Genomic DNA, 51864 nt, shown 5'->3' on the forward strand with positions numbered 1-51864 from the left:
CGTCGACTCCCCCACCGGCGGACCCACCACCATCACCGCCGAACTCCCCTGGCGCGTCTGACCCCTCACGCCCCGGCGCCTCCCGCGCGTCCGCCGCCCCGGCCCCCACGCGGTCCCGAATCCTGGAATGCTGGGGCGCATGCGGACCACCAGGGGGGCGGGAGACGTGAACGACACGGTGCGAGTGGTCATCGCCGAGGACTCGGTGCTGCTCCGGGAGGGCCTGACCCGCCTGCTGAACGACCGCGGCCACGAGGTCGTCGCGGGCGTCGGCGACGGCGAGGCCCTGATCGAGGTCGTCGGCAAGATGGTCGACTCCGGGGAGCCGCCGGACGTGGTGGTGGCGGACGTGCGGATGCCCCCGTCGCACACCGACGAGGGGCTGCGGGCGGCCATCCGGCTGCGCGCCGACCACCCGGGCCTGGGGGTGCTGGTGCTCTCGCAGTACGTCGAGGAGCAGTACGCCACCGAGCTGCTGGCCGGGTCGAGCCGGGGCGTGGGCTACCTGTTGAAGGACCGGGTCGCCGAGGTCCGCGACTTCGTCGACGCGGTGGTCCGGGTGGCCCGGGGCGGCACCGCGCTCGACCCCGAGGTGGTGGCGCAGCTCCTGGGGCGCAGCCGCAAGCAGGACGTGCTGGCGGCGCTCACCCCGCGCGAGCGCGAGGTGCTGGGCCTGATGGCCGAGGGCCGCACGAACTCCGCGATCGCCCGGCGGTTGGTGGTCAGCGACGGCGCGGTGGAGAAGCACGTCGGCAACATCTTCCTCAAGCTGGGGCTCGCGCCGAGCGAGGGGGACCACCGCCGGGTGCTGGCCGTGCTGACCTACCTGAGGTCCTGAGGCGGCTGCCGTGAGGGGTGTGGACACGGCCGTGCCGGCCGTCCGGGAAGGGGGCGGACGAGCCGCCGGGCCGGCGGACGGCGCCGGCCCGGCGGAGCCGGCGGACTTCGACGCCCTGGTGCGCGCGGCCCCCGGCGACGCGCGACGGCGGCCCGCCGGAGCGCGTCCTCCGAGGGGTCCGCTCCTCCCACGGCGACGCGGCCCGCGCGGGCGACACGTGCGACGTGGAGCGACGCGGGTGACGCGGGCGCCGTGCTCCTCACGGCGCGGAGGATCGCGGGGTGAGCTGCCCCACTGGGAGGCGGATCCGGGAATACGGCTCGCCGCGGAGTTGTCGTCTCATCCGATCGTCCACCATGTGACCGTCTCCAGGAAGGTCACCCTTACCCACGTACCATGGCTGGCGAGTCGCCGCCTCAAGGGAGGTCCTGTTCCGTGACCAGCCAGGTCAGTAGCCCAGCCGATCAGCAGCGCTCGCCCGGCTCACCGGCCAAGGAGGTCCGGCGACTGGAGCGGGTGATCATCCGTTTCGCCGGGGACTCCGGCGACGGCATGCAGCTGACCGGCGACCGCTTCACCTCCGAGACGGCGTCGTTCGGCAACGACCTGTCCACGCTGCCCAACTTCCCGGCCGAGATCCGGGCGCCCGCCGGCACGCTGCCCGGCGTCTCGTCGTTCCAGCTCCACTTCGCGGACCACGACATCCTCACTCCCGGCGACGCCCCCGACGTGCTGGTGGCGATGAACCCGGCCGCGCTCAAGGCGAACCTGCCGGACCTGCCGCGGGGCGCGGAGATCATCGTCAACACCGACGAGTTCTCCAAGCGCGCGATGGCCAAGGTGGGCTACACCGCCAACCCGCTGGAGGACGGCTCGCTGGAGGCGTACCACGTCCACCCGGTGCCGCTGACGACGCTGACGCTGGAGGCGCTGAAGGACTCCGGCCTGGCCCGCAGGGACGCCGAGCGGGCGAAGAACATGTTCGCGCTGGGTCTGCTGTCGTGGATGTACCACCGGCCGACCGAGAACACCGAGACGTTTCTGCGGAAGAAGTTCGCCAAGAAGCCCGAGGTGGCCGAGGCGAACGTCACGGCCTTCCGGGCGGGGTGGAACTTCGGCGAGACCACCGAGGACTTCGCCGTCTCCTACGAGGTCGCCCCGGCCTCGTCCGCCTTCCCGCCGGGCACCTACCGGAACATCTCCGGCAACCTGGCGTTGTCCTACGGACTGATCGCCGCGTCTCGCCAGGCGGACCTGCCGCTCTACCTGGGCTCGTACCCGATCACCCCGGCCTCGGACATCCTCCACGAGCTGAGCAAGCACAAGAACTTCGGCGTGCGCACCTTCCAGGCCGAGGACGAGATCGCGGGCATCGGCGCCGCGCTGGGCGCGGCCTTCGGCGGTTCCCTGGCGGTGACCACCACCTCCGGCCCCGGCGTCGCGCTGAAGTCGGAGACCATCGGTCTGGCCGTCTCCCTGGAGCTGCCGCTGCTGATCGTGGACATCCAGCGCGGCGGCCCCTCCACCGGCCTGCCCACCAAGACCGAGCAGGCCGACCTGCTCCAGGCGATGTACGGCCGCAACGGCGAGGCCCCGGTGCCCGTCGTCGCCCCGGCCACCCCCGGCGACTGCTTCGACGCGGCGCTGGACGCCGCCCGGATCGCGCTGACCTACCGCACCCCGGTGTTCCTGCTCTCCGACGGCTACCTGGCCAACGGCTCCGAGCCGTGGCGGATCCCGGACCCGGACGAGCTGCCCGACCTGCGGGTGCAGTTCGCCACCGGCCCCAACCACACCACCGAGGACGGCACCGAGGTCTTCTGGCCGTACAAGCGCGACCCGCACACCCTGGCCCGCCCCTGGGCGGTGCCGGGCACGCCGGGGCTGGAGCACCGCATCGGCGGCATCGAGAAGCAGGACGGCACGGGCAACATCTCCTACGACCCGGCCAACCACGACTTCATGGTCCGCACCCGCCAGGCGAAGGTCGACGGCATCGAGGTGCCGGACGTCCGCGTCGACGACCCCTCGGGCGACGCGCGGCTCCTGGTGCTGGGCTGGGGCTCGACGTACGGCCCCATCACCGCCGCGGTGCGCAGGCTGCGCGCCGCCGGCGAGAAGGTCGCCCAGGCCCACCTGCGCCACCTGAACCCCTTCCCCGGCAACCTCGGCGAGGTGCTGAAGCGCTACGACAAGGTGGTCGTCCCCGAGATGAACCTCGGGCAGCTCGCCACCCTGCTGCGCGCGAAGTACCTGGTCGACGCCCAGTCGTACACGCAGGTCCGTGGCCTGCCGTTCAAGGCCGAGCAACTCGCCACCGTTCTGAAGGAGGCCATCGATGGCTGAGACCGCGACGGAGGCGCCCACCTACCCGGCGCTCTCCCTGGTCCCCAAGGCCGAGACCAAGCAGACCGCGAAGGACTTCAAGTCCGACCAGGAGGTCCGCTGGTGCCCCGGCTGCGGCGACTACGCCATCCTGGCCGCCGTCCAGGGCTTCATGCCCGAGATGGGGCTGGCGAAGGAGAACATCGTCTTCGTCTCCGGCATCGGCTGCTCCTCCCGCTTCCCGTACTACATGAACACCTACGGGATGCACTCCATCCACGGCCGCGCGCCCGCCATCGCGACCGGTCTGGCCACCTCCCGGCCCGACCTGTCGGTGTGGGTGGTCACCGGTGACGGCGACGCGCTGTCCATCGGCGGCAACCACCTCATCCACGCGCTGCGCCGGAACGTGAACCTGAAGATCCTGCTGTTCAACAACCGGATCTACGGGCTCACCAAGGGTCAGTACTCCCCCACCTCCGAGCTCGGCAAGATCACCAAGTCGACGCCGATGGGCTCGCTGGACGCGCCCTTCAACCCGGTCTCGCTGGCGATCGGCGCGGAGGCGAGCTTCGTGGCCCGCACGGTGGACTCCGACCGCAAGCACCTCACCGGCGTGCTGCGCGCCGCCGCCGCCCACCCGGGCACCGCCCTGGTGGAGATCTACCAGAACTGCAACATCTTCAACGACGGCGCCTTCGACGCCCTCAAGGACAAGGAGCAGGCGCTGGAGGCCGTGATCCGGCTGGAGCACGGGCAGCCGATCCGCTTCGGCGCCCCGGCCGAGGACGGTCTGGGCTCCAAGGGCGTGGTCCGGGACCCGGCCACCGGCGACCTGCGGGTCGTGGACGTGACGGCCGAGGGCACCGACGGGATCCTCGTGCACGACGCCCACGCCGCCTCGCCGACGACGGCCTTCGCCCTCTCCCGGCTGGCCGACCCCGACACGCTCCACCACACGCCGATCGGCGTCTTCCGCGACGTGAACCGTCCGGTCTACGACACGCTGATGTCCGAGCAGTTGGAGAAGGCCGTGGAGCAGCGCGGCAAGGGCGACCTGGGCGCCCTCCTGGCCGGCACCGACACCTGGACGGTCGTCGGCTGATCCGTCGGCCCGCCGTCTTCTGGGGAGGGGCCGGTTCCGCGCGGGCGGAGCCGGCCCCTTCCGCGTGCCGTGCGGGCCGCGTGCGCCGCGCCGGTCGTCGGGGCCGTCGGGGGAGGCGGGGGCGGGTCAGCGTTTCAGGCCGAACTCGCACCACACGGCCTTCCCCGGCCCCCGCTCCCGAACCCCCCACACGTCGGCGAGCGCGTCCACCAGCAGCAGTCCGCGCCCGCCCTCCTCGTCCGGAGCCGGCCTGCGGACCCACGGCCGTCCGGCGCCGCTGTCGTGGACCTCGACCCGCAGGACGCCCCGCTCGGGCACCTCCAGCCGCACCCGGAAACCCCGTCCGGGGGGCGCGCCGTGGCGCACGGCGTTCGTGGCCAGCTCCGACACGCACAGCCGCACCTCCTCCTCCCGCTCCGTGATCCCCCACCCCTCCAGCACCCCCCGCACGAACTCCCGAGCGGCATGGACGGAGCGGCCGCTGCGCTGGAACACCCTCTCCCGAGGCAGGGGTGGTGAACTCCTCCGGCTGGTATCACCCATGGGCGCGCTCCGTGATGAGGAAGACCACAGCGTCCGTCCGCGCGCGGGCGTACGGGTGCGCTCTGGGACGCATACGGCTCGGGACGGCGCGCCGTTCACCGGAGGCGCGGGCGAGGGACGGGAACGAGCCACCAAACGTCAGCACCGTATGGTGGGACGGAAATGACAGACGGGGGATGCGGCGTTACCGTCGTCGGATCGGTCACCGTCCCGGAGGAGGAGCTTTGGAGTCGCACGGCGAGCACCGCACGGGTCTGCTGCTCGGCTTCACCGCCTACGGGATGTGGGGGCTGCTCCCGCTCTACTGGCACGTCCTGGAACCGGCCGGCGCCGTGGAGGTCCTGGCCCACCGGATGGTGTGGTCGCTGCCCACCGCCCTGGTCATCCTGGCCCTGCTGCGCCGCTGGTCGTGGGTGCGGCCGCTGTCGCGCGAGCCCCGCAAGCTCGGTCTGATCGTCGTCGCGGCCACGCTGATCTCGGTCAACTGGTGGCTGTTCATCTGGGCGGTCGCGACCGACAAGGTCATCGAGGCGTCGCTGGGGTACTTCATCAACCCGCTGATATCCATCGCCCTCGGCGTCCTGCTGCTGCGCGAGCGGCTGCGGCCCGCCCAGTGGGCGGCCGTCGGCATCGGGGCGCTGGCGGTGGCGGTGCTGGCCGTCGCCTACGGCCGGGTGCCGTGGCTCTCCCTCGTCCTGGCCATGTCCTTCGCCCTGTACGCGTTGATCAAGAAGCGTGTCCGGCTGGACGGGGTGGAGAGCTTCGGCGCCGAGACGGCCGTGCAGTTCCTGCCCGCACTGGGCATCCTTCTCGTCCTGGGCGCGCGGGACGAGGCCACCTTCACCACCGAGGGCACCGGACACGCGCTGCTGCTCTCCCTGGCCGGGCTGGCCACCGCGCTGCCGCTGATCTTCTTCGGCGGGGCGGCGGTACGGCTGCCGCTCTCCACGATCGGGCTGCTGCAGTACCTGGCGCCCGTCTCGATGTTCCTGCTGGGGCTGCTGGCCTTCGACGAGGCGATGCCGCCCGAGCGCTGGGCGGGCTTCCTGCTCGTCTGGACGGCTCTGTCCGTGCTGACCTGGGACGCCCTGCGCACGGCACGGCGCTCGCGGGCGCGGCTGCGCAAGGCCGCGGCTGCGGCCGCCGCGGCCGGCGCCTCCGCCATGGACACGGAGGGCCGGAAGGCGGCGGACCGGCCGACGGCCGCCGGGGCCCCCTCGGAGACCGCACAGGGCTGAGGCCACCCGAACACACCAACCCCGAACAGGTCGCCACCACGGGTCGGCACGCCGCGGCGTGCCGACCCGTGCCACGTCAGCGCGGCATCGTCCGATAGTCGGACGCATATGTCCGGATTCCGCCCTTGACGTCTCTCCAGCGCCACATCAGCATCATGCACACGTCAATCCCCCCACAGGAGGCACTGATGCCCACACGCGCTGGACGGCGGCCCTCCCGAAGAACCTCCCTGCGCCGCGCCGCCCTGGGCGCCGGACTGGCCGGTGCGCTCGCGGCCGGACTGCTCACCTCGGCCGCCGCCCCGGCCACCGCCGGACCCGCCGCGCCGACCGCCGCGGCGCCGGACATCCCGGTCGCCAACGTCAAGGCCCACCTCTCGCAGTTCCAGTCGATCGCCGCCGCCAACGGCGGCAACCGCGCCCACGGCCGCCCCGGCTACCGGGCCTCGCTCGACTACGTCAAGGGCAAGCTGGACGCCGCCGGCTTCACCACCTCCATACAGCAGTTCACCTCCAGCGGAGCCACCGGCTACAACCTGATCGCCGACTGGCCCGGCGGCGACACCAACCAGGTGATCATGGCCGGGGCCCACCTGGACTCGGTCGGCAGCGGCGCCGGCATCAACGACAACGGCTCCGGCTCCGCCGCCGTCCTGGAGACCGCCCTGGCCGTGGCCCGCGAGGGCTACCGCCCCGGCAAACACCTGCGGTTCGCCTGGTGGGGGGCCGAGGAGCTGGGGCTGGTCGGATCGCGGTACTACGTCAACAACCTCTCCGCCACCGATCGGTCGAAGATCGACGCCTACCTCAACTTCGACATGATCGGCTCGCCGAACCCCGGCTACTTCGTCTACGACGACGACCCGGCCATCGAGAAGGTCTTCAAGGACTGGTTCGCCGCGAAGGGCGTTCCGACCGAGATCGAGACCGAGGGCGACGGACGCTCCGACCACGCCTCCTTCAAGAACGTCGGCATCCCCGTCGGCGGGCTGTTCACCGGCGCCGGCCGGACCAAGACCACCGCACAGGCCCAGAAGTGGGGCGGCACCGCCGGGCGGGCGTTCGACCCCTGCTACCACTCCTCCTGCGACACCACCTCCAACATCAACGACACGGCCCTGGACCGGAACAGCGACGCCCTGGCCCACGGAGTGTGGACGCTCGGCTCCGGTACCACCACCCCGCCGCCGTCGGGCGACACCTTCGAGAACGCCACCGACGTCTCCATACCCGACGGGGGCTCGGCCGTGGAGTCGCCCCTCTCCGTCACCGGCCGTTCCGGGAACGCCCCGAGCGCGCTCCGGGTCGGCGTCGACATCAAGCACACCTACCGCGGCGACCTCGTCGTCGATCTGGTGGCTCCGGACGGCAGCGCCTACCGGCTGAAGAACTCGGACAACGACTCGGGTGACGACGTGATCACCACCTACACCGTCGACGCCTCCACCGAGGCGGCCAACGGCACCTGGAAGCTCCGCGTCCGGGACGCCTACCGGTACGACAGCGGCTACATCGACAGTTGGAGGCTCACCTTCTGACCGGAACCGGCTCGACCGCCCCGGCCGCCCTGCTCGGCCCTGCCGGGGTGGTCGGGCCGGACCGGCCTCCGACCCTTGCGAGCCCCGCCTCGCCCCCGTCGAGCGGCACCGGGGCCGCCGCGCCCCGAAGGCGAGCCCTCGGGAGAGTCGGTCAGTCCCCCTCGTCACGGCGGGCGCGCAGCGCCCGGACCTTGTGACGGTTGCCGCAGCGCTCCATCGAGCACCAGCGACGGCGACCGGGGCGCGAGGTGTCCACGAAGACCAGGTGGCAGTCGTCGGAGGCGCACTCCCGTATCCGGTGGGCGTACGGGCCGCCGAACAGGTCGACGGCGTCGCGCGCGACCGTCGAGAGCAGTTGCGCCCCCGTCGCCTCCGGCCCCCAGTCCCGCCTCCAGCCCGTACCGCCGTCCGGCCGCAGCAGCCGCGCGGCCAGCGGAGGGCCGGCGGCGGTGTCGTTGACCACCGCCACGTCCTCCGAGCGCGGTGTGCGGCCGTACGCCTGGTCCACGGCCATCCGCCACAGCGCGGCGCGCAGCTCCTTGGCGGCGGCCAGCTCCACCTCCGTCACCCCCACCAGGGACGAGACGCGCAGCCGGGACCGGGAGGCCCAGACCACCAGGTTCGCCGGCTCGTGGAACACCTCGTGACGCGCGTACCTCCCCGGCCCGCCCGTGGGAAGCAGCTCCAGGCACAGCGCCCCCGGGTCGAAGCGGTAGGGCACCCCTTCGGGTGAGTGCAGGACCAGACCCGTTGCGGACTCCGTCATGTAACCAATATAACTGGTTACGCCCGAGAGGGGCAGGGCACACGGGAAGAAGACGACGGACGGAGGAAGTGCCGTGGTGGAGGCGATGGACACCCCGGGCGCGGCGGACGGCGCACGCGAGACGCTCGGCTGGAAGCTCGTGATCGACTGCGCCGATCCGCACCGGCAGGCCGACTTCTGGGCCGCCGCCCTGGGCTACGAGGTGGAGGACAACAGCGTCCTGATCGAGCGCCTGCTCGGCTTCGGCGCCGTGGGCGAGGACATCTTGGTGGAGCACCACGGCCGTCGCGCCTGGCGCGACGCCGCGGCCGTGCGGCACCCGCGGGACCCGGTCGACCCCGACAGCGGCACGGGCCTGGGGCGGCGCCTGCTCTTCCAGCGCGTTCCGGAGCCCAAGACGGTCAAGAACCGCCTGCACATCGACGTCCACGCGGGTGCCGGGCGCCGCGAGGAGACCGTCGCCCGGCTCCAGGGCCTGGGCGCGTCGGTCATACGGCGGGTGAGGGAGCCCTCCGGGGAGTGGACGGTCATGTCCGACCCCAACACGCCGGACTAGCAACTCTAGCGGAACACCCCAGGTCAGCGCAGGGAAAAGGCCCCGCCCGCGCACCGGGGGAAGTGCACAGACGGGGCCCGTACCGGCCCGCTCAGCCATCGGCGTAGCTCAGCGCGCCGGTGCTTACCAGCGGATCGGCTCGGCGTCACCGCCTACGCACACGGGACAGGGGCGCTTGTAGGTCCACCCGCACAGCGCACAGCCGGTGAAGCCGCAGCAGCCGTCACACCAGATGGCGCGGTGACCAGCACAGCAGCCGCAGAGATCACCCCACTTCCAGAGTGACCAGGGTTCCTCTCCTCCGGTCCGTCCGGCGCGTGGCTTCGGGTGGTAGGGCTTGGGGGCCGGAACCGACCTCGCGGGCCGTCTGCGGGCCGTACGCGGCCTCTGCGGGGCCGTCGTCATCCGTGCCCCTCAGGGTGCCGCGCCATGAGCACGTTGCAGTCCGTCACGGTCGTCTGATCATTGCCCGCGCGGGCACGATCACGGACGTTCGCCAACTCCCGGCAACCGGCGCAGCCTTCGACCGGTGCGGGCTCTAGCGGGGGTTCCTGGTAGGGCAGTTCTACCGGCTCTTGCGGGTACCGGATCGGCTCAGTCATGCCGCCACCTCCGCAGCGTCCATGCGGCGATTCCGTCGCAAGATGGCTTCACGCTCCGCTGTGCTGGCCCGCTCCCACGCGATCAGGTACGGGCGGACTAGGGCGATCTCCTCGCCGGGCAGATGGGGCGGGTTAGCGGCGGCCACGCGATACGCGGGAACGCACGGCGTGAAGCGGTGAACGGGTGCGGGTGTGGGGGCCGCGCGCCGCTTCCCACGGGCGGGCAGAAACCATGCGAGAAGGGCGGCCAGTAGCCTTGCCATAGGTCGACTCCTATTCAGTCGGCTTAGCCCTCGGGGCGGCCCTCCTACCGGCCATCCCGGGGGCGTTTTTGTTGCACTCTTTGAACCACGCCATGCGAACCATGGCGGGCATCCGAAGATAGTCGAGATGCAGCGGTCTGTCAGCCGACCTAGCTTGATCGCCATGGAGCTTGACCCGACCCTGCCCGCGTGGCCGCAAATCGCCGCGATCCTCGAACAGCGGATCGCTGATGGCACGTACCCGCCGGGCACTCGACCGCCGGGGGCCGTCCCACTGGCAGAGGAATTTGGGGTCGCGTCATCGACGGCAGCGCGAGCGGTGCAGGACCTCAAGCGGCGCGGACTGGTCACCGCGTCACCGGGGTGGGGAACCTTCGTTGCACAGAAGGGCTGATCACAGCTTTGACCAAAGCTGTGACTCTCCGTAACTGAATGAAAAAGGCCCCACAGCGCGCCCGGCAATTGGGCGGCCATGGGGCCTAGGTTGAGGGTGCTACGAAGATCAACGGAGGGTGGGGCAGCATGACACGCACGTTGGGCGACATTGAATACGCGCAGGGCTTCCGGTTCGAATGGTCCGAGCAGCGGAAGGAAAACGGAGCCCTTTGCGGGTGGTTCTTCCGGGACGACCCGGATAACGACCCGGAGCGGTTTTACCGGATGTGGATTATCGAAATCCCGGCCGAGCGGGGCCAGGAAGCAGCCTACTGGGTCCAGCCGGGACCCAATGAGAATCCGGGTTGGCCTCTCCCTTCGCTGGATATGGCAACCGCGTATCTCACCGGGTGGTTCGCCGGGCGGGGAGAATGGTGACCGATCGGCTGGACAAGTAGCAGACAAAAGACCTACAGCGCCCGACCACCGGGCATCTGTAGGGTCTTCGCTGTGGGGCCAGAGAGAAACGTTTACCTCTGGTCTGTTCCTCTACGGCGATCGCCCCACTTAGCTCGTCCCGCCGTCCAAGCGGCCAGCCATCGCCCGCCATAGCTCGGGTCGTTCACGTCTTCCTGGCCATCAGCACGTGCACAGGAATCTGCCGAGGATTTTCCCCATTAGACCCGACTGTGAGGGCTTAAATGGAATACGATCAGGAGCTTGACCGACGAGTCAACTATGCGAATAACATTCTCACCCCTCTCGGGTTCAAGAGGGTATGCGCCCTGGATCCGATCGACCCAGAACTTGTAGGTCAATTTCGGGAGCTGGTAGAAAACTCTGACACAGAGAAGCCGCTGCAAGTGTTTCTCTGGAAGCATCCAGTAATTCTTGCCCGGTTTCTGGGGCCCGGCTTCTGCTGGTGGATTAAGCAAGAAGTGCGCCTAGGGAATGAGGTGAGGATGGATTTCCTGGCTGCACGGACAGAGAGTCTGCCCCTTAACTACACCATGGTAGAGCTGGAGAGTCCAACTGCCAGATGGTTCAATCCGAGCAACCGCAGGCCGGCAGAAAAAATGGTGGAGGCTATTCAGCAGGTTGGCGAATGGCGATACTGGATCAACAAGCTCCAACATTACATCAATGAACCTAAACCGTATGGCGGTGGCCTCAGCCATCTTTCGAGTCACACGGTCAACGCCCAGATCGTAATCGGCCGGCGTGCGATTGTCACGAATGCTGATCGTGAGCGAGTCAAGGCTCTGATGGACGCCGGGAATAGGTTCTCGGTGAATACCTGGGACACGCTAATCGAGAGGTCCAGAAACCCCGCTTGGAACATCTACGGACAGAGTGCGAGTGACTGCTGCGAGGAGTGCAGTTACATCAACTAATAGCGCTACCTGGCGCAACCGTACATCGGTGACCGGCTCTCGATCGGTTGCGGAGCGATCCCGTATGTATCGCAATGTTTGGCGCAACGACTTGAAAACCCGTACAGACAGCGAGCAGCTATACGCTTGCGGTCCGGAAAGGTCGACATTAGGGTCCCCCCCACCCCCTTTCGGTCACTTTCTGCTACCCCCTGCCCCTCTTTAGCCGCCTAACCAATGTTTCTCGCGGAGTGGTTGTCACGAGACGGCACGCATTCGGACGGAGGCGGAGGAGAGGGCAGTCAGGGGCGATATCTTCGGCGCGGCAATGGGCGCAGAACGGCTTAGGCATCCTCCGAAACTCCCCGCGCGTCGGCAGCACCCTGCATGAGCACCATTCGGGAAATCAGCGACCACACGGAAGAGCGCGCGTCGGCCGGTGAAATCGTGCCCTCGGCGATCAGGTCCAGGGCGTAAGTACGGTGCGAATCAATGAGCACGATCGGATCACTCAGGAAGTCGCCCGGGAGTCGGCCCCGCAGACCAGCGGCGAACTGCGCAAGAGCGGCGTTGAAGTCTTCGCGGAGAAGATCGGCGGACATGGGGCAGTCTCCTATTCGGCAATATCGCGGAGATCGGAAAGAACGGTCGGCGGCGTCGGGCGACCGACTGATATGTCATTGGCGCGGCGGCGGATGAATGCCGACACGATGCGCCATACGACCGGATCATCGGCGGCCAGTAGTCGGGCGGTTTCCTGGTCAATGCTCAGGACGATACGGCCGGGCATTAGGCGGCACCCGCGCGGTGTCGGCGCAGGCGCTCACGTGCCATAGCGCGCTTGCACACGGGCGAGCACGAACCGGCAGGAGTACCGCGAGAGAAGATGTGAAAGAAGCGCGCACCGCAGATGACACAGCGCGGGCGAGCGATGCAAACGGAAGTCAAGGTGAAGCCGTCCAGAAAGAAAGAGAGAAAGGGCCCCCGGCAGAGGCTAGACCGGGGGCCCTTCAGAGAGGACATATTCGGATGTGACGGGGACCGAATACTAGAGCGCGCCTGAAACGCTCCTACCTTACAGAGAGCGTTTCTGTTAAGCATGGCACCGCGTAACGTTACGCGATGGCCGGTGTCCACTCGCCTATTAGTTGGTCCTTCTTCGAGGCGTTGCAGCGCTCACAGACAAAGCGCATGTTATCCACGGTGGAAAGCCCGCCACGCGAGACAGGCACAAGGTGATCCAGGATCTCTTCCCCGCCAAGCGGAGTCGCACAGTGGAAGCAATGCGAATCCCCGTACTGCTCACGGACAGCCCGCTTTAGAGTCACACGGCGGGCAATGGTGCGCTGCGCCCTCTGGCACGAACGGCAAACCCCATCGGCGTACTTGGAAACGTGCGGCGCGGAGCAACGCGGGCACGGCACGGGAACGGGCGCGCGGCGATCACGGGCACGGATGTACTCGGCTGCCTTGGCGCACTTCTTCGAGCAGTAGTGGCGAGTCCGGCCCTTTTCCTTGGAAAGCCCTACGGGGTTGTTGCAGTCCGGGCCTTGGCACGGGTTCTTAGCGGCCTCTTCCCTTTCACGCCGACGGGCACGCCGCTCATCCTCGGCTCGCAGGCTCTCTATGTCGGCGTCGCATGCGTGGCAATAGCGCACGTTAGCCGGTCGTCCGGTCGGCATTTCACAGCGTTCGCACGCGGGGGCCGAACGGTACGCGCGGGCGGCTTCCCGGGCCTTCCTTGCTTGGATCTGCAACCGTGCGGACTCCCTACAGAGCGGGGCCCCGCAGGTGTTCCGATCAGGTCGGGGCTTCGGTCCTCGGCATTCAGTGCAAACGGCACGCTTGGCAGTGTCAGGCATCAGCGATCTTCCAAAAGGGGGCCGGTTTAAAGTAAGCAAAGGTGCGCGGGTCGGTCCGTGTTCGGAATCGACACTGCAACATCCCCCGACGAAACCGTTACCGGCCAATGGGCATGAGAAAGGTCCCCGGCGGACACCGGGGCTACGGTTCAGAGAGCGTGCCGACTAAGGGCGAGGGGAAGATTTCCCCGGAAGTTCGATCACGCTTAGTAACGCTTTGGTCACAGCTTTCGGGTGACTCGCCAGTGTGCAGAGTGACGATTTCGAACCCGGTTTCGACTTGGACTATGGATTCTCTTATTTCAGAGTGAAACAGGGTGGAGAAACTACATTCGACACACCAGGGGCCCGGGGCGCTGTGCGCCGTTCTCCGGGCCGTTCCCGCGCTCGCCGGATGCGAGGGGCCCGCCCAGGGTCTCGAACTGCCTCAGAGCGGTTCAGGGGCCTTGTGTGGCATATCGGCGGGCATGGCAAAGGGCCCGACCCGGCGGGGTGCCAGATCGGGCCCAGGGGTGCCGGGCTTACATGGCGTCAGAGGCGGTGTGCTCCGCCCATTCAGCCGCTTCGGCGTGATCGGCGTCCCGTAGCGTGAAGACCACCCGCGATTCGTCCAGCCGTCGCCAACCGCCCGGCCGTCCCCGCTTCACCGTGAGATGCGCGCCAGCGTCCAGCAGCATTCGGCGGCGTCCCGCTGTGTCAGCGTCCCGCCACTCGTCGGCGTACGTCCGGCCGGTGCCGATCACCTCTCGACGGGCGGGAGTTGCCGGGGTTTCCTCCAGCTCGGCCAGCCGTGCATCAAGGGCGTCCGCCCGGCACTGCCATGCCTCACGCGCTGCCCGCGATTTCTGCCGCCCTTCCTGCCGCTGGTGTTCCTCAAACTCGGCCAGCGTCGCCGCAATCTCGGGAGCCGGGTCATATCCCGGAATCTCGATAACGCGAGTCACGTGCAGCCCACCGACCGCAGCGAGGAATTCCCGCTCCGCGTAGTCGTCGGCCCAATCTCCCCGAACATTCGCCGGTGCCTCGCACTTGTCCCCGCGCGCATGGCTGTTGCACTTGTAGGTGGGCGTCTTTCCGGTCTGTGCATTGAGGTACATACGGCCCCCGCAGCTCACGCAGTGGACCACCCCGAGCAGCAGCGCGTTCGTGTCCTTCCTCTCACGGTTGTTAATGCTCCGGGCGTCCAGCAGCGCACCTACCCGGTCGTACTCGGCGCGGGTCAGGATCGGGTCAGCCGTCGCCATAACCGGCCGTCCCTCGCTGTCCCGTACAGGCTTTCCGTCGTGCGTCTTCCAGCCGAGCAGCGCCGGAGAACGCAGCAGCTTGGTAATGACACTCGGCGTCCACTTGAAACGCTCACGGGTCACGCGCTGTCCCTTGGCCCCGCCCGTCTTTCCTCCGGTCGTCCGCCCCTTGGCCAGCGCCCACCAGTCACGGGGAGAGGGAATTCCCTCGTTGTTCAGTTCCTCGGCAATGGCGCTCACGGTTGTGCCGTTCACACCCTGCGCCGGGTCCCCCATCAGGTCACGGATGATCCGTTCAATGACAGCGACCGGGGCCGGGCCGCACCCGGGGATTTCGTCGGTGGCCGGTGCCAGCGTCCACCCGCCGGATTCCAGCGGAACGGGAACGTATCCGTACGGCGGGCGGGAACCACGCCACCGGAGATCCATTCCGCGCATGGCTGCCTGTGCACCGAGGACGCGTTCACGGATGGACTGCGCCTCGAATTCGGCGGCGAACGCGAAGATTTGGAGAATCAGTTGAGTGATCAGGTCTACGCCACTACGGAAATCCAGCGTAAGACGGCCGCCCGGTCCCTCAGCGAACACGATCACTTTCCGGTGTTCGCGCGCCCACTGAACAAGCGCGTTCATGTCGGCCATGCTGCGAACGGCGCGATCGAATCGCCAGAAACACAGAACGTCGAAGCTGTCCGGCTGGGCAAGCCACGGGCCGAGTTCCGGCCGCTCAAAGGGCGTGGTCTTAGACGCGCTGACTCCGAGGTCTACGGCTTCCCCGATGATGCGGGCACCGACGGATGCGGCGGCCCCCTCGTTGGCGGCGCGCTGGCGGCCGGGCGAGGTGGTTTCGTCGGTCTCGACGCTGAGGCGTACAGCGGACAGGGCACGGGGTTGGGTCTCCATACCTACCCCGAGCGCGTTGGTGAAGTTCCCTGCGCTAACCTGCGCTTTTGCTGCCATCTGGCATGTCTCCAGAACTGCTAGACATGCGTGTCAGGAGATCCGGAGGGCAACGAGTTCTGCGTGGTCTGAGCGGTCCGCCCGCCCACGCCGCGCTCCCCGACCGGCCCGCGCTCAGACCGTGATGTCGCGGTTGGTGAGGCGGGCCCAGGCGGCCGAGCCGAACACGGCCGCGTACAGCCCCTGGAGACCCAGGTTGTCGAGCAGGTCCTCCCAGTAGACGGGATCGCGGAGGAGGTCGGCGAAGGACATCCAGTGGTGCGGGAAGAGATAGGGGTGGACCGCCTCCAACTGCGGAATCGCACCGAGGATCTGCACGGCGATCAGCAGGCCGACGGTGGTGGCCATGGCGGCGATGCCGCTGTTGGTGAGGGTGGAGACGAACAGACCCAGCGCCGCCAGACCGACCAGCGACGCGGCGACCACGACCGCTATGGCCAGGGCCCGCAGCAGTCCTTCGGTGAAGGAGACCGTGGTTCCGGAGAGCAGGGTCACCTCCCCGACCGGGAAGAGGAGGACACCGACGATCAGGGCGGAGACCGCCACCGTCAGGGTCGCCGCCAGGCAGAAGGCCAGGATGGCGGTGAATTTGGCGAGCAGCAGCCGCGTACGCCCGGCCGGGGCGACCAGCAGATAGCGCAGGGTGCCCGCACCCGCCTCCCCCGCGACCGAGTCGCCCGCGACGACTCCGACCGTCATGGGGAGGAAGAAGGGGAGGGTGGCGGCCAGCGCGGTGAAGACCAGAAACAGGCCGTTGTTGGTGATCTGACCGATGAACGCCGGCCCCTCACCGCCGCCCCCGTCGGTCGAGCCGCCCTCACCGGTTTCGATCCTGACGGCGATTCCGACCAACACCGGGATTCCCGCCAGGACGGTGAGCAGCGCCAGGGTCCGCCAGCGTCGGAAGGTGACGATCAGTTCGCTGCGGAACAGCCCCAGCGACCACAGCGGTCCGGGACGGCGCGAAGGAGCGTCCCGGCCCTCCGCCGCTCCGGTCCGCGCCGGTTCGGTCCGGGGAAGTTCAGCCCGCGACATCGAATCCCTCCCCGGTCAGCGCCACGAACGCGTCCTCCAGTGAGGCGCGCTCGGTTCCGAAGGCCCGTACCCGGACCCCGGAACGCACCAGAGCGGCGTTGAGGTCGGCCGGGTCGGGCGGATCGACGGTCGGCAGCTCACCGGTGACGCGGTCGTCGGTGACGGTCAGGTCGGTCACGCCCGACTCCTTCAGGACACGGACGGCGTCCGCGGTGTCCGGGGTGGTGACCACGAGCCGTCCGCGGGCCTCCGCCGCCAACTCGTCCACCGGCCCCTGGGTGAGCAGCCGTCCACGGGCCATCACCGCCGCGTGTGTACAGACCTGCTCGATCTCGTCCAGCAGGTGGGAGGAGAGGAAGACCGTGGTGCCGTCGCCGGCGAGTTCGCGCACCAGAGCGCGGATCTCGCGCATGCCCTGGGGGTCGAGCCCGTTGGTCGGCTCGTCCAGGACCAGCAGGTCCCGCGGTTGCAGCAGCGCCGCCGCCAGACCGAGCCGCTGCTTCATGCCCAGCGAGTACGCTTTGGCCTTCTTCCGCGCGGCGGCCGTGAGCCCCACCCGCTCCAGCGCCCGATCCACCCGGACCGCGCGGGTGCGGGGGTCGGCGGTCGGGTCGGCCGCGTCGAAGCGCATCAGGTTGTCGCGTCCGGAGAGGAAGCCGTACAGCGCCGGGCCCTCGATCAGCGCGCCCACTCTCGGCAGCACCCGCCGGGCCGTGTCCGGCATCGGCTCTCCCAGCAGCCGCACACTGCCGTGGCTCGGCTCGATCAGCCCGAGCAGCATCCGGATCGTCGTCGTCTTCCCCGAGCCGTTGGGGCCGAGGAAGCCGAAGACGCTGCCGCGCGGCACGGTCAGGTCGAGTCCGTCCACGGCGAGCTGTCCGCCGCGGTACCGCTTGCCGAGACCACGGGTCTCGACGACCGCGTCCTGGACGGGCGATGGCTGCATGGTGCTCCCCGAAGTCGGGTGGACGTCCCGGTGTGGCGGGGCCGCGCCGGCCCCTCCGAGCCGACCGTACGGCGGTCGGAGGGGCCGGGCGGCGCTCCGGTCATTCGGCCGCGTTCGCGGCCTTGACCAGGCCGTCCCGGGTGACGGCCCCCACGTACACGGTGCCGTCGTCGGTGATCAGGGCGTTGACGAGACGGGTGCCGAAGAACCGGCCGGTGCCGAAGTCCCCCTTCACCTCGTCGGTGAGGTTGCCGAGCAGCTTCTGCGCCTCGGGTCCCTTCACGCCGTCGGCGACGTCCGCGGGCAGCTCGAACTCGGCGACCGAGTTCCAGCCCTCGCCGATGACCTCCAGGCCGGACGGCGCGCTCCGCGGGTCCTTCTCGCGCTCCGGTGCCGCGGAGTCGCCCCGCACGTCGTCGAGCCTCTCCTCGGTGACCTCCGCGCCCTTCGGCGGCTTGAACGCGAAGGTCTCCGCGGCCGGCTTGGAGAAGTCCACCTCGGTGAAGCCCACGTCGATCGCGGCCTTGCCGCCGTCCTGGGGAGCGAGCGTGAACCTCAGCGGCACGCCGGTGTCCGCGTCCACCGCGATCCGCACCGACTCGACCGTGCTGTCCGGCTGCTTCGGCCGGATCAGCAGCTGGTACGCGTCCTGCCCGGCGACCTTCGCCGTCCCGTCGACGGTGACCGAGGTCGTGTCGTCGACGGCCTTGAGCGCCTGCTCGGCCGCCTTCTGCGGGGTGATCCGCTCAAGCCCCTCGGGCGCCTTCTCCTGCCCGGCGCCCTCCGGCAGGACGGTGTGGTGGACGGTGTTGCTCGCGCTGTCGTAGGCCCACACGTCCTCGCCGTTGCGGACGAGGCTGTACTCCGCGGCCTCCTCGACGAGCGAGACGCGCTGCCTGTCCGGCCCGTCGGCGGCGACGCGCAGGGTGTGGCTGCCGGAGGCCAGCTCCGTCAGCTTGTTCCGCGGATCGGCTTCCGAGCCGCCGTCCTCGCCACCGTTCCCCTCACCACCGCCGTGGCCGCCCGAGCCCAGGCCGTCCAGCGCGGGGAGCCCCAGATCGGTGGTGATCTTCACCGTGCCGGACAGCCGCTGGGTGTCCGAGGCGGCGATTCTCGTTATCAGTTCCTCCGCGCTGATCTTCGGCAGGTCGGTGTCGCCGGGAGTCGCCAGCGCCGGTACGAGGCCGACGGTCACCGCCGCCGCTCCGGCCACCGTGGCCGGCACGGCGTAGCGCAGCGCCTTCTTGATCGGTCGGGTCTGTGCCATGTGTGCGCGTACCTCCGTGATCCGCGGCGGTTCGTCCGTGTGTCGCACTCGTCCACCCCTCGCCGCCATTCTCACCCAATCCGGTGGATGTTGACGGGTTCCATCCCACCAAATTGCTCCGGACAGGGCGTCAGCCGACAGAGGCAAGTCGACGTACTACCGCAGGATGAGGGCGGCGCGCCGCCTCCTCCCCACCGACGGACTCCCCGGGGAGAAGAGACCTGCCGAAAGGGGGTGGACAGGGTCGGACCAGGGAGAACGCGAACCGGGGCGGGATCAGCCCGCCCGGTGGACCACCGCGTCGCACAGGGAGGAGAGGGCCTCCTTCGCCGGGCAGTCCCGCAGCGGCGCGAGGGTGGCACGGGCCTCGTCCGCATAGCGGATCGTGTCGCGGCGGGCCTCCTCCAGCGCGGGGTGCGCGCGGAACCTCGCCAGGGCCTCCGCGTGCCGGGCGTCGTCGGTCAGATCGCCGTCCAGCAGCTCGCACAGGGCCAGGTCCTCCGGCGCGCCGTCACGCGCCGCGCGGGCCCGCAGGTGGAGCACCGGCAGTGTCGCGATGCCCTCGCGCAGGTCCGTGCCGGGCGTCTTGCCGGACTCGTGGGAGTCGCTGGCGATGTCGAGGACGTCGTCCGCGAGTTGGAAGGCGGTGCCGATCCGCTCCCCGTACTGGGTGAGGACGTCCACGACGCGCTCGTCCGCGCCCGCCATCATCGCCCCCAGGCGTACGGCCACCGCGACCAGCGAGCCGGTCTTGCCCGCGATCACGTCGAGGTAGTGGGCGATCGGGTCGTCGCCCTCCTGCGGCCCCGCCGTCTCCAGGATCTGTCCGGTCACCAGCCGCTCGAACGCCTCGGCCTGGATGCGGACCGCCTCCGGCCCCAGATCGGCCACGATGCGCGAGGCCCGCGCGAAGAGGAAGTCGCCGGTGAGGACGGCCACCGAGTTGTCCCAGCGGGCGTTCGCGCTCGGCACTCCGCGCCGCACGTTCGCCTCGTCCATCACGTCGTCGTGGTAGAGGGTCGCCAGATGCGTCAGCTCCACGACCACCGCCGCGGGCACCACCCCCGGAGCGTGCGGGTCACCGAACTGCGACGCCAGCATCACCAGCAGGGGACGGAAACGCTTCCCTCCGGCACGCACCAGATGCCGCGCGGCTTCCGTTATGAAGGGCACGCCGCTCTTGGTGGCCTCGACGAGGCCCTCCTCGACAGCCGCCAACCCCGCCTGGACCTGGGTTTCCAGTGCCTGGTCCCGCACGCTCAGCCCGAAGGGCCCGACGACGGTCACGAGGGGTACTCCTGTCTGCGTAGGATCAGCGAACGATCACGCGGCTTGTGGCGGCCGTCACGGTGCGTCGCCGCATCGCTGGGCCGCTATCACCATCATCATCCCTGGCAGCGTAGCCGGTCCCGTGACGATCACCGCCGCCGCGTACCTCTGTCTCCCTCCCCGTCTCCCTCCCTGTCTCCGCCTCCGGGTCCACCCCCGTGTCGGCGCCCCTGTCCGGCCGCCGCGCGCCGCTTCTGCGGGAGATCACCACCACGTAGCCTGTTCGCGGCCCTGACCGGCGACGACCTCGAAGGCGAGGCATCCACTCATGTCCGACGCGACTCCGCCCGGCCTGCCCGACGACGACCTCTTCGGCCCGGAGAACCTTCCCTACGGCGTCTTCACCACCGAGGACGACCCCGACCTGCCCCGGATCGGCGTCCGCTACGGCCGGTCCGTGCTGGACGCGGGATCGGCGGCGGAGACCTTCGGCTCGGCCCACACCGAACTGCTCCGGCAGCCGCGCCTCAATCCCCTGATGGCGGCGGGCCGTCCGGTCTGGCAGGCCGTGCGCGCCGAACTGCGCTCCTGGCTGACCTCCCCCGAGCACGCCGACGTCATCGGGCAGTACCTGATCCCGCTCGACGACGTCACCCTCCACCTCCCCTTCGAGGTGGCCGACTACGTGGACTTCTACGCCAGCGAGCACCACGCCTCCAACGTCGGGCGGATCTTCCGCCCCCAGGGTGAGCCGCTCACCCCCAACTGGAAGCACCTGCCGATCGGCTACCACGGCCGCGCCGGCACGGTGGTGGTCTCCGGCACCCCCGTCATCCGTCCGCGGGGTCAGCGCAAGGCCCCCGACGAGGCGGCCCCCACCTTCGGCCCGTCCCGCCGTCTGGACATCGAGGCCGAGGTCGGCTTCGTCGTCGGCACCCCCTCGCGGCTGGGCGACCGCGTTCCGCAGTCCGCCCTCCGGGAGCACGTCTTCGGCGTCTGCCTGCTCAACGACTGGTCGGCACGCGACATCCAGGCGTGGGAGTACGTACCGCTGGGGCCGTTCCTGGGGAAGTCCTTCGCGACCTCCGTCTCCGCCTGGATCACCCCGCTCGACGCCCTCGACGCCGCCCGCACGGCCCCGCCCGAGCGCACCCACCCCCTGCTGGACTACCTGGAGGACTCCGCCGCCGGCGAGCCCTGCGGGCTGGACCTGAGGCTCTCGGTCGCCCTCAACGGGCACACCGTCGCCGAGCCGCCGTTCTCCGCGATGTACTGGACGGCCGCCCAGCAGCTCGCCCATCTGACCGTCAACGGCGCCTCGCTGCGCACCGGGGACCTCTTCGCCTCCGGCACGGTCAGCGGCCCGGAGCCCCGCCAGCGCGGCTGCCTGCTGGAGCTGACCTGGTCCGGCCGCGATCCGATCGAACTGCCCGACGGGAAGCGGACGTTCCTGGAGGACGGCGACGAGGTCGTCATCACCGCCTGGGCTCCGGGCCCGAACGGCTCCCGCATCGGTCTGGGCGAGGTGGCCGGACGGATCCACCCGGCCGTCTAGCACATCCGCCACCGGGCCCGTCGAGCCCTCTCGGCGGGCCCGGCTTCACCTGCTAGCTTGGCGTGCCCTTGTAACACGCATGGAACACACATGGAGGGGGACCACGTGCGGACGTCAGCACGGTACGCGGGAGCGGCCGCCCTGGCCGCGATGTTGTTGGTCGGCGGCTGCGGAGGCGGCGGATCCGAGGAGTCCGAGCCGGAGCGGAGCGCCCGGGAGACCACCGAGCCGACCCAGGACGCCGGCGACGGGTCGTCGGACGGCGGCGTGGAGGGCACCTGGAGCACCAAGAACGGCGGCGACGCGCTGGTGCTGAGCATCAGCGGCGACCAGGCGGCCCTGCTCGGCGAGACGGCCTGCTCGGGCCCGGTGGACACCGGCGCCGACCCGATCACGTTCTCGCTCGAGTGCACCGACAAAAGCACCGACCGCACCAAGGGCACGGTGAAGAGCGTCGACGGCAAGAGCCTCACGGTCGCCTGGGAGTCGGGCGCCACCGACACCTTCACCAAGGTCGAGGTCCCCACCGAGCTCCCCACCGACGTCGAGGATCTGCCGACCGACCTCGGCGACCTGGGCGGCCTCACGGAGGAGTGACCCGGGCCGGGCCCCGCGCCCGGAACGACGGCGCCCCGCACACGACGGCCGCCCGGCACGGATGCCGGGCGGCCGTCGTGTGTCCCGCACGGGCCCGTGCGGCGGGCCGGTGGGCCTCAGCACACCTCAGCGCACGAAGACCCCCGCCTGGGACGCCAGGTCCAGGAAGTACTGCGGGGCCACGCCCAGGACCAGCGTCACCACCACGCCGACGGCGATCGCCGTGTAGGTGAGCGGGCTGGGTACGGCGACCGACGGCCCGCCCGCCCGCGGCTCGCTGAAGAACATCAGGACGATGACGCGGATGTAGAAGAACGCCGCGACGGCCGAGGCGATCACGCCCACGACCACCAGCGCCCCCGCGCCACCCTCCGCCGCCGCCTTGAAGACCGCGAACTTGCCCGTGAAGCCGGAGGTCAGCGGGATACCGGCGAAGGCCAGCAGGAAGACCGCGAAGACCGCGGCCACCAGCGGCGAGCGGCGGCCCAGCCCGGCCCACTTGGACAGGTGCGTGGCCTCGCCGCCCGCGTCGCGCACCAGCGTCACCACGGCGAAGGCGCCGACCGTGACGAAGGAGTAGGCGGCCAGGTAGAACAGCACCGAGGAGATGCCGTCCGGCGTCGCCGCGATCACACCGGCCAGGATGAAGCCCGCGTGCGCGATCGAGGAGTACGCCAGCAGCCGCTTGACGTCGGTCTGGGTGACGGCGATGATCGCGCCGGCCACCATCGAGGCGATCGCCACGCCCCACATCACCGGCCGCCAGTCCCAGGTCAGACCCGGCAGGACGACGTACAGCAGCCGCAGCAGGGCGCCGAAGGCGGCGACCTTGGTGGCGGCGGCCATGAAGCCCGTGACGGGGGTCGGGGCGCCCTGGTAGACGTCCGGGGTCCACATGTGGAACGGCACGGCGCCGACCTTGAACAGCAGACCCATCAGCAGCAGCGCCCCGCCGATGAGCAGCAGGGCGTCGTTGCCCGTCGTCGCGGCGAGCGCCTCGGTGACACCGCTGTTGGTGTCCGAGACGACCTCCGCGATGCCCGCGTACTTCACGGTGCCCGCGTAGCCGTACAGCAGCGCGATGCCGAACAGGAGGAAGGCGGAGGAGAAGGCGCCGAGCAGGAAGTACTTGAGCGCGGCCTCCTGCGACAGCAGCCTCTTGCGGCGGGCCAGCGCGCACAGGACGTACAGCGGCAGGGAGAAGACCTCCAGGGCGATGAAGAGGGTCAGCAGGTCGTTGGCGGCCGGGAAGGCCAGCATGCCGCCGACCGCGAAGAGCAGCAGCGGGTAGACCTCGGTGGTGGTGAACCCGGCCTTGACCGCGGCCTTCTCGCTCTCGCCGCCGGGCACGGCGGCGCCCTCGGCGGCGAAGGAGTCCACGTGCCTGCCGTGCGCCCGCGGGTCGAGTCGTCGCTCGGCGAAGGTGAACACCGACACCAGCGACACCAGCAGGATCACGCCCTGGAGGAACAGCGCCGGACCGTCCACGGCCAGGGCGCCCATGGCGACCAGACCCGCCTCGGTGGAGGCGTTCCCCGCGACGGCCAGTCCGACGACGGCCGCGAACGCCGCCGCCAGGGCGAGGCCCGACAGCAGCGTCTGGGCGGCGTACCGGGCCCGACGCGGCAGGAACGCCTCGAAGAGGACGCCGACGACGGCGGCCCCGATGACGATGAGCACCGGCGCGAGCTGCCCGTACTCGATGTCGGGCGCGGGGATCAGGTCCTGCGCCCGCAGGGTGAGTTCCGTGGTGGTGCTCACTTGGCGGCCTCCACCTCAGGCTTGGGGTCGGTCTTCTGCACGTCGGAGAGGGTGTGCTGGACCGCCGGGTCGACGACGTCCGTCAGCGGCTTCGGGAAGACGCCGAGGAAGATCAGCAGGGCGATCAGCGGCGCCACCACCGCCAGTTCGCGCACCCTCAGGTCGGGCATGCGCTCGACCTCGGGTTTGACCGGTCCGGTCATGGTGCGCTGGTAGAGCACCAGCACGTACAGCGCCGCCAGGACGATGCCGAGCGTCGCGACGACCCCGGCCACCGGGTAGCGGGTGAACGTGCCCACCAGCACCAGGAACTCGCTGACGAACGGTGCCAGGCCCGGCAGCGACAGGGTGGCCAGCCCGCCGACCAGGAAGGTGCCGGCCAGCACCGGGGCGACCTTCTGCACCCCGCCGTAGTCGGCGATGAGCCGCGATCCGCGGCGCGAGATCAGGAAGCCGACGACCAGCATCAGGGCCGCGGTGGAGATCCCGTGGTTGACCATGTAGAGCGTCGCCCCGCTCTGGCCCTGGCTGGTCATCGCGAAAATGCCCAGGATGATGAAGCCGAAGTGCGAGATCGACGCGTACGCCACCAGCCGCTTGATGTCGCGCTGGCCGACGGCGAGCAGGGCGCCGTAGATGATGCTGACCAGCGCCAGCACCACCACCACCGGGGTGGCCCACTGGCTGGCCTCGGGGAACAGCCCCAGGCAGAAGCGGAGCATCGCGAAGGTGCCCACCTTGTCGACCACCGCCGTGATGAGCACGGCCACCGGGGCGGTGGACTCGCCCATCGCGTTCGGCAGCCAGGTGTGCAGCGGCCACAGCGGCGCCTTGACCGCGAAGGCGAGGAAGAAGCCCAGGAAGAGCAGCCGTTCGGTGCCGGTGGACATCGTCAGCTCGCCCGCCTGGCGGGCCTCGGTGATCGCCTGGAGGGAGAAGGTGCCGGTGCCGAGCTGGTCGGCGGTGACGGCGTAGAGGCCGATCACGGCGGCCAGCATGATCAGGCCGCCGGCGAGGTTGTAGAGCAGGAACTTGACGGCGGCGTAGGAGCGCTGCTTGGCCGTCTCCTCCTCGCCGTGCGGTCCCGCGCGGTCTCCGAAGCCGCCGATGAGGAAGTACATCGGGATGAGCATGGCCTCGAAGAAGATGTAGAAGAGGAAGACGTCGGTGGCCTCGAAGGAGATGATCACCATCGCCTCGACGGCCAGGATCAGCGCGAAGAAGCCCTGGGTGGGCCGCCACCGGCGGTTCGGCCTCTCCTCTTCCAGGACGTCGGCGTCGTGCCAGCCGGCCAGGATGACGAACGGGACGAGCAGGGCGGTCAGCGCGATCAGGGCGACCGCGATGCCGTCCACGCCCAGTTCGTAGCGGACGCCGAAGTCGGCGATCCAGGTGTGGGACTCGGTGAGCTGGTAGCGGTCGCCGCCCGGGTCGAAGCGGAAGGCGACGATCGCGGCGAGGACCAGGGTCGCCAGGGAGACGGCCAGGGCCAGCCACTTGGCCGCGGTACGCCTGGCGGCGGGTACGGCGGCGGTGGCGATCGCGCCCAGCGCGGGCAGCACCGCTACCGCCGTCAGCAGGGGAAATGACATGGGATCAGACCGCCCTCATCAGCAGGGTCGCGGCGATCAGGATCGCCGCACCGCCGAACATCGAGACCGCGTACGAGCGGGCGTAACCGTTCTGGAGCCGCCGTGCCCGGCCGGACAGGCCGCCGACCGCCGCGGCGGTGCCGTTGACGACACCGTCGACCACCGTGTGGTCGAGGTAGACCAGCCCGCGGGTGAGGTACTCGCCGGGCTTGACCAGCACCACGTGGTTGAAGTCGTCCTGGAGCAGGTCGCGGCGCGCGGCGCGGGTGAGCAGCGAGCCGCGCGGTGCGGTGGCCGGCACGGGGCGGCGACCGTACTGCAGCCAGGCCAGTCCGACGCCCAGCACCAGGGCGACGACCGTGGCCGTCGTGACCGTGAGGGCGCTGATCGGCGGATGTCCGTGCTCGAAGGCGGTGACCGGCTCCAGCCAGTGGACGAAGGCGTCGCCCCAGCTGAACAGCCCGCCCGCGAACACCGATCCGAAGGCGAGGACGATCATCGGGATCGTCATCGACCTCGGCGACTCGTGCGGGTGCGGGACCTCGTACTCGCCCCCGGTCTGCGCGGCGGGCTCCACGTCCGGGCTCTCGGGCGACGGGGTGGGCGCGTTGCGCCAGCGCTCCTCGCCGAAGAACGTCATCAGCATCACGCGGGTCATGTAGAACGCGGTGATGGCCGCGCCCAGCAGGGCCGCGCCGCCGAGGATCCAGCCCTCGGTGCCGCCCCTGGCGAAGGCCGCCTCGATGATCTTGTCCTTGGAGAAGAAGCCGGACAGGCCGGGGAAGCCGATGATCGCCAGGTAGCCCAGCCCGAAGGTGACGAACGTGACGGGCATGTACCTGCGCAGTCCGCCGTAGCGGCGCATGTCCACCTCGTCGTTCATGCCGTGCATCACCGAGCCGGCGCCGAGGAAGAGCCCGGCCTTGAAGAAGCCGTGGGTGACCAGGTGCATGATCGCGAAGGCGTAGCCGATCGGGCCCAGGCCCGCGGCCAGGACCATGTAGCCGATCTGCGACATCGTCGAGCCCGCCAGGGCCTTCTTGATGTCGTCCTTGGCGCAACCGACGATGGCACCGAACAGCAGCGTGACCGCGCCGACGGCGACCACCGCGGTCTGCGCGGTGGGCGCCGCCTCGAAGATCGCGCCGGAGCGGACGATCAGGTAGACGCCGGCGGTCACCATGGTCGCGGCGTGGATGAGGGCGGAGACCGGGGTCGGGCCTTCCATCGCGTCGCCCAGCCAGGACTGGAGCGGCACCTGCGCGGACTTGCCGCAGGCGGCCAGCAGCAGCATCAGGCCGATGGCGGTGGCCGTGCCCTCGCTCGTCTCGCCGACCGAGTCCAGCACCGGGCCGAAGGCGAACGTCCCGAACGTGCTGAACATGATCATGATGGCGATCGACAGGCCGACGTCGCCGACGCGGTTGACGATGAACGCCTTCTTCGCGGCCGTCGCCGCGCTGGGCTTGTGCTGCCAGAAGCCGATCAGCAGGTACGAGGCGAGGCCCACGCCCTCCCAACCGGCGTACAGCAGCAGGTAGTTGTCGGCGAGCACCAGCAGGAGCATCGCCGCGAGGAACAGGTTGAGGTAGCCGAAGAAGCGGCGGCGCCGCTCGTCGTGCTCCATGTAGCCGATCGAGTAGACGTGGATCAGCGTGCCCACGCCCGTGATCAGCAGGACGAAGGTCATCGAGAGCTGGTCGAGCCGGAAGGCGACGTCCGCCTGGAAGCCGCCGACCGGGATCCAGCTGAACACGTGCTGGTGCAGGGCCCGCTCGTCCGCCTCCCGGCCGAGCATGTCGGCGAAGAGGACGGCCCCGACGACGAAGGACGCCGCGGCGAGCGCCGTGCCGATCCAGTGGCCGACGCGGTCCAGCCTCCGGCCGCCGCACAGCAGTACGGCCGCGCCCAGCAGCGGGGCCGCGACGAGCAGTCCGATCAAAGTCTCCACTGTTCGCTACCCCTTACAGCTTCATCAGGCCGGCGTCGTCGACCGAGGCCGAGTGGCGGGAGCGGAAGATCGTCACGATGATCGCCAGACCGACCACGACCTCGGCGGCGGCGACGACCATCGTGAAGAACGCGATGATCTGGCCGTCGAGGTTGCCGTGCATCCGGGAGAAGGTGACGAGCGCGAGGTTGGCCGCGTTCAGCATCAGCTCGATGCTCATGAACACGACGATCGCGTTCCGCCGCAGCAGCACTCCCGAGGCCCCGATGGTGAACAGCAGGGCGGCCAGGAAGAGGTAGTTGACCGGGTTCACTTGGCGGCCTCCCTGTCACGGTCCTCGGCGTCACGGCCCTCGGCGCGGTTTCCGCCCGTGTCCGGGGCGTCGTCGGAGATGTCGCCCCGGACGTCCGCCGCGTCCCGCACGGCGCGCGTGTCCGTCCCGTTCCGTCCCAGGTACTCCCCGGTGCGCCGCTCCAGCGCCGCCAGGTCGGCCAGGGCCTCGCGGGAGACGTCCCGCACCTGGCCGCGCTCGCGCAGGGTGGCGTTGACGGTGAGCTCGGCGGGGGTGCCGTCGGGCAGCAGGCCGGGGATGTCCACGGCGTTGTGCCGGGCGTACACGCCGGGCGCGGGCAGCGGCGGCAGGTGCTTGCCCTCGCGGACGCGCTTCTCGGCCAGCTCGCGCTGGGTCCGCCGGCGCTCGGTGCGCTCGCGGTGGGTGAGCACCATGGCGGCGACGGCCGCGGTGACCAGGAGCGCGCCGGTGATCTCGAAGGCGAAGACGTAGTCCGTGAACAGCGACCGGGCCAGGCCCTGGACGTTGCCGCCGGCGTTGGCCTCGGCGAGGCCGACGAAGCTGTCGACGGAGGCGCTGCCGATCCCGGCGATCAGCAGGATGCCGAAGCCGAGGCCGCACAGGGCCACCAGCCAACGCTGGCCCTTGATCGTCTCCTTCAGCGAGTCGGCGGCGGTGACGCCGACGAGCATCAGCACGAACAGGAAGAGCATCATGACCGCGCCCGTGTAGACGACGATCTGGACGATGCCCAGGAAGTACGCGCCGTTGGCCAGGTAGAAGACGGCCAGGATCACCATGGTTCCGGCGAGGCAGAGCGCCGAGTGCACCGACCGCTTCATCAGGACGGTGCCGAGCGCGCCGAGCACCGCGATGGTGCCCAGGACCCAGAACTGGACCGCCTCGCCGGTGGAGGTGGAGGTCGCCGCGAGGAGCGTGGTGGCGGTCACTTCCCGCTCACCGCCTCGGAGGCCGGTTCCTCGGGGCCGAAGGTGTGGGCGGCGGCCTGCGGCGCCTCGTTCCCCGGGTTCTTCGAGTGGGCTTCCTGCCGGACCGTGCCGGGCGCCGCCTCGGTGACCAGACCGCGGTAGTAGTCCTGCTCGGTCGTGCCCGGGTACATGGCGTGCGGGGTGTCGACCATGCCCTCCTCCAGCCCCGCGAGCAGCTCCTCCTTGGTGTAGATGAGGGACTCGCGGGTCCGGTCGGCCAGTTCGTACTCGTTGGTCATGGTCAGCGCCCGCGTGGGGCACGCCTCGACGCACAGGCCGCACAGGATGCAGCGCAGGTAGTTGATCTGGTAGACGCGGCCGTAGCGCTCGCCCGGCGAGTAGCGCTCCTCGTCGGTGTTGTCCGCGCCCTCCACGTAGATCGCGTCCGCCGGGCAGGCCCAGGCGCACAGCTCGCAGCCGACGCACTTCTCCAGCCCGTCCGGGTGCCGGTTGAGCTGGTGCCGGCCGTGGAAGCGCGGCGCGGTGGGCTTCTTCTCCTCGGGGTACTGCTCGGTGAGCCGCTTCTTGAACATGGCCTTGAAGGTCACGCCGAAGCCGGCCACCGGATTCTCGAACTCAGGCATCGTCGGCCTCCCTGGCCTTGCCGGTCTCGCTGGACTCGCCGTCCGCGCCGGCCGCCACGCCGACGGTCTCCCGTTCGCGGCGCGGTCGCCTGCGCGGTACGGGCGGCAGGGTCTGTCCCGGCAGCGGCGGCACGGGGTAGCCGCCCGCCATCGGGTCGAAGGGTTCCTCGGGTCCGGCCGCCGCCTTCCCGCTCTCCTCCTCCGCGCGCTCCTTGCGCTCGCGGAGGGTGTCGTAGACCAGGGACAGCAGGAGCAGCGCGAGCGCCACGCCGGCGACCCACATCGCGATGTCGGCGAAGTCGCGGCCCTCGTTCCGGAGCGCCCGCACGGTCGCGACGAGCATCAGCCAGACCAGCGAGACGGGGATGAGGACCTTCCAGCCCAGCTTCATGAACTGGTCGTAGCGGACGCGGGGAAGCGTGCCGCGCAGCCACACGAAGAGGAACAGCAGCAGGTTCACCTTGACGATGAACCACAGCATCGGCCACCAGCCGTGGTTGGCGCCCTCCCAGTAGGTGCTGATCGGCGCCGGGGCGCGCCAGCCGCCCAGGAAGAGCGTCACCGCCAGGGCCGAGACGGTGACCATGTGGACGTACTCGGCGAGCATGAACATCGCGAACTTGATCGACGAGTACTCGGTGTTGAAGCCGCCGACCAGGTCGCCCTCGGACTCGGGCATGTCGAAGGGCGCGCGGTGGGCCTCGCCGACCATCGCCACCATGTAGATGATGAACGACACCGGCAGCAGCACCCCGAACCAGGTGTCGGTCTGCGCCCCGACGATCGTCGAGGTGGACATCGACCCGGAGTAGAGGAAGACCGCGGCGAAGCTGAGGCCCATCGCGACCTCGTAGGAGATGACCTGCGCGGTCGCCCGCACACCGCCGAGCAGCGGGTAGGTGGAGCCCGACGACCAGCCGGCCAGCACCACGCCGTAGGCGGCGACGGAGCCGGTGGCGAGGATGTACAGGGCCGCCACCGGCAGGTCGGTGAGCTGGAGCGCGGTACGGGTGCCGAAGATCGACACCTCGTTGCCGGGCGGGCCGAAGGGGATCACCGCGATGGCCATGAAGGCCGGGACGGCGCCGACGATGGGGGCCAGGATGTAGACGGCCTTGTCGGCGGCCTTGACGTTGATGTCCTCCTTGAGCATCAGCTTGATGCCGTCGGCGAGCGACTGGAGCATGCCCCAGGGGCCGTGCCGGTTGGGGCCGATGCGCAGCTGCATCCAGGCGACGACCTTGCGCTCCATCACGATGGAGATCAGCACGGTCACCATCAGGAACGCGAAGCAGAAGACCGCCTTGAGCGCGATCAGCCACCAGGGATCGGTGCCGAACATCGACAGGTCCTCCTCGGCGAGGACCGTCGTCCCGCCGGCCAGGACGGACGGGCTCATCACGCCTCCACCCCCTTCGTCTCCTCCGTGCCCGCGGCGGTCGCGGCGGTCTTCCGCGCCGGCGAGAGCTTCACGAGCCGGCCGGGCACGGCGCCCAGGTCGCGGTGGACGCCGTTGCCTGCCGAGTTGAGCGGCAGCCAGACCACCCGGTCGGGCATCGGCGTGATCTCCAGCGGCAGGGTCACGCTCCCGGACGGGCCGGTGACGGTGAGCGCCTCGCCGCCGGCGACCCCGACCTCGGCGGCCGTGGCGGCCGACAGCCGGGCGACGGCGGCGTGCCGGGTGCCGGCGAGCGCCTCGTCGCCGTCCTGGAGCCGTCCCTGGTCGAGCAGCAGCCGGTGGCCGGCGAGCACGGCCTCTCCGACGGCGGGACGCGGCGTCTGCCGCGCCGTCTCCCGGGCGCTCTCCTCCGGGCCCGCGGCGCGCGGGCCCCTCCAGGTGCCCAGCCGCCGCATCTCGGCGCGGATCGTCCGGACGTCCGGCAGTCCGAGGTGGACGTCGAGCGCGTCGGCGAGCATGTGGAGGACGCGGGCGTCGGCGGGGACGCTGCGGCGGGTGAGCTGGTCGGGCTTGATCGCGGCCTCGAACGGCCGGCTCCGTCCCTCCCAGTTGAGGAAGGAGCCCGCCTTCTCCACCACCGCGGCGACGGGGAAGACCACGTCGGCCCGCTCGGTGACCGCCGAGGGCCGCTGTTCCAGGCTGACCACGAAGTCCGCCTCCTCCAGCGCCCGGAGGGCCCGTTCCGGATCGGGCAGGTCGGCGATCTCGACGCCGGCGACCAGCAGCGCGGCGAGTTCGCCGGCCACGGCGGCCTCGACGATCCGGCCGGTGTCGCGGCCGTGGCGGTGCGGCAGGTCGGCGACGCCCCAGACGGCGGCGGTCTCCTCGCGGGCGCGCGGGTCGTCGGCCGGGCGTCCGCCGGGCAGCAGCGTCGGGAGCGCTCCGGCCTCGACGGCACCGCGCTCCCCGGCCCGGCGCGGAATCCACACCAGGCGGGCGCCGGTGGCGGTGGCGGCCCGCACGGCGGCGGTGAACCCGCCGGGCACGGCGGCCAGCCGCTCGCCGACGACGATCACCGAGCCCTCGGCGCGCAGCGCCTCGGCCGCCTCCTGTCCCCGCTCGTCGAGGCCGACGCCGCCGGCGAGCGCGTCCAGCCACTCGGTCTCGGTGTGGGGCGCGGCGGGCAGCAGGGTGCCGCCGGCCTTCGTCAGACCGCGGGTGGCGTGGGTGGCCAGGGCGAAGGTGCGCTGTCCGCGCTTGCGGTACGCCTTGCGCAGCCGCAGGAAGACGCCGGGGGCCTCCTCCTCGGCCTCGATGCCGACCAGCAGGACGGCCGGGGCCTTCTCCAGCGCGGTGTGGGTGACACCCGTGTCGTCGATGTCCACTCCGCGTCCGGCGACGTGGGAGGCGAGGAAGTCGGCCTCCTCGGCGCTGTGGACGCGGGCGCGGAAGTCGATGTCGTTGGTGCCGAGGGCGACCCGCGCGAACTTGGCGTACGCGTAGGCGTCCTCCACCGTCAGCCGTCCGCCGGTGAGCACACCGGCGCGGCCGCGGGCCGCCGACAGGCCGCGGGCGGCGGTCTCCAGGGCCTCCGGCCAGCTCGCGGGCTCCAGTTCGCCGGTCTCGGGGTTGCGCACCAGCGGGTGGGTGAGCCGGTCGTGCTGCTGGGCGTAGCGGAACGCGAAGCGGCCCTTGTCGCAGATCCACTCCTCGTTGACCTCGGGGTCGTCCGCCGCCAGCCGCCGCATGACCTTGCCGCGCCGGTGGTCGGTGCGGGTGGCGCAGCCGCCGGCGCAGTGCTCGCACACGCTCGGGGAGGAAACCAGGTCGAAGGGGCGGGAGCGGAACCGGTACGCCGCCGAGGTGAGCGCGCCCACCGGGCAGATCTGGATGGTGTTGCCGGAGAAGTAGGACTGGAAGGGCTCGCCCTCGCCGGTGCCGACCTGCTGGAGCGCTCCCCGCTCCAGCAGCTCGATCATCGGGTCGCCCGCGATCTGGTTGGAGAAGCGGGTGCAGCGGGCGCACAGCACGCAGCGCTCGCGGTCCAGCAGCACCTGCGCGGAGATCGGCACGGGCTTGGCGAAGGTCCGCTTGCGGCCCTCGAAGCGGCTCTCGGCCTGCCCGTGGGACATGGCCTGGTTCTGCAGCGGGCACTCGCCGCCCTTGTCGCAGACCGGGCAGTCCAGCGGGTGGTTGATGAGCAGCAGCTCCATCACCCCGCGCTGGGCCTTCTCGGCCACGGGCGAGGTGAGCTGCGTCTTGACGACCATCCCGTCGGTGCAGGTGATGGTGCAGGACGCCATGGGCTTGCGCTGGCCCTCGACCTCGACGATGCACTGGCGGCAGGCGCCGGCCGGGTCCAGCAGCGGGTGGTCGCAGAAGCGCGGGATCTCGATCCCGAGCAGTTCGGCGGCGCGGATGACCAGGGTGCCCTTGGGCACGCTGATCTCGATGCCGTCGATGGTCAGCGAGACCGTGTTCTCGGCGGCCCGGGGCGGCTTCGCCTCCCCGCCCCCGGAGGTCTTGGCGTCGGTGGTGACGGTCACGCGTTCACCTCCAGGTGTGCGGTGGTGTTGTCGGCCCACAGGGTCGACTTGGCCGGGTCGAAGGGGCAGCCGCGTCCGGTGACGTGCCGCTCGTACTCCTCGCGGAAGTACTTCAGGGAGGAGAAGATCGGGCTGGCGGCACCGTCGCCGAGGGCGCAGAAGGACTTGCCGTTGATGTTGTCGGCGATGTCGGCGATCTTGTCGAGGTCGGCCATGGACGCCTTGCCGGCCTCGATGTCGCGCATCAACTGGACCAGCCAGTACGTTCCCTCGCGGCAGGGGGTGCACTTGCCGCAGGACTCGTGGGCGTAGAACTCCGTCCAGCGGGTCACCGCGCGCACCACGCAGGTGGTCTCGTCGAAGCACTGGAGCGCCTTGGTGCCGAGCATCGAGCCCGCGGCGCCGACGCCCTCGTAGTCCAGCGGGACGTCGAGGTGCTCGTCGGTGAGCAGCGGGGTCGAGGAGCCGCCCGGGGTCCAGAACTTCAGCCGGTGGCCGGGGCGCATCCCGCCGCTGATCTCCAGCAGTTGGCGCAGGGTGATGCCGAGCGGCGCCTCGTACTGGCCGGGGTTGGCGACGTGGCCGCTGAGGGAGTAGAGCGTGAAGCCCGGGGACTTCTCGCTGCCCATCGAGCGGAACCACTCCTTGCCCCGGTGGATGATCGCGGGAACCGAGGCGATGGATTCGACGTTGTTCACCACAGTGGGGCACGCGTACAGGCCCGCGACGGCCGGGAAGGGAGGACGCAGTCGGGGCTGGCCGCGGCGCCCTTCGAGCGAGTCGAGGAGTGCGGTCTCCTCGCCGCAGATGTACGCGCCCGCGCCCGCGTGCACGGTGAGTTCCACGTCCAGGCCCGAGCCGAGGATGTTCTTCCCGAGGTAGCCCGCCTCGTAGGCCTCGCGCACGGCGGCGTGGAGGCGCCGCAGCACGGGGACGACCTCGCCGCGCAGGTAGATGAAGGCGTGGTTCGAGCGGATCGCGTGACAGGCGATCACGATGCCCTCGATGAGCGCGTGCGGATTGGCGAAGAGGAGGGGGATGTCCTTGCAGGTGCCCGGTTCGGACTCGTCGGCGTTGACCACCAGGTAGTGGGGCTTGCCGTCGCCCTGCGGGATGAACTGCCACTTCATGCCCGTGGGGAAGCCCGCGCCGCCTCGGCCGCGCAGGCCGGAGTCCTTGACGTACGCGATGACGTCGTCGGGTTTCATGGCCAGCGCCTTGCGCAGGCCCTCGTAGCCCTCGTGGGCCCGGTAGGTCTCCAGCGTCCAGGACGTCGGGTCGTCCCAGAAGGCCGAGAGCACCGGTGACAGCACCTTCTCCGCTGGCTCCGTGGCCATCACTTGCCCTCCTTCGTCACCGGGCCGGCCGGGTTGTCGGGGTCGGAGGCGGCGGTCCGCTGCGGGGCGTCGTGGGAGCTGGGGTGCGGCTCGGGCGCCTCGCCGGTGGAGGTGGTGGGCTGTCCGGCCGTCGCGGGGGCCTCCCCTCCGCGCGGCGAGACGACCTTCGGTCCCGACGCCTCGCCCTTGGCGAGCCGCAGCCCGGCCAGCGAGGCGGGTCCGGCGCTGCCGCTCGCCTCCACGGCGCCGGGCCGCTCGTCGGGGAAGCCGGCGAGGATGCGCGCGGTCTCCTTGAAGGTGCACAGCGGGGCGCCGCGGGTGGGCCGCACCTCGCGTCCCGCGCGGAGGTCGTCGACGAGCTTCTTGGCGCTCTCGGGCGTCTGGTTGTCGAAGAACTCCCAGTTGACCATGACCACGGGCGCGTAGTCGCAGGCCGCGTTGCACTCGATGTGTTCGAGGGTGACCTTGCCGTCCTCGGTGGTCTCGTTGTTGCCGACCCCCAGGTGCTCCTGGAGCGCCTCGAAGATGGCGTCGCCGCCCATCACCGCGCACAGGGTGTTGGTGCACACCCCCACCTGGTAGTCGCCCGACGGCTTGCGCCGGTACATGGTGTAGAAGGTGGCGACGGCGTTGACCTCGGCCGTGGTCAGGTCGAGCATCTCCGCGCAGAAGCGCATCCCGGTGGGCGTGACGTGCCCCTCCTCGGACTGCACCAGGTGCAGCAGCGGCAGCAGCGCGGAGCGGCTGCCGGGGTAGCGGGCGATGATCTCCTTCGCGTCCGCCTCCAGCCGGGCGCGGACCTCGGCCGGGTAGTCGGGGGCGGGGAGTCGGGGCATCCCGAGCGATACCTCTGTCACCGGTCGACGCCTCCCATCACGGGGTCGATGGACGCGACGGCGACGATGACGTCGGCGACCTGGCCGCCCTCGCACATCGCCGCCATGGTCTGCAGGTTGGTGAAGGACGGGTCGCGGAAGTGCACCCGGTACGGGCGTGTCCCGCCGTCGCTGACCGCGTGCACGCCCAGCTCGCCCTTGGGGGACTCCACGGCGGCGTACGCCTGGCCCGGCGGCACCCGGAACCCCTCGGTCACCAGCTTGAAGTGGTGGATCAGGGCCTCCATCGAGGTGCCCATGATCTTCTTGATGTGGTCCAGCGAGTTGCCGAGTCCGTCCGGGCCGATCGCGAGCTGCGCGGGCCAGGCGATCTTCTTGTCGTCGATCATCACCGGGCCGGGTTCCGCCAGCCGGTCCAGGCACTGCTCGACGATCCGCAGCGACTGGTGCATCTCCTCCAGCCGGATCAGGAAGCGGCCGTAGGAGTCGCAGGTGTCCTGGGTGGCGACCTCGAAGTCGTAGGTCTCGTATCCGCAGTACGGCTGGGTCTTGCGCAGGTCGTGCGGGAGTCCGGTGGAGCGGAGGATGGGCCCGGTGGCGCCGAGGGCCATGCAGCCGGCCAGGTCCAGGTAGCCGACGTCCTTCAGACGGGCCTGGAAGACGGGATTGCCGGTGCAGAGCTTGTCGTACTCCGGCAGGTTCTTCCGCATCTTCTTCACGAACTCGCGGAGGTGGTCCAGCGCGCCGGCCGGCAGGTCCTGGACGAGGCCGCCGGGACGGATGTAGGCGTGGTTCATCCGCAGGCCGGTGATCAGCTCGAAGAGGTCCAGGACCATCTCGCGGTCCCGGAAGCCGTAGATCATCACCGTGGTGGCGCCCAGCTCCATGCCGCCGGTGGCGATGGCCACCAGGTGGGAGGAGATCCGGTTGAGTTCCATCATCATCACGCGGATGACGTTGGCCCGGTCCGGGATCCGGTCCTCGATGCCCAGCAGCTTCTCCACGGCCAGGCAGTACGCCACCTCGTTGAAGAACGGCGTGAGGTAGTCCATGCGCGTCACGAAGGTCGTGCCCTGCGTCCACGTCCGGTACTCGAGGTTCTTCTCGATGCCGGTGTGGAGGTAGCCGATGCCGCAGCGGGCCTCGGTGACCGTCTCGCCGTCGATCTCCAGGATGAGCCGGAGCACGCCGTGCGTGGACGGGTGCTGCGGCCCCATGTTGACGATGATCTTCTCGTCGTCGCCCTTGGCGGCGGCGGTGGCGATCTCGTCCCAGTCCCCGCCGGTGACGGTGTAGACGGTGCCCTCGGTCGTCTCGCGGGCGGCGGCGGGCGGGGTTGCGTGCGAGGTGCTCATCAGCTGTACGACCTCCGCTGGTCGGGAGCCGGGATCTGGGCGCCCTTGTACTCGACGGGGATACCGCCGAGGGGGTAGTCCTTGCGCTGCGGGAAGCCCTGCCAGTCGTCGGGCATCATGATCCGCGTGAGCGCGGGGTGGCCGTCGAAGATCAGGCCGAAGAAGTCGTAGGTCTCGCGCTCGTGCCAGTCGTTGGTCGGGTACACCGAGACGATCGACGGGATGTGCGGGTCGCTGTCGGGGACGCCGACCTCCAGCCGGATGAGCCGGTTGTGGGTGATCGAGCGCAGGTGGTAGACGGCGTGGAGCTCGCGGCCCTTGTCGCCGGGGAAGTGCACGCCGCTGACGCCGGTGCACATCTCGAAGCGCAGCGCCGGGTCGTCGCGGAGGGTCCGGGCCACGGTCGGGAGGTGTTCGCGGGCGATGTGGAAGGTGATCTCGCCGCGGTCCACGACCGTCTTCTCGATCACGTTCTCGGGCACCAGCCCCTGTTCCTCCAGCGCCCCCTCCAGTTCGTCGGCCACCTCGTCGAACCAGCCGCCGTACGGCCGGCTCGTCGCGCCGGGCAGCCGTACCGTCCGCACCAGTCCGCCGTAGCCGGAGGTGTCGCCGCCCTCCTTGGCGCCGAACATGCCCCGGCGGACGTCGATCACCTCGCCGGAGTCCTCGCGCGGCGCGGGGACGGCGCCGGTTCCGTTGACCTGTCCGTCGCTCATCGGAGCAGCCCCTTCATCTCGATCGTCGGAAGCGCCTTCAGCGCCGCCTCCTCCGCCTCGCGCGCGGCCTGCTCGCGGTTGACCCCGAGCTTCTCCTCCTGGATCTTCCGGTGGAGCTTGAGGATCGCGTCCAGCAGCATCTCGGGACGCGGCGGGCAGCCGGGCAGGTAGATGTCGACGGGCACGATGTGGTCGACGCCCTGCACGATCGCGTAGTTGTTGAACATTCCGCCCGAGGAGGCGCAGACGCCCATGGAGATGACCCACTTGGGGTTCGGCATCTGGTCGTAGACCTGCCTCAGCACCGGCGCCATCTTCTGGCTGACCCGTCCGGCCACGATCATCAGGTCGGCCTGGCGCGGCGAGCCGCGGAAGACCTCCATGCCGAAGCGGGCGAGGTCGTAGCGGCCGGCGCCGGTGGTCATCATCTCGATGGCGCAGCAGGCGAGGCCGAACGTGGCGGGGAAGACCGAGGACTTGCGGACCCAGCCCGCGGCCTTCTCGACGGTGGTCAGCAGGAAGCCGCTCGGCAGTTTCTCTTCGATACCCATGTGTACGCCCCTAGTCCCATTCCAGGCCGCCGCGCCGCCAGACGTAGGCGTAGGCGACGAAGACGGTGAGCACGAAGAGCAGCATCTCCACGAGCCCGAACAGCCCCAGGGCGTCGAAGGTGACGGCCCAGGGGTAGAGGAAGACGATCTCGATGTCGAAGACGATGAAGAGCATCGCCGTCAGGTAGTACTTGATCGGAAAGCGCCCGCCGCCCGCCGCATGCGGGGTGGGCTCGATGCCGCACTCGTACGCCTCGAGCTTGGCCCTGTTGTAGCGCTTGGGGCCGACGATCGAGGCCATCACCACGGAGAAGATCGCGAAGCCTGCTCCGAGGGCTCCCAGTACGAGGATGGGCGCGTAGACGTTCACCGCTCCTCGCTCCTTCCAGTCGACGACGCTGTCGGCGGGCCGCTGCGGGCCGTTCTCGGACCGGTGTGCCGTTCACGAAGATCGCGTACATGTGAGGCAGTTCACAAGCCCGATTCGACTGCATCCTATGCCCGGCACTCTGTGATCTGCGACACGGGTGCGGCAACGACTTTGTGATCTTCACCACCTGACGAAGAATCACGAAGCCGGATGGAGGGCGATCTTCGCACGCGAAGCGGTCGACTGATCACCACACGTGACATCCCGCCGCGTCGTGGCTGGTCGGAGGCGGTGTGCACTATCAAATGATGACCGCTACACGCAAATTTGCGCTGGACGTCGGGCCTTGTTAAAAAGCGCCCTTCGCTCGCCCGGGGTCGCGCGTGGAGCACCCGCGGGCGCACCCGCGGACGACCGCGCCCGGACCGCCGGATGTCACAAGATCGTGAAACCGTGCTCAATCTGTGACCTTCACCACGACCCCCGCCCCTCGCGGACCCTCGACTTTGCGCGGGGACGACCCCGCGTGGTAGGGCCGGAGAACGAAGTGGATCAATCGGACAATGGCATGGTCACGGCCCTCTAGCGGGGCAATGATCAACTTCCGGAAGAGGTCGCAGGAGTGCGCGACAAGGCCCCAACCGGACGCGTACACGACGAGTGTGGCGTAACACACCTTTGTTGAACGGAACCTCCGACGGCTGGTAGCCGTGGTGTCATGTCCCAGACCGCCCATATACGCAGCCACCGGAAACCCCGCCGCGCGAGCAGGAATCCCCTGCTGCGGACGGGCGTTGCCGGTGGCGTCCTCAGCACCCTCGCGGTGACCGCGGCGGCGGCCCCCTCCTCCGCCGAGGAGAAGAAGCCGGCCGCCGACACCGTCGAGATGCCCACGATCACCTCCGACCTGGCGGCCGGCACCCAGCGGGCCGTCGACGCGACGCAGGCGATCGCGGTCCAGTACGAGGCAGAGGCCGCGCGCACCCGGGCCGCCGAGAAGGCGATCGACCAGGCCGCCGAGCGCGCCAAGGCCAAGAAGGAGGCGGAGCGGAGGGCCGCGGAGGCCGCCGCACGGGAGCGTGCCGAGCGCGCGGCCCAGGAACGCGCCGCGCGCGACGCGCAGCGCACCACCGTCGCCACCTCCACCGCGGACTCCACCGCGGAGGCGCCCGCCCCGACCGGCGGCGGCAACGTGGCGACCCTCGTCTCCTTCCTGCGCGCGCAGATCGGCAAGTCCTACGTCATGGGCGCCACCGGTCCCAGCGCCTACGACTGCTCCGGTCTCACCCAGGCCGCCTTCCGCCAGCTCGGCATCAGCCTGCCCCGCACCTCCCAGAGCCAGTCCACGGCGGGCACCCAGGTCTCCCTGGACAACCTCCGGCCCGGCGACATCCTCTACTGGGGCAGTGCGGGCAGCGCCTACCACGTGGCCGTCTACATCGGGAACGGACGCTTCATCGGCGCCCAGAACCCCTCCACCGGCATCGTCGAGCGCGACATGAGCTACGACATGCCCACGGGCGCGGTGCGCGTGCTCTGACGTCCCGCGGCGTCCTCTCCCCGACATGCGCGTGAGGTCGCGTCCGGCATTCCGGACGCGACCTCACGCATCTCCACGCACCTCCCGCGCCTCCGGCGTCACGTGCCGCCCTCGCGCCCCGTCCGCACCGGCGGACGGCGGCGGGAGCGCGCGGCGGTGTGGACGCGCGGCGGCGCCCCTACGCGCGCGGGGCGACCTTCGCCAGCCCGTTGATGATCCGGTCCATCGCGTCGCCGCCCTGCGGGTCCGTCAGGTTGGCCAGCAGCTTCAGCGTGAAGCGCATCAGCAGCGGATGTGTCAGACCGCGCTCCGCGGCCAGCTTCATGATCTTCGGGTTGCCGATCAGCTTCACGAACGCCCGGCCCAGCGTGTAGTACCCGCCGTAGGTGTCCTTCAGGATCCTCGGGTAGCGGCGCAGCACCAGCTCGCGCTGCGCCGGGGTCTGCCGGGCGAGGGCCTGGACGACGACGTCGGCCGCGATCCGCCCGGACTCCATGGCGTACGCGATGCCCTCGCCGTTGAACGGGTTGACCATGCCGCCCGCGTCGCCGACCAGCATCAGCCCCCGCGTGTAGTGCGGCTGCCGGTTGAACGCCATCGGCAGCGCGGCACCGCGGATCGGGCCCGTCATGTTCTCCGGCGTGTAGCCCCACTCCTCGGGCATCGAGGCGCACCACGCCTTGAGGATCTCCCGCCAGTCCAGCTCCTTGAAGGACGACGAGGTGTTGAGCACGCCCAGCCCGACGTTGGAGGTGCCGTCGCCCATGCCGAAGATCCAGCCGTAGCCGGGCAGCAACCGGTCCTGGGGACCGCGCCGGTCCCACAGCTCCAGCCAGGACTCCAGGTAGTCGTCGTCGTGGCGCGGCGAGGTGAAGTACGTGCGGACCGCCACGCCCATCGGACGGTCGTCGCGCCGGTGCAGGCCCATGGCCACCGAGAGCCGCGTGGAGTTGCCGTCGGCCGCGACCACCAGCGGCGCGTGGAAGGCGACCGGCCTCTTCTCCTCGCCCAGCTTCGCCTCGACGCCGGTGATCCGCCCCGTGCGCTCGTCGACGATCGGCGCGCCGACGTTGCACCGCTCGTACAGCCGCGCCCCGGCCTTCTCGGCCTGCCGGGCCAGCTGCTCGTCGAAGTCGTCGCGCTTGCGGACCAGCCCGTAGTCCGGGAAGCTCGCCAGCTCCGGCCAGTCGAGCTGGAGCCGGACGCCGCCGCCGATGATCCTCAGGCCCTTGTTCCGCAGCCAGCCCGCCTCCTCGGAGACGTCGATGCCCATCGCGACGAGCTGCTTGACCGCGCGCGGGGTCAGACCGTCACCGCAGACCTTCTCCCGAGGGAAGGCCGTCTTCTCCAGCAGCAGGACGTCGAGCCCGGAGCGGGCCAGGTGGTAGGCGGTGGTGGACCCGGCCGGACCGGCCCCCACCACGATCACATCGGCGCTGTGCTCGGAGACTGCCTTCGCGGAGGGCTTCGAGGAGGATTCGGCCACGACGGACTCCACAGGTCTCGATGGTCGGCGTGCCGGTCGCGCCGGGCACTGGATGTGTGCAGTCTATGGGGGTGGTCGACCGCTCACCCTGAGGGGATGCCCATGCCGTCGAGCCCCCCGCCGCTCTCCCTGCGCGTGTCTCCCCGCGCGGGCCGACCCCCGAGGACGCCGTCTCCTGGCGCCGCCTCTTCGACGACCCGGCGGTGATGGAGTTCCACGGCGGAGCCTCCCTGCCGCCGGAGGAGTACCGGGAGTTCGCCGAGCGGCAGCGCCGGCACGCGGCCGAGCACGGCTTCTGCCCGTGGACGGTGCCGGACGGCGGCGGCGAGCCGGCCGGCTTCACCGGCGCCCGGCACGTCGTCGCCATGGTCGAGGAAGGCGACGAGCGTTCCATCGCGGTCACCCGCCGCCCGGGCATGCGCCGGGCCGAGACGTACGCCGTCCCCACCCCGAACCCCACCTCGAAGTCGGCGGGCCTCCGCTTCCGCCTCGACCTGTGAACCGGTGAGGAGCCGCCCCTACGCGGCGAACCCCCGGTGCAGGGCGACGATCCCGCCCGTCAGGTTCCGCCAGGCCACCCTCGTCCAGCCCGCGTCCTGGAGCCGGCGGGCCAGGGCGGGCTGGTCCGGCCAGGCGCGGATGGACTCGGCGAGGTAGACGTACGCGTCCGGGTTGCTGGACACGGCGGTCGCCAGCGGCGGCAGGGCCCGCATCAGGTACTCGGTGTAGACGGTGCGGAACGGCGCCCAGGTGGGGTGGCTGAACTCGCAGATGACCACCCGCCCGCCGGGCCTGGTCACCCGCAGCATCTCGCGCAGCGCGGCGTCGGTGTCGTGGACGTTCCGCAGCCCGAAGGAGATGGTGACGGCGTCGAACACGTCGTCGGCGAACGGCAGGCGCGTCGCGTCGCCGGCGGTGAACGGCATCCACGGCTCGCGCTTCTTCCCCTCGCGCAGCATCCCGAGGGAGAAGTCGCACGGCACGGTGTACGCCCCGGCGCTCGCGAACGGCACCGACGACGTCCCCGTCCCGGCCGCCAGGTCGAGCACCCGCTCTCCCGGCCGCGCGTCCACGGCCCGGGCGACCTCGCGCCGCCACAGCCGTGTCTGCCCCAGGGACAGCACGTCGTTGGTGAGGTCGTACCGGGCCGCCACCTTGTCGAACATCGCGGCGACTTCACGGGGCTGCTTGTCCAGGGATGCGCGCGTCACGCGGCCATTGTGGCAGCCCCGCCGCGGGGCGCCCGGCCCGCCCCGCACGGGACCGACGCCGTGCCGAACGCCGGCCACGGAAAGCGGAGGCGACGTGGGCACCCTCCGAACCTCGCCCTGCGCGCCTCGCCCTGCGCGCACGACGACGCCCGCCCGGCCGCGGTGGAGATCACCTCCGTCGTCCGGAACCCCGGCCCGGCGTCCCCGTCGTCGCCTGCCGCTTCCGCGGACGCGAGGAGCGCGGCGAGAGCCGGCCTGCGCCCGCCCCTGCCACACCACCGTCGAACGGCGGAGGCGAACACGAGGACCGCCAAGCGGAACCCGGAACAACCCGACGCCGGGAACCCGCGGGCTCCCTGGCCGAAAACCCCGATTCCCGGTATGCCGTGCCGCCCCCTGCGGCTCTGAACGAGCGGTGACCGCACGGAACCACTCGTCCGGAAGCACCTACGCCACGCGCCCTGCTCGAACCCTTTGCGTCCCCGACAAGAGATCGACTACACAGAGTCGCATAGGGTGTCGCAAGCGTGATCAGAGGGGGAACCGTGTCGTTCGACGAGGAATGGGCCCGACTCGTGGCGAAGGCCACGCAGGAGCGGGACACCCGCACGAGACTCAACGGACACGACGGCGGGGGTGGTGGCTCCGGGAAGAAGCTCCACGTCACCCCCGGCGAACTCACCAAGCGTGCGGGCAGGACCGACACCATCCGCGGCAACCTCGCCAAGGCGGACGACGCCGCGATGAAGGAGACGGAGCAGGTGGCCAAGGGCCTGAAGGGCTTCAGGTCCGCCGGGGCGTTCGCCACCTTCCAGGAACGCTGGGAAGAGCAGATGAAGTACCTGCAGAGCCTGTTGGACGACGGTGTGGCAAAGCCTCTGCGCGCGGCGGCCAGCGAACTCAAGCGTGAGGACAGCGATCAGGCCAAGGTGATCGATGGGCTGAAGCAGGACGAGAAGGACGAGAAGAAGTGACGCTGAGCTACGACACCGTCAAGGACGCCGACCTGGCACCGCTGTCCGAGGCGGTCGCCAAGTGGCGGAACCTTCCGGGTCAGTTCGACACCATCGCCACCTCTTTCAAGTCCGAGGTGTCCAGGGCTCTGCGAGCCTCCGATTGGGAGGGAGAAGCGGCGAACGCGGCTTTCAAGAAGTTCACCGAGGTCGAGAAGCAGATGGACAACGCCTCGGAGGAGGCCCGAGACATCCATCGGCTGCTCGACAGCGCACTGGAGAGTTTCCGTTCCGCCCAGAAGCGGATCCGCGACGTCGCCGCGGAGGTCGCCGAGGACAGGAACCTGAAACTCTCCCCCGCCGGGCTGGTGTACCTGGACCCGGAGGACAAGAAGGAACCGAACCGGCTCGCCGTCCTCAAACAGGCCTACGAGGACGTGATCCGGGGCTACAACGACCGGATCAAAACGGCCCTCGCCAACGCCACCGAGGCCGACACCGCACTGCACTGGGCGCTGTCCCAGGACCCCAACGGGCGCTCCCCCGGCTTCCACCCGGACATGTTCAACAGCGTCCAGGACGCCCAGAAGGGACGCCGCGAGGCCCGCAAGGACGCCGACACCCTCGTCAAGCTCGCCGCTCTCGGCCGAGACATGACCGACGAGCAGCTCGTGCAGTTCAACCGGCTGCTCAGGAAGCACGAGGGCGACCCCTACTTCGCCGAGCGCTTCGCCACCAAGGTCGGGCCCGAAGGGGTCCTGCGGTTCTGGCAGAGCGTCGCCGATCAACGGCACCACTCCGACAAGGACGCGGTGAAGACCCTGGCGGGCATCCAGAAGTCCCTGTCCCACACGCTCGCCACCGCCTCCCACTCCCAGAGCGATGCCATGCGGGAGTGGAAGAAGGAGATGGTCAGGCTCGGAGACGAGCGCATCTACTTCTCGTACCCGGACATGATCGTAGCGAGTGAGGGATCATACGGCTTCTCGATCATGAGCAGCCTGATGCGCCACGGTGAGTTCGAGACCGAGTTCCTAAAGGACTACGGAAAGGCACTTTTCTCCTTCGAGCGCAAGCACGAGGGCGACCTCGAGGATCTCTGGTACGTCGACGACCACAAGGCCCAACTCAGCTTCGGCTCAGACGCGGGCAACGACCCCATGGCCGGCTACCTGGAGGCTCTTGGTCACAACCCGGAAGCCGCAAAGGAAATATTCCACTCGAAAGATTGGGAAAAGAACACAGGAAAAGTAAGCGACTTGGACCCGGATCTAAAGTACCTGCTAATGGAACGCGAATGGCTGAAGGACTCCACATCTGACGCAAAGGGGCACCAAGGGTACGGCTACGACGAGTTGGGGCATGCCCTGGAAGCCGCAACCCTTGGAATTCCATACGACCGTCCCGAGCTCGGCCTGAACCGCGATGACACCACGGCGAACATCATGAGTCAAGTCGTGACAGTCGTAGGTGACGATATGGATTACGCATCCGACAGGCCCGGCATCGGAAACAGTTTGGCAAAGATGGGAGCCGGTTACATTGATGACCTGAACTGGGCGATTTCAGACTTCGGGGAAGCCGACTACAGCAAGGAAGCACGCGATGCCGCATTCAGGCACAAGGAAGGAAACGGCCATTTCACCATCGGCGAAAACGCGGCAACAAAGTTCCTTGCCTCCGTTGGGCGACACGAGGGGAATTATGAGATCCTCGCAGCAGCACAACAAGAATACATGGCGAGCCTATTGAAGGTGCACCCGGGACCTGATTACGAAGCCAAAGTAATCATTGAAACCGGAGCAAGGTTCAATGGGATCATCGATCACTCCCGAGTCTTCGACATCCAAGAGACCCTGAAAGACGAGACAGAAAAGCAAGAGCGCAAACTTTCCGAGGCTGCGGCCTGGGAAAAGTTCACCGTAAGCCAGGGAATCGGCATCGGCGCAGGGCTTCTGACCCTTCCCTTCGGAGGCCCCTCGGCATCTATGGCGGTAACATTTGTCGTGCCTACGGTAGTCGAAGGGGTCACTGGCGCTGCGGAAACCCAGTACGAAAACTCCTTGAATCGCGAACTGGAAAAGAAGATGGAATCCTTTGAGGAGGACAACGGGCTGGACAGCGGAGAATTCACCGAAAGAGGCAAGGTCAGGTCCATGGACCCTCTTGATGCTTTCGTCAACACACATGGAATCTCCACGCGCGACCCCTGGTTGAACGACATCGACGTCGCGAACACCTACAGGTCCAGCCGATCCGATGTTGCTCCTCACTTCGGGAGGTGAACACCCGAGGTCGCCTCTTCACCATGAATCCACGGAACTTCAAGGATGAAGACCGAACACCTTCATCGAAAGCGCCGTTCTCGCGCCATCGAAAACCCCTGGACGGCTTTTCGAGGATTACCGGACGACCAAGCGGAGAAAATATATGCCCTTTTTGAAGCTTCGCCTGCACGCCACTCTGACTCTCTGTGCCGTGTTTCTGACCTCGACAGCATGCGGGTCAAAGGACGGCGGAAACTCCGTCACTGCCGAGGAAGTGTGCGGAGGACTGTCGCCGACAGCCGCAGAATCCATGGAGAAAGTCACGGCGGCAAGGAGATTCGATCGCTCTTCCGTGATGGACGACACGGACAAGTTCGTGAACAGCCTGTTGCCCCTACTGGAAAGCAACAGGAAAGAAATTGTGGAGTTCTGCCGAATCACTCCCCGGGAAAGTGGCAAGCCCCCCGTTCCACGCGTCTCTTTCCAGCCAACCGACCACAAGAGCATTCCACCGGACCCGGAGGACGAAATAATTGGCGAAGAGAAATTTCCGATTGCCCTGCAGGCGATATCCACTTACACGGGAGCCGACATCTACTTCGAGTGCCGCACGTCTGACCTCACCATTGAAGAAGGGAAAGAGCCGGTCGTTCGTGCAAATTTTTCCTACGGTCATCGCGCGCTGAGAGGCGAAGGAGGGCTGGACGCTCCGTGGATGAACATGGACATCCTCCAGCACGTGGCGCGCAACGTGGCAGGACACCTGGGGTGCGAGAACCACGGGGACATACCGAAGCGCGACAAGCCCTGGTGAGGTCAGGCGCGGCGGTGGACCAGGCGGCCGGTGAGGACCGTGGCCAGGCAGCGTCCGTCGGTCTCGTCGTGGACGGCGAAGTCCGCGCGGGCGCCCGGGGACAGGGCGGACGGGCGGGGGGCGGACAGGACGACGAGGCCCGACCGGAGGACGGCCGTGCGGACCGCGGGACGGGTGAAGGGCCCGACGACGGAGGTGACGCCCTCGCGCAGCAGGCGTTGCAGGCCGCGACGGGCGCTCGCGCCCCAGCGGGTCTCGTCCATCTCCAGGGCGGCCAGGTCGGCACCCGTCAGGGGCTCGGTGCCGAGGGCGTCGGCCTCGCGCGGGTCGGGGTGGTACGCCGTCTCCAGCCAGGCCGCCGCGTCCGCCGCGCAGCGGCCGGGGCCGAGGACGCCGGACCAGCGGCGGACGCGGGCCTCCGGATACTCCGCGTCCAACTCCGCCAACGGCCCGACCGCCGCGATCCGGTCGCCCTCGACCGCCACCGCATACCCCGCGAGCGGCTCGCCGTCCTCGGTGAGACGGACGGCGAGCGGGGCGTGGATCGTCGGCACGGTCGGGTCAGTTGGCGTCGAGGAGCTTGAGCTCCGGGTGGGCGGTGCCGCCCTCGATGGCCGTGGAGGACAGGTGGGAGACGACACGGTCGTCCACCGGGTCGTTCGCCGGGTCGTCGTGGATCACCAGGTGCTCGTACGTCGTCGAGCGCTGCGCCGGGACGCGGCCGGCCTTGCGGATGAGGTCGATCAACTCCATCCGGTTGGAGCGGTGCTTCGCCCCGGCGGAGGAGACGACGTTCTCCTCCAGCATCACCGAGCCCAGGTCGTCCGCGCCGTAGTGGAGGGAGAGTTGGCCGATCTCCTTGCCGGTGGTCAGCCACGAGCCCTGGATGTGCGCGACGTTGTCGAGGAAGAGCCGGGCGACGGCCAGGATGCGCAGGTACTCGAAGATCGTCGCCTGGGTGCGGCCCTTCAGGTGGTTGTTCTCCGGCTGGTAGGTGTACGGGATGAAGGCGCGGAAGCCGCCGGTGCGGTCCTGGACGTCGCGGATCATCCGCAGGTGCTCGATGCGTTCGGCGTTGGTCTCGCCGGTGCCCATCAGCATCGTGGTGGTGGACTCCACGCCCAGCCGGTGGGCGGTCTCCATGATCTCCAGCCAGCGTTCGCCGGACTCCTTCAGCGGGGCGATCGCCTTGCGCGGGCGCTCCGGCAGCAGCTCGGCGCCGGCGCCGGCGAAGGAGTCCAGGCCGGCGTCCCGGATGCGGGTGATGGCCTCCTCCACCGTCACGCCCGAGACGCGGGCCATGTGCTCGACCTCGGAGGCGCCCAGGGAGTGGATGACCAGCTCGGGGAAGCGCTTCTTGATCGCCGAGAAGTGCTCCTCGTAGTACTCGACGCCGAAGTCGGGGTGGTGGCCGCCCTGGAACATGATCTGGGTGCCGCCCAGCGCGACGGTCTCCTCGCAGCGGCGCAGGATGTCGTCCAGATCGCGGACCCAGCCCTTGGCGGTGTCCTTGGGGGCCGCGTAGAAGGCGCAGAACTTGCAGGCCGTCACACACACGTTGGTGTAGTTGATGTTCCGCTCGATGATGTACGTCGCGATGTGCTCGGTGCCCGCGTAGCGCCGGCGTCGCGCCGCGTCGGCGGCCTGTCCCAGCGCGTGCAGCGGGGCGTGCCGGTAGAGCTCCAACGCCTCCTCAGCGCTGATCCGCCCGCCCTCGGCGGCGCGGTCGAGTACGGACTGGAGGTCGGCGTTCTCGGTCACCGGGCGGTCCTTTCGAGTCGGTTCGACGGATTCCCCTGGCGCGGGACCGATCCAGCCTACGCCGGCGCTCCGACGGCGTTCCGGCCGGTCGGCGTGCCCGCTCGCGTCACTTCCTCCTGGTGAGATCGCCCTCGGGCCGGCCGGCGCCCACGTCGTCGGACGCGTAGTGCAGCCGCCCCTCCCCGTCCAGGGTGAGGACGACCGTGGCGGTCTCCCCGCTGCACACCTTGACCCCGAGCACCTCCGGGGAGTCGCCCTCGCTCCGCTCGGTGACCTTCAGACGGGTCTTCGAGACGTCCTCGACCGTGCCCCTGGCCCTGCACTCCAGGCCGGTGATCTCGTAGACCATGCGCACCGTCTCCTCGCCCTCGCGGCCCTCGGAGACGGTCAGGGTGAGGGTGGAGCCGTGCAGCCCGCTGCGGGTGACGGTCTGTCCCTCCCAGGTGCCGACGAACGCCTCGGGCACCGTGCCGGGGGGCCGGTCGTCCGGCTTCGGGTCGTCGCCTCCGCCGCCGGGGAACAGGCCGTCGGGGAACAGCAGGAGCCCTCCGGCCGCGGTGGCGGCCAGCAGCGCCCCGGCGGCGAGCAGGGCCGCGCGGCGCCGCCTCCGCCGCGGTGGCGTCCCGTCCTCGGTGGGGGCGCCGTACGGCGGGGGCGGGCCGAAGGCTCCCGGTGGGCCGCCCGGTGGCGGGGCCGAGGGTTCGGTCGGCGTGGCGTGGACGGGCGGGGAGGGTGCGGGCGCGGAGGGTACGGGCGGGGGCGCGGGGGGCTCGTCGTCCGCCTCCAACTCCAGCAGTTCCACCGCGCGGCGGCTCACGCCCTCCACCACCGGTCCCGGCAGCCAGCCGGGGCGGACGAGTCCGGTCGCGCCGGCCGCGCCCGCCAGTCGCCGGGCGACCTCGGCGGGGGACGGACGGGCGGTGGCGTCCTTGGCCAGGCAGGCGGTGACGGTCTCGCGCAACACGCCGTCCAGATCGCCCAGTTCCGGTTCCTCGTGGACCACCTTGTACAGCAGTGCCGCCGAGTTGTCCCCGGGGAAGGGCGGTGTGCCGGTCGCCGCGTAGGCCAGCACCGCGCCGAGCGAGAAGACGTCCGAGGCCGGGCCCGCCTCGCGGCCGAGGACCTGTTCCGGCGACATGTAGCCGGGCGAGCCGACGGTGACGCCGGTGGAGGTGAGCGAGGCGGTGCCGTCCATGGCGCGGGCGATCCCGAAGTCGATCAGGCGCGGGCCGTCCAACGTCAGCAGGACGTTGGACGGCTTGACGTCCCGGTGCACCAGGCCGCGGGCGTGGACGGCGGCCAGCGCCTCGCCCAGCCCGGCCCCCAGCGCCCGCACGGTGTGCTCGGGCAGCGGTCCGTGTCCGACGACCGCCTGGTGGAGGGAGGGGCCGGCCACGTAGCCCGTCGCGACCCAGGGCGTGGGCGCCTCCGGGTCCGCGTCGAGCACCGGCGCGGTCCACTCGCCGCCGACCCGCCGCGCGGAGTCGACCTCGCGGCGGAAGCGCCCGCGGAACTCCTCGTCCGCGGCGAAGTGCGGGTGCACGACCTTCACCGCGACCGTCCGGCCTCCCGGGCTGCGTCCCAGGTAGACGCGTCCCATTCCGCCGGCGCCGAGCCGCCTCAGCAGCCGGTACTCGCCGACGGTCCGCGGGTCGTCCGCCTCCAGCGGCTGCATGGCCCTGCCTCCCCCGTCGTCCCCCGTCGAAGTGCGGCTCTCAGCTTAGGAGTTCGACGCGCACGTCGGCCGGGAATCCGGTGGTGGGCCCGGTGCGGCGGGCGAACTCCGCGATGCCGGTGAGCTGTTCGGGCCCCAGCCGGAAGTCCAGGGTGGTGAAGTAGCGTTCCAGCAGGGCGGCGTCGAACGCTTCCCAGCGGGCCGCCTGCTCGGCCACCTTGCCGACCTCCTCCAGGGACAGGTCCCGGGAGGCGAGGAAGGCCCGGTGGACCTCCCGCACCGTCTCGGGCTCGCGCTCCAGGTAGTCGCGGCGGGCCGCCCAGACGGCGAAGACGAAGGGGAGGCCGGTCCACTCCTTCCACATCAGGCCCAGGTCGTGGACCCGAAGGCCCAGCCGGGGCGCGTCGTGGAGGGAGGCGCGCAGGGCGGCGTCGCCGATCAGCACGGCGGCCTGCGCCTCCTGCATCATCAGCCCCAGGTCGGGCGGGCAGGTGTAGTAGGCGGGCGCCAGGCCGTACCGCTCGGCGAGCATCAGCTGCGCCAGCCGTACGGAGGTGCGGGAGGTGGACCCCAGGGCGACGCGTTCGCCGTCGAGGCTCTCCAGCGGCCCCTTGGAGACGATCACGCAGGACATCACCGGTCCGTCGCAGCCCACCGCGATGTCGGGCAGGGCGACCAGGCGGTCGGCGTGGCGGAGGAATTCCACGAGGGTGATCGGGCCGATGTCGAGTTCCCCGGCCACGAGCTGTTCGCTCAGTCTCTCCGGGGTGTCCTTGGTCAGCTCCAGGTCCAGCAGGGTGCCGGTCCGGGCCAGGCCCCAGTAGAGGGGGAGACAGTTGAGGAACTGGATGTGCCCGACGCGGGGCCGCCTCCGGGGGTGGTCGGCGACGGGCTGGTCAGCGGCAGAACTTTCCACCTCGTGAGGCTATCTCCGCCGGGACGGCGCGCCCCGTCGGGGGGTGGTCACCCGGCCGGCGGCGCGCCGGGCATGATCGACCTTCCTCCCCGGGGGATGCCGTGCTAGGCTCGGAGCAAGTTGCAGTTTGGTTTCCCTTGCAGTACAGAGCCTGCGGAGCATGTGACCGCGGGCTCTCGTCGTTTTCAGAGTTCCTGTGGGTTCTGGAGCAGGGCAACCCTTATAGGCCCAAGGAGGGCTTATGGCTACCGGAACCGTCAAGTGGTTCAACGCCGAAAAGGGCTTTGGTTTCATCGCTCAGGACGGCGGCGGTCCCGATGTGTTCGTTCACTACTCCGCGATCAACGCCAACGGTTTCCGTTCCCTGGAGGAGAACCAGGCGGTCACCTTCGACGTGACGCAGGGCCCGAAGGGTCCGCAGGCGGAGAACGTCACCGCGGTCTGAGTTGCCCCGGCTCGGCCGGAACCCTGGCCGTGTCGGCGCGGCGCCCCTCGGTACGGGGGCCCGATGCCGGCAGACGACCGGATAAGCAGTACCCAAGGAGCCCCCGCCCCGGCGGGGGCTCCTGCCTTTGTCCCCCGCGCCTTTGTTCCCGTGCGTGTCCCCGCGCGTCCCGCCCCTCGACGGCGCCCCGCGAGACGGCCGGCCCCCGAAGGGGCCCCGAGACGCGGACGGGCCCCGTCCGCCTCCCCGGAGCGGGGAGG

47 protein-coding genes are annotated in these 51864 nt (G+C 69.9%); 17 read left to right on the forward strand and 30 right to left on the reverse strand.

Translation table 11 applies throughout. The features are described from left to right. Positions 1-178: 178 nt before the first annotated feature. The 3 genes from ABD335_RS00010 to ABD335_RS00020 all read left to right on the forward strand — a co-directional run bounded on the left by ABD335_RS00010 (position 179) and on the right by ABD335_RS00020 (position 4268). Entirely contained in the window at positions 179-838 is a 660-nt protein-coding gene (locus ABD335_RS00010) for a response regulator transcription factor (protein ID WP_344319957.1), read from the forward strand. Positions 839-1273: 435 nt separating this feature from the next. Then, complete coding sequence (locus ABD335_RS00015) at positions 1274-3184, forward strand: 2-oxoacid:acceptor oxidoreductase subunit alpha (protein ID WP_344319877.1); 1911 nt, start codon at positions 1274-1276, stop codon at positions 3182-3184. Continuing rightward, positions 3177-4268, forward strand: a complete 1092-nt coding sequence (locus tag ABD335_RS00020; protein WP_344319878.1) for a 2-oxoacid:ferredoxin oxidoreductase subunit beta — start codon at positions 3177-3179, stop codon at positions 4266-4268. The genes ABD335_RS00015 and ABD335_RS00020 overlap by 8 nt, the downstream gene beginning before the upstream one ends. Before the next feature lie 126 nt (positions 4269-4394). On the opposite strand, the gene ABD335_RS00025 is transcribed toward ABD335_RS00020, so the two are convergent. Next, complete coding sequence (locus tag ABD335_RS00025) at positions 4395-4811, reverse strand: ATP-binding protein (RefSeq protein ID WP_344319879.1); 417 nt, start codon at positions 4809-4811, stop codon at positions 4395-4397. Positions 4812-5035: 224 nt separating this feature from the next. Between ABD335_RS00025 and rarD the strand changes: the two genes are divergently transcribed. Continuing rightward, entirely contained in the window at positions 5036-6049 is a 1014-nt protein-coding gene (gene rarD, locus ABD335_RS00030) for an EamA family transporter RarD (protein ID WP_344319880.1), read from the forward strand. A 188-nt stretch (positions 6050-6237) separates the two neighbouring features. Next, positions 6238-7587, forward strand: coding sequence for a M28 family peptidase (locus ABD335_RS00035; protein WP_344319881.1), 1350 nt, complete (start codon positions 6238-6240; stop codon positions 7585-7587). Positions 7588-7738: 151 nt separating this feature from the next. On the opposite strand, the gene ABD335_RS00040 is transcribed toward ABD335_RS00035, so the two are convergent. Further along, complete coding sequence (locus tag ABD335_RS00040) at positions 7739-8353, reverse strand: CGNR zinc finger domain-containing protein (RefSeq protein ID WP_344319882.1); 615 nt, start codon at positions 8351-8353, stop codon at positions 7739-7741. 85 nt (positions 8354-8438) lie between these two features. Between ABD335_RS00040 and ABD335_RS00045 the strand changes: the two genes are divergently transcribed. The 4 genes from ABD335_RS00045 to ABD335_RS00065 all read left to right on the forward strand — a co-directional run bounded on the left by ABD335_RS00045 (position 8439) and on the right by ABD335_RS00065 (position 11543). Then, complete coding sequence (locus ABD335_RS00045) at positions 8439-8909, forward strand: VOC family protein (protein WP_344319958.1); 471 nt, start codon at positions 8439-8441, stop codon at positions 8907-8909. Between the two features lie 1028 nt (positions 8910-9937). Further along, complete coding sequence (locus tag ABD335_RS00055) at positions 9938-10168, forward strand: winged helix-turn-helix domain-containing protein (protein ID WP_344319884.1); 231 nt, start codon at positions 9938-9940, stop codon at positions 10166-10168. A gap of 128 nt (positions 10169-10296) precedes the next feature. Further along, positions 10297-10587, forward strand: coding sequence for a hypothetical protein (locus ABD335_RS00060; protein WP_344319885.1), 291 nt, complete (start codon positions 10297-10299; stop codon positions 10585-10587). 263 nt (positions 10588-10850) lie between these two features. Continuing rightward, positions 10851-11543 carry a Shedu anti-phage system protein SduA domain-containing protein gene (locus ABD335_RS00065; RefSeq protein WP_344319886.1) on the forward strand — a complete coding sequence of 231 codons (693 nt, stop codon included), beginning with the start codon at positions 10851-10853 and terminating at the stop codon, positions 11541-11543. A gap of 323 nt (positions 11544-11866) precedes the next feature. Here the strand turns inward: ABD335_RS00065 and ABD335_RS00070 are convergent, their stop codons facing one another. From ABD335_RS00070 to ABD335_RS00100, 8 genes are all read right to left on the reverse strand, one after another. Then, complete coding sequence (locus ABD335_RS00070; protein ID WP_344319887.1) at positions 11867-12124, reverse strand: hypothetical protein; 258 nt, start codon at positions 12122-12124, stop codon at positions 11867-11869. A gap of 11 nt (positions 12125-12135) precedes the next feature. Beyond that, positions 12136-12312 carry a hypothetical protein gene (locus ABD335_RS00075; RefSeq protein ID WP_344319888.1) on the reverse strand — a complete coding sequence of 59 codons (177 nt, stop codon included), beginning with the start codon at positions 12310-12312 and terminating at the stop codon, positions 12136-12138. A 325-nt stretch (positions 12313-12637) separates the two neighbouring features. Next, positions 12638-13384, reverse strand: coding sequence for an HNH endonuclease (locus ABD335_RS30705; protein ID WP_425583504.1), 747 nt, complete (start codon positions 13382-13384; stop codon positions 12638-12640). 521 nt (positions 13385-13905) lie between these two features. Next, the gene (locus tag ABD335_RS00080) at positions 13906-15588 is read right to left on the reverse strand and encodes a recombinase family protein (protein WP_344319889.1); all 1683 of its coding nucleotides are present in this window, start codon (positions 15586-15588) and stop codon (positions 13906-13908) included. 114 nt (positions 15589-15702) lie between these two features. Further along, entirely contained in the window at positions 15703-16623 is a 921-nt protein-coding gene (locus ABD335_RS00085) for an ABC transporter permease (protein ID WP_344319890.1), read from the reverse strand. Continuing rightward, complete coding sequence (locus ABD335_RS00090; protein WP_344319891.1) at positions 16610-17569, reverse strand: ABC transporter ATP-binding protein; 960 nt, start codon at positions 17567-17569, stop codon at positions 16610-16612. The genes ABD335_RS00085 and ABD335_RS00090 overlap by 14 nt, the downstream gene beginning before the upstream one ends. Before the next feature lie 100 nt (positions 17570-17669). Next, a complete protein-coding gene (locus ABD335_RS00095; protein ID WP_344319892.1) occupies positions 17670-18836 on the reverse strand; it encodes a LolA family protein in 1167 nt (388 codons plus the stop codon). A gap of 276 nt (positions 18837-19112) precedes the next feature. Beyond that, the gene (locus ABD335_RS00100; protein ID WP_344319893.1) at positions 19113-20123 is read right to left on the reverse strand and encodes a polyprenyl synthetase family protein; all 1011 of its coding nucleotides are present in this window, start codon (positions 20121-20123) and stop codon (positions 19113-19115) included. Positions 20124-20433: 310 nt separating this feature from the next. Between ABD335_RS00100 and fahA the strand changes: the two genes are divergently transcribed. Both fahA and ABD335_RS00110 read left to right on the forward strand, forming a co-directional pair. Beyond that, a complete protein-coding gene (gene fahA / locus ABD335_RS00105; RefSeq protein ID WP_344319894.1) occupies positions 20434-21660 on the forward strand; it encodes a fumarylacetoacetase in 1227 nt (408 codons plus the stop codon). A 105-nt stretch (positions 21661-21765) separates the two neighbouring features. Next, the gene (locus tag ABD335_RS00110) at positions 21766-22257 is read left to right on the forward strand and encodes a hypothetical protein (protein ID WP_344319895.1); all 492 of its coding nucleotides are present in this window, start codon (positions 21766-21768) and stop codon (positions 22255-22257) included. A 126-nt stretch (positions 22258-22383) separates the two neighbouring features. Here ABD335_RS00110 and nuoN read toward each other — a convergent pair whose 3' ends face one another. The 14 genes from nuoN to ABD335_RS00180 are packed head-to-tail and all read right to left on the reverse strand — an operon-like array spanning position 22384 to position 38536. Further along, complete coding sequence (gene nuoN, locus ABD335_RS00115) at positions 22384-24018, reverse strand: NADH-quinone oxidoreductase subunit NuoN (protein ID WP_344319896.1); 1635 nt, start codon at positions 24016-24018, stop codon at positions 22384-22386. Continuing rightward, positions 24015-25610 carry an NADH-quinone oxidoreductase subunit M gene (locus ABD335_RS00120; RefSeq protein WP_344319897.1) on the reverse strand — a complete coding sequence of 532 codons (1596 nt, stop codon included), beginning with the start codon at positions 25608-25610 and terminating at the stop codon, positions 24015-24017. Before ABD335_RS00120 ends, nuoN begins: the two co-directional genes overlap by 4 nt. A gap of 4 nt (positions 25611-25614) precedes the next feature. Continuing rightward, positions 25615-27561 (reverse strand): NADH-quinone oxidoreductase subunit L, encoded by a 1947-nt coding sequence (gene nuoL / locus ABD335_RS00125; protein WP_344319898.1) that lies wholly within the window; start codon positions 27559-27561, stop codon positions 25615-25617. Positions 27562-27574: 13 nt separating this feature from the next. Continuing rightward, positions 27575-27874, reverse strand: coding sequence for an NADH-quinone oxidoreductase subunit NuoK (nuoK, locus tag ABD335_RS00130; RefSeq protein WP_031510977.1), 300 nt, complete (start codon positions 27872-27874; stop codon positions 27575-27577). Beyond that, positions 27871-28803, reverse strand: coding sequence for an NADH-quinone oxidoreductase subunit J (locus ABD335_RS00135; protein WP_344319899.1), 933 nt, complete (start codon positions 28801-28803; stop codon positions 27871-27873). Before ABD335_RS00135 ends, nuoK begins: the two co-directional genes overlap by 4 nt. After that, positions 28800-29426 carry an NADH-quinone oxidoreductase subunit NuoI gene (gene nuoI, locus ABD335_RS00140; RefSeq protein WP_344319900.1) on the reverse strand — a complete coding sequence of 209 codons (627 nt, stop codon included), beginning with the start codon at positions 29424-29426 and terminating at the stop codon, positions 28800-28802. Before nuoI ends, ABD335_RS00135 begins: the two co-directional genes overlap by 4 nt. Beyond that, complete coding sequence (gene nuoH, locus ABD335_RS00145; protein ID WP_344319901.1) at positions 29419-30825, reverse strand: NADH-quinone oxidoreductase subunit NuoH; 1407 nt, start codon at positions 30823-30825, stop codon at positions 29419-29421. Before nuoH ends, nuoI begins: the two co-directional genes overlap by 8 nt. After that, positions 30825-33371, reverse strand: a complete 2547-nt coding sequence (locus ABD335_RS00150) for an NADH-quinone oxidoreductase subunit G (RefSeq protein WP_344319902.1) — start codon at positions 33369-33371, stop codon at positions 30825-30827. The genes nuoH and ABD335_RS00150 overlap by 1 nt, the downstream gene beginning before the upstream one ends. After that, positions 33368-34708 (reverse strand): NADH-quinone oxidoreductase subunit NuoF, encoded by a 1341-nt coding sequence (nuoF, locus tag ABD335_RS00155; RefSeq protein WP_344319903.1) that lies wholly within the window; start codon positions 34706-34708, stop codon positions 33368-33370. Before nuoF ends, ABD335_RS00150 begins: the two co-directional genes overlap by 4 nt. After that, positions 34708-35544, reverse strand: a complete 837-nt coding sequence (nuoE, locus tag ABD335_RS00160) for an NADH-quinone oxidoreductase subunit NuoE (protein ID WP_344319904.1) — start codon at positions 35542-35544, stop codon at positions 34708-34710. The genes nuoF and nuoE overlap by 1 nt, the downstream gene beginning before the upstream one ends. Before the next feature lie 17 nt (positions 35545-35561). Further along, positions 35562-36899: an NADH-quinone oxidoreductase subunit D gene (locus tag ABD335_RS00165; protein ID WP_344319905.1), complete on the reverse strand. Its 1338-nt coding sequence runs from the start codon at positions 36897-36899 to the stop codon at positions 35562-35564. Further along, the gene (locus tag ABD335_RS00170) at positions 36899-37615 is read right to left on the reverse strand and encodes an NADH-quinone oxidoreductase subunit C (RefSeq protein WP_344319906.1); all 717 of its coding nucleotides are present in this window, start codon (positions 37613-37615) and stop codon (positions 36899-36901) included. Before ABD335_RS00170 ends, ABD335_RS00165 begins: the two co-directional genes overlap by 1 nt. Further along, positions 37612-38166, reverse strand: coding sequence for a NuoB/complex I 20 kDa subunit family protein (locus tag ABD335_RS00175; protein ID WP_344319907.1), 555 nt, complete (start codon positions 38164-38166; stop codon positions 37612-37614). The genes ABD335_RS00170 and ABD335_RS00175 overlap by 4 nt, the downstream gene beginning before the upstream one ends. Before the next feature lie 10 nt (positions 38167-38176). Beyond that, the gene (locus ABD335_RS00180) at positions 38177-38536 is read right to left on the reverse strand and encodes an NADH-quinone oxidoreductase subunit A (RefSeq protein WP_344319908.1); all 360 of its coding nucleotides are present in this window, start codon (positions 38534-38536) and stop codon (positions 38177-38179) included. A gap of 718 nt (positions 38537-39254) precedes the next feature. Here ABD335_RS00180 and ABD335_RS00185 point away from each other — a divergent pair. After that, positions 39255-40076 (forward strand): C40 family peptidase, encoded by an 822-nt coding sequence (locus ABD335_RS00185; RefSeq protein ID WP_344319909.1) that lies wholly within the window; start codon positions 39255-39257, stop codon positions 40074-40076. A gap of 178 nt (positions 40077-40254) precedes the next feature. Here the strand turns inward: ABD335_RS00185 and ABD335_RS00190 are convergent, their stop codons facing one another. After that, positions 40255-41562 carry a geranylgeranyl reductase family protein gene (locus tag ABD335_RS00190; protein ID WP_344319910.1) on the reverse strand — a complete coding sequence of 436 codons (1308 nt, stop codon included), beginning with the start codon at positions 41560-41562 and terminating at the stop codon, positions 40255-40257. Positions 41563-41768: 206 nt separating this feature from the next. Here ABD335_RS00190 and ABD335_RS00195 point away from each other — a divergent pair, with 206 nt between their 5' ends. Further along, positions 41769-42062 (forward strand): hypothetical protein, encoded by a 294-nt coding sequence (locus ABD335_RS00195; protein ID WP_344319911.1) that lies wholly within the window; start codon positions 41769-41771, stop codon positions 42060-42062. 18 nt (positions 42063-42080) lie between these two features. Here the strand turns inward: ABD335_RS00195 and ABD335_RS00200 are convergent, their stop codons facing one another. Continuing rightward, positions 42081-42773, reverse strand: a complete 693-nt coding sequence (locus tag ABD335_RS00200) for a demethylmenaquinone methyltransferase (RefSeq protein WP_344319912.1) — start codon at positions 42771-42773, stop codon at positions 42081-42083. A 545-nt stretch (positions 42774-43318) separates the two neighbouring features. Here ABD335_RS00200 and ABD335_RS00205 point away from each other — a divergent pair. The 3 genes from ABD335_RS00205 to ABD335_RS00215 all read left to right on the forward strand — a co-directional run bounded on the left by ABD335_RS00205 (position 43319) and on the right by ABD335_RS00215 (position 46807). Next, entirely contained in the window at positions 43319-43747 is a 429-nt protein-coding gene (locus ABD335_RS00205) for a type VII secretion target (protein WP_344319913.1), read from the forward strand. Next, the gene (locus tag ABD335_RS00210; protein ID WP_344319914.1) at positions 43744-46011 is read left to right on the forward strand and encodes a PPE domain-containing protein; all 2268 of its coding nucleotides are present in this window, start codon (positions 43744-43746) and stop codon (positions 46009-46011) included. Before ABD335_RS00205 ends, ABD335_RS00210 begins: the two co-directional genes overlap by 4 nt. A gap of 193 nt (positions 46012-46204) precedes the next feature. Further along, complete coding sequence (locus ABD335_RS00215) at positions 46205-46807, forward strand: hypothetical protein (RefSeq protein WP_344319915.1); 603 nt, start codon at positions 46205-46207, stop codon at positions 46805-46807. 2 nt (positions 46808-46809) lie between these two features. Here ABD335_RS00215 and ABD335_RS00220 read toward each other — a convergent pair whose 3' ends face one another. From ABD335_RS00220 to ABD335_RS00235, 4 genes are all read right to left on the reverse strand, one after another. Further along, the gene (locus tag ABD335_RS00220; protein ID WP_344319916.1) at positions 46810-47361 is read right to left on the reverse strand and encodes an imidazolonepropionase-like domain-containing protein; all 552 of its coding nucleotides are present in this window, start codon (positions 47359-47361) and stop codon (positions 46810-46812) included. Positions 47362-47368: 7 nt separating this feature from the next. Continuing rightward, a complete protein-coding gene (mqnC, locus tag ABD335_RS00225) occupies positions 47369-48568 on the reverse strand; it encodes a cyclic dehypoxanthinyl futalosine synthase (protein ID WP_344319917.1) in 1200 nt (399 codons plus the stop codon). 106 nt (positions 48569-48674) lie between these two features. After that, on the reverse strand, positions 48675-50243 hold the full coding sequence (locus ABD335_RS00230; protein WP_344319918.1) for a serine/threonine-protein kinase: 1569 nt from the start codon (positions 50241-50243) through the stop codon (positions 48675-48677). 40 nt (positions 50244-50283) lie between these two features. Further along, positions 50284-51159: a menaquinone biosynthetic enzyme MqnA/MqnD family protein gene (locus ABD335_RS00235; protein ID WP_344319919.1), complete on the reverse strand. Its 876-nt coding sequence runs from the start codon at positions 51157-51159 to the stop codon at positions 50284-50286. Between the two features lie 241 nt (positions 51160-51400). Here ABD335_RS00235 and ABD335_RS00240 point away from each other — a divergent pair, with 241 nt between their 5' ends. Then, positions 51401-51604 (forward strand): cold-shock protein, encoded by a 204-nt coding sequence (locus ABD335_RS00240; RefSeq protein ID WP_344319920.1) that lies wholly within the window; start codon positions 51401-51403, stop codon positions 51602-51604. Positions 51605-51864 lie beyond the last annotated feature (260 nt).

This window comes from Streptomyces macrosporus, assembly GCF_039533145.1.
GTDB lineage: Bacteria > Actinomycetota > Actinomycetes > Streptomycetales > Streptomycetaceae > Streptomyces > Streptomyces macrosporus.

Coding starts and splice junctions, on each gene's coding strand:
- ABD335_RS00095 (WP_344319892.1), bottom strand. CDS start 18,836: ATGGCACAGACCCGACCGATCAAGAAGGCGCTGCGCTACGCCGTGCCG.
- ABD335_RS00075 (WP_344319888.1), bottom strand. CDS start 12,312: ATGCCCGGCCGTATCGTCCTGAGCATTGACCAGGAAACCGCCCGACTA.
- ABD335_RS00185 (WP_344319909.1), top strand. CDS start 39,255: ATGTCCCAGACCGCCCATATACGCAGCCACCGGAAACCCCGCCGCGCG.
- ABD335_RS00170 (WP_344319906.1), bottom strand. CDS start 37,615: ATGAGCGACGGACAGGTCAACGGAACCGGCGCCGTCCCCGCGCCGCGC.
- ABD335_RS00240 (WP_344319920.1), top strand. CDS start 51,401: ATGGCTACCGGAACCGTCAAGTGGTTCAACGCCGAAAAGGGCTTTGGT.
- nuoF (WP_344319903.1), bottom strand. CDS start 34,708: ATGGCCACGGAGCCAGCGGAGAAGGTGCTGTCACCGGTGCTCTCGGCC.
- ABD335_RS00025 (WP_344319879.1), bottom strand. CDS start 4,811: ATGGGTGATACCAGCCGGAGGAGTTCACCACCCCTGCCTCGGGAGAGG.
- ABD335_RS00060 (WP_344319885.1), top strand. CDS start 10,297: ATGACACGCACGTTGGGCGACATTGAATACGCGCAGGGCTTCCGGTTC.
- nuoH (WP_344319901.1), bottom strand. CDS start 30,825: ATGAGCCCGTCCGTCCTGGCCGGCGGGACGACGGTCCTCGCCGAGGAG.
- ABD335_RS00195 (WP_344319911.1), top strand. CDS start 41,769: ATGGAGTTCCACGGCGGAGCCTCCCTGCCGCCGGAGGAGTACCGGGAG.
- ABD335_RS00065 (WP_344319886.1), top strand. CDS start 10,851: ATGGAATACGATCAGGAGCTTGACCGACGAGTCAACTATGCGAATAAC.
- ABD335_RS00040 (WP_344319882.1), bottom strand. CDS start 8,353: ATGACGGAGTCCGCAACGGGTCTGGTCCTGCACTCACCCGAAGGGGTG.
- ABD335_RS00080 (WP_344319889.1), bottom strand. CDS start 15,588: ATGGCAGCAAAAGCGCAGGTTAGCGCAGGGAACTTCACCAACGCGCTC.
- nuoI (WP_344319900.1), bottom strand. CDS start 29,426: ATGCCTGAGTTCGAGAATCCGGTGGCCGGCTTCGGCGTGACCTTCAAG.
- ABD335_RS00020 (WP_344319878.1), top strand. CDS start 3,177: ATGGCTGAGACCGCGACGGAGGCGCCCACCTACCCGGCGCTCTCCCTG.
- ABD335_RS00070 (WP_344319887.1), bottom strand. CDS start 12,124: ATGTCCGCCGATCTTCTCCGCGAAGACTTCAACGCCGCTCTTGCGCAG.
- nuoE (WP_344319904.1), bottom strand. CDS start 35,544: ATGCCCCGACTCCCCGCCCCCGACTACCCGGCCGAGGTCCGCGCCCGG.
- ABD335_RS00090 (WP_344319891.1), bottom strand. CDS start 17,569: ATGCAGCCATCGCCCGTCCAGGACGCGGTCGTCGAGACCCGTGGTCTC.
- ABD335_RS00085 (WP_344319890.1), bottom strand. CDS start 16,623: ATGTCGCGGGCTGAACTTCCCCGGACCGAACCGGCGCGGACCGGAGCG.
- ABD335_RS00175 (WP_344319907.1), bottom strand. CDS start 38,166: ATGGGTATCGAAGAGAAACTGCCGAGCGGCTTCCTGCTGACCACCGTC.
- ABD335_RS00120 (WP_344319897.1), bottom strand. CDS start 25,610: ATGTCATTTCCCCTGCTGACGGCGGTAGCGGTGCTGCCCGCGCTGGGC.
- ABD335_RS00055 (WP_344319884.1), top strand. CDS start 9,938: ATGGAGCTTGACCCGACCCTGCCCGCGTGGCCGCAAATCGCCGCGATC.
- ABD335_RS00045 (WP_344319958.1), top strand. CDS start 8,439: ATGGACACCCCGGGCGCGGCGGACGGCGCACGCGAGACGCTCGGCTGG.
- ABD335_RS00035 (WP_344319881.1), top strand. CDS start 6,238: ATGCCCACACGCGCTGGACGGCGGCCCTCCCGAAGAACCTCCCTGCGC.
- fahA (WP_344319894.1), top strand. CDS start 20,434: ATGTCCGACGCGACTCCGCCCGGCCTGCCCGACGACGACCTCTTCGGC.
- ABD335_RS30705 (WP_425583504.1), bottom strand. CDS start 13,384: ATGCCTGACACTGCCAAGCGTGCCGTTTGCACTGAATGCCGAGGACCG.
- ABD335_RS00230 (WP_344319918.1), bottom strand. CDS start 50,243: ATGCAGCCGCTGGAGGCGGACGACCCGCGGACCGTCGGCGAGTACCGG.
- ABD335_RS00165 (WP_344319905.1), bottom strand. CDS start 36,899: ATGAGCACCTCGCACGCAACCCCGCCCGCCGCCGCCCGCGAGACGACC.